Here is a 57,671-nt window from a genome sequence, read left to right on the forward strand (position 1 = left end):
AAACTAATCTAAAATTCATCCTTCTTATGAAAAAAGATTCGGAAAGAGAAACAAATTTGCTTCTCAATCCGAAGGCAGCACACTACTACTGCAAAATCTTACTATATGTTGTTCCATTTTACAAACTACTAATCATGAAACAACATTATGTTATATTATATTTCAACCTATACAATTTCCAAAATAGTAGGTCTCTCATGAAATAACTTAACTATTAATTCCCCAAATAATGTATTTGCCCAGGCAAACCATAATCTTGTAAAATTTTCAGGATTATTTTTATGAAATGTTTCATGCATAAACCCAGTTTCTGCATGAGTATCAATCAGCATTTGCATGCAACTAATAATTTCCTGTTCATCATCAGAAGTCATCGCCCGCATCACAATACTCATGGGCCAAATCATATCAGCACCAACATGTGGCCCTCCGATTCCTTCCGCATATTTCCCTTTGTAAAACCACGGATTATTTGCGCTCAAAACAAACTTTCGGGTGTTTTGATAAAGAGAATCAGTCGTTGCCATTGCTCCCAAATAAGGAAGAGACAGCAAACTTGGAATGTTTGCATCATCCATAAACAGCTTATTTCCAAAACCATCAACCTCAAATGCCAATATATTACCATAATTTAAATGATCCGAAACAGCATACTTTGCAAGCGCTTCATCTACTTCATTTGCAAGCTTCAAGGTCTCTTCAGCCAATTTAGTCTGCAAACCTAAATGAGTTGCAATCTCAGCCAATTGTTTTAACGAAACTACAGCAAAATAATTAGAAGGAATCAAAAACGGCAAAAGGGTTGCATCATCAGATGGTCGAAATGAAGAAACAATTAATCCAACAGGATTCACAGGGTTACCATAGCCTCCATCCGGTAATGTGTCATAAGGCTTTCTTGTTTTTCTTTGAAAAGAATACGGACCTCTATCCTCTTTTCGTTGTTGCTCTTTAAATGTTTTAACAATTAATTCAGCAGCCTCTTCCCATTTCGCATCAAAACAGCTGTCATCACCCGAAGTTTTCCAATAGTGATACGCTAAACGAATGGTATAACAAAGAGAATCTATTTCCCATTTTCGTTCATGCAACTCAGCTTTCATTTCTGTATAATCACTTTCCCAGTGACTCCCTTCATCTCCCCTATTAAAAGCATTTGCATATGGATCAATCAAAACACATTTTGTTTGTCGGTTGATTAAACCTTTAAACAAGTTTTTTAATTTTTCATCTTCGGGAACCAATGATAAATATGGCCATACCTGAGCTGTTGAATCCCGCAGCCACATGGCATTTATATCGCCCGTAATTACAAAAGTATCTGGTTTACCTGATTCTTCAGAATACTGAACTGTAGTGTCCAATGTATTTGGAAAACAATTTTCAAACATCCACGACAATTCCGGATTAGAAATTTTCTCCTTTATTTGATCAATCATCTCATCGACAGAAGAACTAACAAAATTCCTTTTGTTTTTTGCTGGTCGATTTGAAACGTAACTTAAACCTTTAGGGGATGCAACTGCACCAAGCCCTGTCAGTGCAATTCCTCCAGAAAACAAAATTGAATTTCTTAAAAAAGTTCTTCTCTCCATGATTTCAATGAAAATTATTATTTCAAATTTTTCAATGCAAATGCATATGCTCCAATTGCAATCGCTTTACTTGCTCCAAGCTTGCTGAAACAAACTGCTAAACGAGGATTTGGATCATATTTAATCGTTTTATCTGTTCCTGGTATTTGTATATCTATTGAACAATCTGAAGCAAATTCTTTAAATTCTTCATCGTTATCAATATTGTAGATCTTTTGTACCAAACGAGGAAGAGATTCTCCACCTGCAGTGAAGCAATTTCCATTCATCTCTTTCAATGCTGCAGGCATATATAAATCATGAGCGCCGGTTAACCCTCCACCAATAACAGCAATACCATCGGTAATGGTTAAAAGATTAGCCAAACTATCTCCTAAACATGTTCCAAACAGTTCAAATGCCTTTAGAGCTGCTTTTTGATCTGGATGACTATTATCAACTGCCACATCATAAACATCTTTTGGCATCAATTCATCGGAATACTTGCCTTTTGCATTTTCCAGAAATGTTCTTTGGATAGCCCGGGTACTTATTCCCTCTTCAGCAAAACGATCAGGAAAAACTCTTGAACTGGTTAACCAAACCTCAGTTGCAATCGAATTATCGCCAGTAAATAATTCATTATTGTGCACTAATCCGCCTCCAAATCCGGTACCAAGAGTTACGCCAATTAAATTTCGATAACGCTTAGGACTATTTTCTTCTTCCAAACGCTTGTTGATAGCTGGCAATACGCCTCCCAAGGCTTCGCCATAAGCAAATAAATCACCGTCATTATTAATAAAAACCGGTATTGAGAATTTCTCTTCAAGCATTGGTCCTAAGGCAACGCCTCCTCTAAATGCAGAAAGATTTGGCAAATCACCAATGATTCCATTTTTGTAATCGGCAGGTCCAGGAAATGCAAAACTAATTGCAACAGGTTTCTCTGCAAGCAGATTCATAACTTCCTGAAATCCATCAACAATTGTTTTTAAACACAAATCAAGTTGATCTGCATTTGACGGCTTACAAATTGGTTCAACTATTTCTTCTCCGCTTTTCATTGCCGAAAAAACAAAATTTGTTCCTCCTGCATCAAGAGTCATCACAACTCTTTTATCATTCCAAATATTCATATGCTTTCTTACTTTCTTTTGTAAAACGACAATCCAAAAATGTAACCAATACACACCAACGTAACAACAAAACCACCCATAAGTGAGAAAACATCTGCTACAGCTCCAAATATTACAGGTACAATTGCACCTCCAATAATAGCTGTCACCATCAAACCTGAAATTTCGTTACTTCTCTCCGGCATTGCATCAATTGCTATTGAAAATACCAATGGGAAAATATTAGCAAATCCCAATCCAATTAAAAATATTGCAGCAAATCCCATTATCGAACTAGTTGCGATATAAAGTCCGGCAATCCCAATTAGTGACAAAAGAGTTGTAATTTTCAAAAATCTTGAAGGAGACATCCAATTCAAAATTACGCCTCCCAAAAAGCGACCGGTCATTAAAGCAATGAAGAAAAATAAGGTTCCCCACAAACCTAGTTCCTTAATGTCAAAATTAAATTTTTCGGATAAATAGTTTGGCAGCTTAGCACTCATACTTACCTCTGAACCAACATATAAGAAAATGGCTAAAACCATAAAGAAAACATATGGATTTTTCAACAACGCAAGTACCGATCCAAATGAAGCAGGAGATGCAGTATCATCTTTTTTCTCTTCGATATTAACAACATATAAATAAATCACTGCAACTAAAAGAATACCGGAATAAATTGGGAACAAAAGTTTCCAGTCTAATCCCCAATACTTAGCAGCCAACAATGGAATTAAAGCACCCGACAAAGAACCGATTGCCTTAATAAACTGTCCGAATGATAAATTTCTAGAATATTTTCCTTCAGGTGACACATCTCTCATAATTGGATTACCTGCAACCTGCAGCAAAGTAGCACCTGTTCCTAACAGCAATAATGATCCTAATAACAATCCAAATGATGAGAAATTGCCTAATATAGGTAAGACTAAACCTACTAGCGCTGCCAGCATACCAAGAAGCAATACTCGTTTTTTTCCTTTTCTATCCTGATACAATCCCATTGGAACGGAAAGCAAACCAAACATGATAAACCCCATAAAGGTTACCAATCCAGCCAAAACGTTACTCAACTCATATTCGCTTTGTAACTGACTTGTAAGCGGCCCTACAACATCACCAAATCCCATGCACAAGAATGCCAAAAAAATTGGCCCTGATTTTAGATAATTATTCTTCATTGTCGACTCTTATTATTAACGTTCTATTAATTTAGGTTTCAATTCTATTCTTGTATTCTTACTTTCTTTGTTTTTAATTACTTCATCCAGAATATCTACAGATTGCCTGGCAATACTCATTATAGGTTGTGCAATAGAAATTACTCTAGGCATCGAATAATCAAAAATGTCCAGATTATCGAAACTTACAAAAGTGATTTCTTTTACCTTTTCAGGATAATGCATATTCATTAACCAAATAGCCGTAGCAGTAATCTGATTATTGGTAAAAACAACTACATCAACCCCAGCTTCAATCAAGTATTTCAATTCCTTTTGAGCACTTTCTTTAATATGATTGTAATCTACAATTCGAAGTGAATTTTCATCATATTCCAAAGCATTATCTGTTAATGCCTGCTTGTACCCATCTATCCTCAGTTTTAACGAATAAACATCAGGTGTAATTGACAACAGACCAATTTTTTTTGCTCCTTTATCTATTGTTTTCTGAATGGCTTCCTTCATCGGATTTTTGTTTTCAACCAAAATATAATTGGCTAAAAATTCAGGGTCTTCCCGATCGAAAAAAACCATTGGGAAATTTTGCCTGGAAAGAGATTTTAAAACATCTCCTTTTATAAAACAAGACGCAATAATTAATCCATCAACCTGCCTGTTTACAAACATATTAAGCAATAACTCCTCTTTCTCTTTTTTCTCATCGGTACTCCCAATTAGTAAATGATATCCTTTTTCCCAAAGCAAATCTTCAATCATCCGTCCGATTTTAGCATAAAATGGATTCGAAATATCAGGAACCAGATAGCCAATGGTATTAGTAGTACCATTCTTTAAACTCTTCGCAATTTGATTCGGCTGATAGCCTACCTCTTCGATGTAATCCAATATTACTTTTTGAGTTTTTTTACTGATGTTCTTTTCATCTCCTTTTTTATTTAAAACAAATGAGACAGTAGTTTTTGAAACTCCTAAATCCTGGGCAATATCTTTAATTGATTTCTTTTTCAAAGGTTTTCGGTTTTACTAAAACGGTTTACTAAATCGTTTTAGCAAAAATATGGTTTATTTTTAAAATTCAAAACAAATATCCAAAAAGAAAATAGGGCTCTACAGGATATTGAATTTAAAGCATCAAAAAAAAAAACACATAGTCAACTATTAGTAAGTAACTTATTGCAACAATATACTAGTATAGTGAATTAGTATCAGATGAAATTTTTCATTCTTCTGATTTCAAAAAAAATTGTACTTTTATACACTGATAAAAATCATACACACCTCCTTATTTTCTTACAAATATTTTAAGCCCGGTTTTATATGGATTTAATTAACTTATAGTTAAATCGTGGCATTAGACAAATATGAATGAATATGAATGATCAAAAAATTTGCGTTATTGGTTGTGGTAATTTAGGTCGATCAATTGTTAAAGGACTTTTGAATAATGATACTTTTAACTCGGGTCATGTAACCGCAACAAGAAGAAATACTGATTTAATAGCGGATTTAGCAACAGAGGGAGCCGCAATTACATCGGATAACTGTGAAGCTGTTAGAAATTCCAATATTATTTTAGTTGCCGTAAAACCTTATAATGTTGGTAAAATAATTAACGAGATTAAAAGCGAAATCATTGAAGGAAAACATGTACTTGTTTCTCTTGCAACCGGACTGACAACCGAAGAAATTTCAGAAATGCTGGATCATAAAATACCGGTTTTTAGAGCTATGCCGAATATTGCTGCCAATATATCTGAATCAACAACCTGTATTTGCAGCAAAAATGCTTCTCAGGAAGAAACAAAAAACATTAAAGCTGTTTTCGATTGTGTTGGAGAAAGCCTGATTATTAATGAAGAACTAATGGAGGCGGCCACCATTTTAGGTGCTTGTGGAATTGCTTTTGTGTTCCGTTTTATCCGTGCAATGATTCAAGGTGGAATTCAAATTGGTTTTGATGCCAATACTGCCAAACAAATAGTATCTCAAACAGTAAAAGGTGCTGCCGAAATGCTCCAAATTAATAATGATCATCCCGAATCGGAAATTGACAAGGTTACTACACCAAAAGGTTGTACAATTGTTGGATTAAACGAGATGGAACATCAAGGGTTTTCGTCTGCATTAATCAAAGGAATTGTAACATCTTTTCAAAAAATTGAAAAATAACAACATTAGTTCTCATTCTATTGCTTAAAAAATAGAATGAGACTATCTTTTACTTTGTCAGCAGGAGTTTTCTTTTCAAATCAACACCGTCAATATTCAAGTTTAAGATATAGACTCCTGAAGACAATCCATTCAGATTAAAATTAATCATACTTTCATAGCTGGAAACAACTCCTGAGCGAATCTGAGCTCCTTTTGTATCATATACCGTCCAAGTGGTTCGCAAGTAAATTATTTGGCTTAAATCAACCGTAAAAACACCACTGGATGGATTTGGATAAATCCTTAATAAATCATTATAGGTGGTTGTTATTTCTTTTGATGTTGAATTTATACCACACAAATTTTCAGCACTAAGTTTTATGGTATATTTTCCTGTTCCGGCATAAGTATGACTTGGACTTTCCTCCTCTGAAACTGCTCCGTCACCAAAATTCCAATTGTAGGTCATCCCTTCAACCGATGTATTAGTTATTTGAACCTTATTCAAATCAACCGTATAATCAAAATTTGCCACAGGAACATCCATAACCAAAACAGAACGAACAACACTATCAGCAACCCCATTCTTTCGCACGATTAATTTCACTTGTTTACGACCCAGGCTACTGTAACTCACAACATGAGGTCCTTTTTCTATTGAAGTTTGAGGAGTAGCTCCATCACCAAAATTCCAGTAAAACTCATCAGGTTCACCTAATGAAACATCCGTGAAAGTAACTTGAGATTCATAACAAATGCTATCTTTGGAAACAGTAATAACTGCTCTTAATCCTTTGTATGGATCAACACCATCAAGTGTTTCCACACCTAAACTCAACGGATCCAGCCAAAATTTCAATTGCTGATTTGCTTCGGAGTAATTCGCCCAACTTTCTGAAAACTTTGCAAAGTAATCGTATACCGGATTGTCACAATTCGCCTCTCCTCCTGTTAAATCTCCAATCAAACGATGATTCTCATCAAATAAAGGTGATCCGGAAGATCCACCTTCTGTAGTACCAATATCCCACTCCAAAATACACCAATGTGTATTCACATCAAATGTAAATTTAGTATCTGAATACGAATCCGTTATTGGAGAATCAAAATCCACAGATATCTTTTTTACGTCTCCATTGGGGTGATGAATACAGGTTGTGTTTGTGGGTACCCGGCCTGATCTATCCCAACCAGCATAATAAGGAGAATACGACGCAGGCGGTATTACTGAAAGTTCTAAAAGTGTAAAATCCAACCTGCTTGTTGTAGCAAGCAAACTTGATCCGGAGATAGATTGCGATTTTGAACCAACAGAGGATTCACAATCTACAGCTTCATAATTAAAAACAAAAATGGCAACATCTGCATCTTCCTGACTATTTACAGCATGATGGGCTGTCAGTAAAAAAGGCCGTCCATCATAGCCGGTATTATTTATCAGGGCACCCGACGCAATGTAACCACCATACAAAATATGGCAGACTGAGTGCTTTTCAACCTGCCATTCATCTCCTTCCGCACAATTAATATTTACATTACAGGTTCCTGATGATTTTAGCCGGGATTCGGCTCCTTGCAGCTGATTAAAAATATTTTTATAGTCATGCAGCACACTTCCAATTTCTATATCGGCAATAAAACCGGGATGCAAAGGTTCTATATATTCTACAGTTATTTCATCTCCCTGCAAAGGTTCAACCGAAAACCTGCCCGATTCTTTATTGTTTTTTTCATTGTATGCTCCAAGTATCCGGTTCGATTGATTATTGTACACAAACATCTGGCTGCCGGCCGGAATTCTAAATTTAGAAAAAATCAATCCTAAAGAATATGCTCCCGGCGACGAAATGGATATCCGCCAGACTCTTCTGCCATCGTTTAAAACTTGCCATTTACCTGAATTTAAAGCATTGTAGCTTGTTGTATATCGATAAGCATACTGTGCATGCTTCAGGTAACTTTTACCTTCAACCTGTTCATATGCCTTACTCATTGTTGCCATCTCGAAACGAGGCAAATAAATGGTTGACAATTCCGACTTTAACTTTCCTTTTTTAAATAAAGGTTCACCACCATAAGAGATTTGAGCCTTGGAGGAAACCCAAAAAAGAGTTAAGCTAATAAATAGCCCGAATTGAATAAATTTAGAGATCATGCAGGTATATTTCAATCAATAATTATCAAAAATAGCAATTAAGAAAGAAATGTCAACCTATTACCGACAAACAATCGGTATGACCTAATCTGTTTCACCAAATCTATTTCAAACACGACAGTAAATCGTATGAAAACAAATATGATAGTCACTTGATATCATTTTTTGGTAATTCAAAATAAATATTTAACCAACTGTCTTTTTAAAGGGATTCTATATAGAGCATCTTCTTTTGAATGCTAATAATTTTATATAAATTTGAATTAAGTCAAAAACCAATTTAGCGCACCAAACTATACCTCATGAATTTAATCGAACGTAATTGGTCCTCAAAAACCATTCTTATTGCAGAAGATGTAGAATCCAATTTTCTTTTTTTGGAAGAGGTAATCCGAAAAACAGGGGCTGAAGTTCTCTGGGCAAAAAACGGGGAGGATGCTATTGAAATGTTCAACTGCAATAAGGTTGACTTAATATTAATGGACATTCAAATGCCACTCATGAACGGTTTTGAGGCAACAAAAATCATCAAGAAACAAAATCCAAAAATTCCAATAATTTCGCAAACAGCATATGCAATGTCCGAAGACCGGGTTAAGAGTCTGAACGCCGGTTGTGATGATTATATTGCCAAACCAATACCAAGTCAAAAATTATTAGACTTACTTTCTGTTTACATTTAATTACACCTGAGCTAAATAAAGGTTAGAGTAACATCTTTTAAAAATTTATCTTCAAGAAGACTTACTATTCTTTTTACAACTGTTCTTCTGATCTCCAATTCAATAGGTAAACTGGGATCCTGATGAGCAAAATTAATTCTTGTTCCGGAAATAATAGAGATTTTATCACTCTGTAAAAGATAGTGAACTATCTGATCAGCAGGCCCGTCTCCCAAATCATAATCACTGTTGTAATCCCCAAGAATCCGGGCAACTTTTCCAATCGTTAAAATGCCTTCGGTAACCAAATTTATACTTTCCATATAAGATGCCGGCGGAAGTTCCGGATCCGTAATTTTCATTCCGGCGGCAAATTTTAAATTTAATTCGCGACCCAAAATTTCGGCCGTTGTTCCTCCGCAAATAATTTTTTTCCCTTTAAAATGATACACTCTCATGGCCAGCTCAGCATCCTTATCCTTTTCGTAAGGAGGACCCGTGCAAATTAAAAGTTTACGCGGTTCCCGATAATAGATTACACCGGCACTTGTATCGTCCTTTAGCTCATCCTGATCGTTTCTGGCCGCTTTTTTCACTAACTGCATGCCCAAATTACGGGCAGATATGTAAGGGGTCGATTTTACAATATTGGTGACAAATTTTAAAGCACTTTCATGTCCCCATCCAAAAGGCAATTCCCTGCTTCCCATTCCCGACTGCATAATTCCATCGGACCAAAACAGAATACGGTCTTCTTTTCGCGCAGTAAATTCACAGGTTCTAAGTTCTTTTCCTTGATTTTCTTCACTGTCAAGCAGAATTGTCCTCCATCCCGGATCGAAAACCTCAGAACCACGCATCACCACACACAAGGGATTATCAAACTCAATGATACGTGTTGTTCCATCAAATTCAATATCAATTATGGTGAAGGTTGAATAGCTTACTTTTCGAACGCTGCAAACAGGAAGCGTGTTCATGATTATTTCGGCAATGGTTTTTACATCTTTGTGTTCTGCTGTAAAATTCATCGCCATTGATGCAGTCAATGTTGCCAGCACATTGGCCTTCACTCCACTTCCCATGCCATCACTCAACACGGCAATTGTCCTGTTTTCCTCTTTAATTCTCTTCGAGAGAAACACATCACCGCAAATCATTTCACCATGATGAAAGAGTTGCTGACAGTCGATATCTATATGAAATTTCTCGTCCATTATTCGCCTTTCCCTTCTTCCCCTGAAGCATGGGATTTAATGATCGAGCTTAGTAATTTTTCCGTTTTGGAAGCACTCTCACCCAATAAAAAAGCGATTTGCTGCACTGTTTGAAGATTCTCTTTAATAACGGCTCTTGCTCGGCCAATAACCTCTTCTCTCCTTACTTCAGGAGCATATAAATCGCGAATAATACCACCAACAATCTTATTCTTTTTAATGGTAAAAACCGAAACATTGAACAACCTGTTTCCAAAATGTACATCCTTGTTTAAGATATCCTCTCCATTCAAAATTACTGTGGAAAAGAATTTATGAAAACTGATCAATTTTGTTAAATCTGCATCAACTAATCCGGGAATAATTTCATTCAGCATTCGGGTCTCTTCACCCAATAAATCAACGAAAGTTTTATTCGACTCAATTACTTTCAGCCTTTCGTCGACAATTACAACTCCCGAAGGAAGTTTCTGTAACATGGCCGACACCGTTTCTGAAGCTTCCTGCGCTATAATCCTTTCTTCGTTGGCAATTCTTTCCGATTCCTTTAATGCCGCTTTTGTTTTAGTTAACTGCGCATTTGCATTTCCCAGCTCCTTAATATAGCTGTTCATATTTTTAATTGTAAAGGAAGAACACATCTCATAATTGGCCAGCCCCTGACATTTTGCAATCGCAAACTCCCTGCAAGACTCATATCCACAGGAACCACATCCCAATTGATCTTCAATTTTCCCTTTTCCCATCTCCACCAATACTTCCAATATTTCTTCTTCTGTAGGAACAGGAAGCTCCCTTCCTTTCGATTTAAATCCCCGGGTTAAATCAAGATCACTGTATTCATCAATTTCTTTCTGCCATTTAATCTCATCAAGAGTTTTTAACCTTTTGCGCACGTAACGAATTACTTGAGACCGACGAGAGAATTTTCGCCCTCCCGGCGAAGTTCCAGGTCCCATAATACAACCTTCGCAATAAAATAAATCAAGATGCTGGTTCAAATCATGCTGAGTTTTAAACTCATTGATCGACCTCAAAAAATTGTTTCTTCCCTCAGTACTAATAATCCCACCATTCAGCATGGATATATCGATATCTGCAGCCTGAAACAGACCATGACTAATTGGAAATAAACCTCCTAAACGAGCGAATGGAGGATCAAACTCTGAGAATTCAACTGAGTTTTCCGAAACTCCGTACTCTGTAAACAGCTTTCTTAATTCGGCAAAACTTAAAACTGCATGAACACTTCCGTCAGTTCCATTAAATGCTTTCACATCATCTTTACTGGCAACGCAAGGCGATAAAGAAACAATCTTAACATTTTTGCCATACTTTTTTCGTACCACTTTTGCCATGGCAATACCAGGCGGTACAATTGGGGCCAGATTATCAACTAATCCGGGATGAAAATTCTCAATATTATTTACCAGAGCCGGACATTTTGTTGAGATATAATACTTCCCATGGAAATTTGCGAACAGTTCCTTGTAGCGGTAGGCCACCAAATCTGCACCAAAAGCAGCTTCAACAACGTAATCAAAACCCAAAGCCCTAATCATACCAACAAAATTCCGAAAGTCCAGAATATCATCAAACTCACCTGAAATACTTGGATCACATATGGCAACTACAGGCTCGGTATCAGCTAACAATTGCTTAACCAAATCTTCCGAACTTCTATATTCTATCGCATTTTGAGCACAAACAGTAACACAATTTCCACAACCAATACATCTGCTTTTAATGATGTTTGCAAAATCATCCTTTATTTTAATTGCTTTGGCAGGACAAACCCGAATACACGTATAACTAAGATTACACTTGTTCTTATTGGTTACAATTAATGGCATAATGAGTTTTTTAGGATTGAGAGACTTAATTAAACGAGCCCAAAAACACCGTTTAATATTTCAACGACACTATCCGGATCGACTTCCTCGTGCAGTTCATCTCCAATTTTTAAAATAGGTCCTTTGGCACAATTTCCTGTACACAATTCACCATGAAAGAACACCTTGTCTTTCAATTTATTTTCTTCTAAAAAGGTATTAATTGCTTTTAAAGCTTTCCCGTTACCTCTTGAAAAACAAGAACTTCCCAAGCAAATGGTAATTTCGATTTTTTCGGCCATTTAGTAATTGTCTTTATGATCTGTTTCATGAGGATTGTTACTTTCTTCCAATTCACCAACAAGACTACCCACCAAATGGAAATTCAATCAACAATACCCCATGTTTAATATGGGTTATATTTCATTTTAAATATAACTAAGATCTACTTCTTTTAAAAACTTTTCCTCCAGTAGAGCAACAATATTCTTTACAACGGTTCTGCGTATCTCTAATTCCATTGGTAAATTAGGATCCTGATGCGCAACATTTATCTTTGTTCCATTGATAATAAAAATTTTATCACTTTCCAATAAAACCCGAACCAGCAGATCCGCCGGACCTTGTCGCAATGATGAATTTTGTTTGTAATTTTTAAGTAAGCGATATACTTTGCCCAAAGTTAAAATGCCCTCGGTAACCAAATCAATACCATTAATATGTGATATTGGCGGCAATTCCGAATCAGTAATTGTTAATTCAACCTCAATTGGAACCTGAATTTCACGAGAGATAATCCCGGCTGTTGTGCCCCCGCAAACCACCTTCTTACCCACAAATTCGACAACTTGTTTTGCCAACTGCGCATCCTTCGATTTTTCGTAGGGAGGTCCCGTACATATTAATAAATTTCTGGGTTCCCGAAAATAAAGTACCCCGCATGAAGTATCATCTTTAGGTTTATTTCCATAATTAGCACAGGCCCGGTCAACAACCGAAGCACCCAATTGCCGGGCAGATATAAATGGCTGTCTTCGAATCAATCCTTTTACATACGCATCCAGATTATCCAAGCCCCAGCCAAATGGCAATCGCGTACTTCCCATTCCCGAATTGGTAACTCCATCGGAGCAGAATACAATCCTGTCTTCTTTCTGAGCCATAAACCGATATGAATACAGTACTTTTCCTTCATTGCGATCACCCGTAAGACTTAACTCTTCACAATCGGGGATAAAACTTTCCAATCCACGCAAAATCAGACATTCCGGATTATCATATCGAATAATCCGGGTCTCACCATCGCATTCAATTTCAACAATAGTAAAAGTAGAATAACTTGCTTTTCGTTTGCTGCAAACCGGAAGAGTTTTCATAATTACTTCGGCCGCTTTACGAATATCTTTGTTCACTTTCATGTAGTTCAGAATCATCGATGCAGTAAGTGTACCCAGCACGTTCGCTTTAACACCACTTCCCAATCCATCTGATAAAACAAGAATTGTTCGTCCCTCCTCTTTTATTTTCCGCGACATAAACACATCGCCACAAATGGACTGACCATTAAAGTTCTTTTGCTGGCATTCTACTTCTATGTAAAAATTGGATGACATAAATGACTGTTAATCTTGTGAGAGACTGTAAAATTCAACGATGGAGTTCAGCATTTCCTCTGTTTCCGAGGCATTCTCTCCAAGTAAGTAAGCAATTTTCTGCACTGTTTCCAGATTTTTTTGGTTTACAGATTTTGCTCTCGATATCACTTCTTCGCGTTGAATAAAAGGTTGCGACATGTCCCGAAGAATAGCTCCTACTATTTTATTTTTGTGAATACTGAAAAGTGTAATGTGAAACATTTTGTTACCAAAACGAATATCTTTCTCCAAATTATCAACACCCGTTGAAAGTGCCGATGAAAACAACTTGTAAAAAGGAGCAATTTTATGCAAATCAGCATCCACTAAACCGGGAACTGTTTCATACAATTGTTCAATCTCGGCTCCCATCATTCTGGAAAAACTAAGATTCGCCTCTATAATTTTCAATTGCTCGTTGACAATTACAACTCCCGAAGGAATTTTACGCAAAAGTGCTGATGATTTATCATGCGCAATTTTTCGCATGTAGGATACACACATGTTTGGCTCCGACCGATCTTCAAGCAGTGCTCCTGCAAACTCCCTGCAGCTGTTGTAACCACAACCGCCACAATTAATTTCATCTTTATCGGAGTACTTCCCAACCATGGTTAGTGCTTCTTTTATACTACTCTCAGCATGTTCTCTTCGCTCTATTGGGAGAATAGAATCAAAAGTTCTTTCAATTGAAAAATCAGTTTCCAACTGATAAGCCTGCTCTTTACCAAGCTTATTGATTACCTCTAAACGTTTAATCGCAGTTGAATAGGACTTACTGGTTCCCGGTCCATTAACACAACCGCCATCGCAGGCCAAAAGTTCCAAAAACATCACATTCGATTTCTTGTACTTATCCAGATCAACTAAAACGGATTGAATGTTGGTAATTCCGGAGAAAGTCATATAAACAGCATCGGTTGCGGTTGTGTTGTTCTTCACGCCCATTATCATTCCTCCATCTATTGGGTAAAGTACGCCTCTTCCTGCTTTTCCCGGAACAAAAACCTCTTCTTTCTCGTCCTCCGAAAATAAATAAGGATCGATATTTTCTTCTTCGAACCATTTCCTTAAATCCGAAAATGTGAGTGCCGCATCCAACAATTCAGGAAACTGATCACTCTCGGCTTTTTTTGCGATACAAGGGCCAATAAAAACAACATGAGTATCATCTCCATACCGGTTTTTAAGGTATTTGGAATGGGTTAAAAGTGGTGATAAAAACGGGGTTATGTAATTTTTATATTTTGGATAATGTTTACAGATCATCTCAACAACCGATGGACATGCCGAAGAAATATAAATTCCTTTATCCTGTTTTCCGATAAATTCAGACACTTTTTTTGAGACCTCCTGAGCTCCCAATGCAGTTTCAGACACATGTGCAAATCCCAATGATTTTAAAGATGCTGCAATTTGCCCGTCGGACAAATTTGGAAATTCGGTAACAAATGATGGTGCCAATGAAACAATTACTTTTTGATTGCGCTTCAATAAACCCTTTACTTTATTTACATCGCTGCGAACTTTCTTGGCATTTACCGGGCAAATTAAGGTACAGGTTCCGCAGTAAATACAATCATCGTGAAGAATCTGAGCTGAATTATTAACCACCTTAATGGCTTTCAATTTACATTCCCTTATGCATTTGTAACAATCCTGACAATCGTTTTGCTCCGTATAAACAGGCTTAAAGACATCCATATTATCCTCCTTGTGTTATCTGTATCAATCAACCAAGAGCTTCTGCCCCTTTGACCTTTAGTCATACAAATCTCAGAATTTATGTTTTAGATATCAGATATTTAATACTATTCTAGAACACATAAATACTATTCATATGAATTTTAAATAGTCTGCATGTATTTCTATTTCATTGCGAAACAAGGATTTAATCAGATTGTAATCATACAAATCAACAATACCCCTCGGTTAAAATATACTGGAATAGGCAACACTCGAACCAATCTATTAAAACCTTCATGCAGCCTTTATTCATCCCTACTCCTATCTTATTATATTCTGTGACTGTTTCAAAATCCACCTCCAGTATTTATTCCTATTATCGGTTCACTCCATCCTCTATTCTCTAGTTTTATTCGTAAATTGATAAGAATATTTCATTATACAGCGAGAGAAATTCACAAGTTTATAAAGGAAATTCATAAATGTATGAGAGAAAATTTATACTGTATTAGAGAATTCCTTTATCCAAACTTATCTTTTATTTAATTACACAGTAAAAAGATAAAGGCTGCCAATTCAAAAAATCAGCAGCCTTTACTTATTTTATTTACAGTGAATTTATTTCACAGCAATGGTCTCTATTTCAATTAATGCTCCCAAAGGAAGATCCTTAACGGCAAAAGCAGCACGGGCAGGACATTCTTCTTTGTAATATTCGCCATAAACGGCATTCATTTCAGCAAAACCAGAAATGTCACTCAATAAGCATGTCGATTTAACAACATCCTTGTAGGTATAGCCTGCTTCTTCTAAAATATAACCGATATTTTTCATTACTTGTTCGGTTTGCTCCTTAACACCGCCTTCTACAAATTTTCCTGTTGCAACATCAACAGGAAGCTGACCTGAAATGTAAAGTGTTCCGTTAGCTTCGACAGCCTGGCTGTATGGTCCGATTGCTTTTGGTGCCTTTTCTGAATTAATAGTTTTTTTCATTTTGTTTACTCTTAGTGTTTGTAAAAAATTCGCTTATTTTGCGACATCAAAGTTAAAATAAAAAGCTTAAATGAGAATAGTAATCATAGATAATTACGACTCTTTTACCTACAATTTGGTTCATATCGTTGAGCAGTTTTGTGAACAGGTAATTGTTATGCGAAATGATGATATAGACTGGAAACAAATAACAAAATGCGACAAACTTATTTTTTCTCCCGGCCCCGGACTACCAAGAGAAGTAAAAGTAATGAGTGAAATATTGGATCAATATGCCAATTCAAAACCAATACTTGGCGTTTGTCTGGGTATGCAATACATTGGCGAATACTTTGGTGCTGAATTAATCAATCTGAAAGAAATTGTTCACGGTGTTCCAAAAACTACATTAATTGCCGACGACAACGAACTTCTGTTTAAGAATATTCCTTCTCAGTTCGATTCGGGCAGGTATCATTCCTGGGCATTATCGAAAAATAATTTCCCTGAATGCCTTCGTATCACCGCTGCCGATAAACAGAATGTGATTATGGCCATCCGCCACAAAAAATTCGATTTATGCGGTGTTCAGTTTCATCCTGAATCCATCATGACACAGTATGGCAAAGAGATTCTTAAAAATTGGATTCTCAATCAGGCATAAAAAAACCAGCATGAAAACATACTGGTCTAATAATATTATTAAATTTTAGCGTTAAAAATTCACATCCTGCCAAGCCTGTTTCTTTTCGTATTTTAAATCTGCCAAAATTGAAGATTCCACATTAATTCGGAAGTTATAGGATTGATACGCCCCAAATGGTATGGTATTGAAAGACATTTGCCAACAGTGCAGGTCACGGGTAATCGTGAATTGAGAAGAGGTTACTTCTTTTGCTGTAAAATCATATCCAGATGAAAAACTAACCTTCCACTTTGGTGTTAAACTAAAATTTCCATTCACACCCATTCTCTGTCCAACTGTACTTCTTGATGTTGGTTTCGAATAAGTCCAACCGTAATCAATAGAGAACGACCAGGGAATATCAAAATCAACATATCGGGTATCTCTCCAAGGTTCAGCAGACTTATCATCTTTTTTGTCCTTCCCACTATCTCCCTTCAGGTCTTTTGACGACAATCTAAAGCCCAAATCGATAGAAGCATTGGTTAATCGTGGGCCAAACTCATTAATTCTAATATTATTTGCATTAAGTTTATACGGATCGACGGTTGAACGTACACTTAAATCCAATTTTTGATTAAAAAGCTTGGTTCTTCCCGACATTTGAATGTAAGACCAGTTCAATGAATCTGCAAACATGCTATATGAGGTAGAAAATTTCAAGCTCTCAATAATCTTTACCTTTTTAAATTCTTCTGTTCCGGTTGAATCATTTGCCGTACGCATTTTTGCCTCAACATTATTATCCAAACCAAAACTAATACTTCCCGATTCCTGTGCTCCTGTTGGAGTTCCATACACACTCCCCTCAAATATTGAATATTCAACATCTTTATCAGTAGCTTCGTTTCGGTAAGTTTTGTAATATTTACTTCTGGGAATACCAATTTCAGGCGTATAACTCACACTAATACTTGGAGTCATTACGTGTCTGATAGCTGCTAATTTTGAGCTTTCCTTAAACGTATACATTCCATAAATTTTCGGACTTAAGGAAAGCGAGGCACTGGTTGAATAATTGTGTGCATATTTAAAACCCTGAATCGTATCCGTTCGAACACCACCTTCTCCATCCTTTAAGGTGGCATCCCAGCTTTTCTTGACCGATTTAGAATACAAAACACCTTGATAATTTAATGTTGGCGAAAGAGTAAGATCTTTCGTTAATTTAAAGTTCGTACTAATTGGAATACTATGTTGATAACCATTTTGCCAATCTTTAACCAATGAAGAACTCATCAGTTTTTTTTCCTTCGTATTGATTTTATTTTCCAATTTTGAAGAATAGCTCACTCCCACCTTATCATACCATTTCAAATTGGTACTTTTCCCTTTTACCCGAAACGGGTAAATTTGTGTCATATTTAATGACATACTGGGCAAGGTAAGTGAAATAGAAGTATCTCTGCTATTCTGAGAGTGACGAAAACTGGCATTCAAACTAAACGGACTGTCTGCCCATTTTTTACTGTATGAAATACTTGATTGCTTCTGGTTATTTGTAATTTTCTGTATTGATTGTGAGTTGTTTCTATCATTATTACTGGTAGAAAAGTTAACCGAAGCAGAAAATGTTCGATACGGATTGGCCTTCGCATCTTGAGTATGATTCCAACGAATCGCAAAATCGGTCGACTCCGAAAAATCGGCCAACCCCTTATCACCATAAGTATTGGAATGATATTCTGCAGCAACCCGGCCATTGAACCGGTATCTCTTTTTATAACTCGATTCCATATATCCACCCCACGATCCGTTGGCGAAAATATCACCAGTCACTGCCAAATCCAGATATTCATTAATCGCCCAATAATAACCTCCTCCGCGAAGATTGAATCCTCTTCGCTGCTCTTCTCCATAACTAGGAACAATAATTCCTGATGAATAGGAAGAACTAAAAGGAAACATAGCAAAAGGCAAACCGATAGGCAAAGGCACATCTTCCAACACCAGATAAAGAGGCCCTGAAACAATTTTATCATCCTTAATCATCTTAGCTTTTGTCATTTTCACATAAAAATGCGGATGAGGATGATCACAGGTCGTATATTTTCCATTTCTAAGATAAAAAGTTTTGTCATCAATACGCTTGGTAATTTCAGAATGAACGAATCCACCTTCCTGCTCGGTAATAATTTCATTCACCAACCCCTTGCCTGTGTCAAAATTGTATTTAAGCTCCTTACATGTAAATTCTTCAGCACCATCTTTAAACTCAGGAGTATCGATAAATGTTCCGGTTGAATCTTTTATCCCGTAAGCAAAAGCTTCTTTCTTTTCCAAGTCAAGCTCGATGTAGTATGCTCTTAACTCAATCTCACCATATTTTACAAAAGCATTCTTAGTTAAAAACACCTTTTGTCCGGTAAGGGAAAAAACAATTGTATCATCGGAATTGTATTCAATAGTTGCTTCAAAAAAAGCTTTTTTCTCCTTTTTAACAGAATCAGACACTAAAGTATCCGACGAAACTTTTAACAAAGTATCTTTTTCAGATATTTTATATTCCAATAAATGTGAAACAGCCTCAGTATTCCACTCTGTAATTGGTTGATAATTACCATAATCATTAGTCAGATTAACAAACCCGAAGCTGCTCAATGGAAATACTATTCCAATGAAAATAATAAAAACCCTTTGTAGTAATTTCAATTGCAATTTTTATCTGTTATTTTTGTAGAATAATCGAATTAAATGGCGCCAAGTCCGTTTGACCAAATTTAACAGTCACGCTTTCTTAGGACGCCAAAAATACAAATAAAAGTGCTATATTCCCTAATCGAAACGAACTTCAAAAACATTTTTTAAGTTCTTTTATGAAGATTTTTCTAATGAACATTATTCCAGAATATATATATCGTGGTCTAATTACAAGATCATCAGTCGTTTTATTACTGCTATGCGCCATTATTCTACAACCTTTTGTTGGAATGTCGCAAAGCAGTCATTCCAAGATCAATACTGTAGTAATTGATGCTGGCCATGGGGGGAAAGACCCTGGTGCAATAAGCAAAATCATTAACGAAAAGGACGTTGTTCTAAGTATTGCACTTAAATTAGGCACTTATATAGAAAAATACTTCCCTAATGTTAATGTAATTTATACGCGAAAAACTGATGTTTTTATTCCATTAAATAGAAGATCGGAAATTGCAAACCAAAACAAAGCAGATTTATTCATATCTATTCATGCAAATGCAAATGATAATCATTCCATTAGCGGCACAGAAACCTATACATTAGGATTGCATAAAACCAAAGAAAATCTAGCGGTTGCGATGAAAGAAAATTCTGTTATGCTCTACGAAGATGATTACAGTACAAAATATGAAGGATTCGATCCAAAAAATCCTGCCTCCTATATCATCTTTAATCTATTACAAGGTATGAATAGGGAAAACAGTATTAACTTGGCAGAATTCACCGAATTTCAATTTAAAACAAGAGTGGGTCGTCACTCGAGAGGTGTTCGTGAAGCCGGATTCTGGGTTCTGAAGCAAGTTAGTATGCCATCTATACTAGTGGAAGTTGGTTTTGTCTCGAATCCTACCGAAGCCAATTACCTGAAGCATTCTGAAAATCAGGATTATCTTGCCAGTGCAATTTTCAGGGCTTTTCGCGATTACAAAACTAAAGTTGAAGAATCGAGCGTAGTTTTGGAAAGGAAAGAAGAATTGGTTCGTATTGATACAACTATAGCAACGTCAGTAATTAATGAACCGGAAACAAATCCGCAACTCGAATATTGCATTCAGATAAAATCGTCAACAAAACAAATACCATTAAATTCTACAGCCTTCAATCAGCTTGAAAATATTAAAGAACGTATGAGCGATGGAGTTTATAAATATACCGTTGGATCTACTGACAAATACAAAGAGATTGTTATCCTCCAAAAGGAAATTAGAAAAGTAATTAATGACTGTTTTGTGGTTGTATTTTACAATGGAGAACGTATTTCCCTGTCAAAAGCGAAAAAACTTCAAAAAACATAAGTAGTTTTGCCATTAAAATTATCCACAACCACTCAATCTGAAATTAAAATACCGAATTATGAAATTTTCAAAAGACGCAAAAATAGGACTTGTTGTTATTGGAGCCATTGTAATTTTAATTTGGGGTGTAAACTTTCTGAAAGGATTTAATGTATTTTCCAGCGAACAAGTTTTTTATGCAAGATACGAAAGGGTTGATGGGCTAAAAAAATCAAGCTCAGTTACTCTAAAGGGCTATAAAGTAGGCCAAATTAAATCCATCAAATTTAGCAGTGCATCAGCAGATCATCTTCTTGTTGAATTTGCTATCTCTAATCAATTTAAACTTCCTGCTAATTCGGTTGCTCGTATTGAGAGTGCAGACATCATGGGCACAAAGGAGATTAAAATTATACCCGGCAAAGGGAAAACTCTGCTTCAAACAGGCGATACAATTAAAGGAAGTATTGAAGGTGATTTAAAAGAACAGGTGAGTATGCAGATGTTGCCGCTGAAGAAAAAGGCCGAAAAATTAATGTCTGGTGTTGATTCGGTGCTTACAGTAATACAATATATATTTAATGAGAATACACGTGATAATTTAAGAAAAAGCTTTGGCAGTATCGAACAAACCTTTAAAAAACTTGAAAATGCGTCGGGAACACTTGACACTATAATGACAGGACAAAAAAGTCATTTTGAAAATATTTTCGCAAATGTAGATTCAATAACAGGAAATTTAAAAGACAACAATAAAAACGTATCTACAATTCTATCTAATTTTTCAAATATTAGTGATTCCTTATCGGCTACAGATATTGCTCAAACCATAAATAATGCAAAAGCAACCCTTAAACAAACCAATGAAATTCTTGAAAAAATAAATTCAGGAAAAGGTTCTATGGGCTTATTAATTAATAACGATACTTTATACACAAATCTGGAAGCTGCTTCAAACGGTCTAACCAATTTACTGATTGATGTAAAAAACAATCCTAAAAAATATATGCACTTTTCATTATTTGATACTGGAAAAACCGTTTATATGGATTCTGAAAAATCTCAAAAGAAAAAAGACAAAGAGAATCACGTTTACTATAAGGTTCAGATTATGTCTTCTGCCTCTCAAATACCTTTGGATGACACAGAATTTAAAGGACACAGAAAGATTGAAGAAATCTATTTTAACGGAAAGTATAAATATACAATTGGGGAAACACAAAACTATAAGGATATTATCCGACAACTTAAAAAAATTCGTGATGATTTTCCAGATGCCTTTGTAATTAAGATAAGCCCTGAGAATTGATTTATATTTAAAGGCTGAAATTATAGTAAATCAAAACGTCTTAAACAACTGAAGCCCTACCTTGTAAGATCAGTTTAATAACCTATTTAACGCACGGTAGGTTATGTTTACAATGGATTGATTATAGATTGTATAATAAAGACCTTAAAGTATCGTATTCGGAAATGGCTAACAACCAGAAAGTTAAACAAAATCAAAGCTTAACATACTGACTAACTGTAATTTAAATAATTTCTTTTTTTTTACGATTCTGTATCCCTTGTTTTATATAGAGTAATAAATGTTTTTAAAAAGTCAATAGCTAAATAATTTTTTTTTCATTTTTTTTTTGACAATCTTGCATAAGCAAAATTTAGCACACCCTACATTTTTAAAACACTGACACAGAAATGAATAATCATCACCTCCAGGTTTGGAATAATTGCTTGGCTGTAATAAAGGACAACGTGCCCCCGATAAGTTACAAAACATGGTTCGAACCAATCGTACCATTAAACTTGGAGAACCAAATCCTGACATTGCAAGTACCAAGCCATTTTTTCTACGAATATTTGGAGGAGCAATACATTGATATCCTAAGAAAAACACTGCGAAAAGAAATTGGCAACAGTGCTAAATTGGAATACAATGTTGTGATGGAAAATAATCACATTGCAAATTCTAAACCTTTTTCTGTTGTAGTTCCCGGGAATAATGGCTCAAACACAAAAAATCGTCCGGTTAGTATGCCTTCTGATAAGGAAGAACTAACCATTCGAAATCCGTTTGTTATTCCTGGAATTAAGAAATTGCACATTGATTCACAATTAAATCCTGATTATTCATTTGCAAACTTTATTGAAGGTGATTGCAATAGACTGGCAAGATCAGCAGGTGTGGCTGTTTCTGAAAATCCGGGAGGTACAGCTTTTAATCCGTTGGTATTGTATGGTGATTCCGGTTTGGGAAAAACCCACCTTGCTCAGGCAATCGGAATAAAAACAAAAGAATTGTATCAGGATAAAACAGTATTGTATGTAAGTGCAAACAAATTCCAAACACAATTTACTGAAGCAATCAGAAATAATAATAAGAATGACTTTCTTCATTTTTATCAAATGATTGATGTTTTAATTATAGATGATATTCAGGAGTTAGCAGGGAAAGAAAAAACGCAAAATACATTTTTCCATATATTTAATCACCTTCATCAATCGGGCAAGCAGTTAATTCTTACTTCTGATAAAGCTCCTATTGAGCTGAAGGGAATGGAGAATCGTTTGCTTTCCAGATTTAAATGGGGACTTTCGGCAGATCTTCAGAATCCTGATTACGAAACCAGAGTTCGAATTTTACATCAGAAAGCATATAAAGATGGTATTGTACTTGATAACGAAGTGATTGAATACATTGCAAGTCATGTAACCAATAATGTTAGAGAACTGGAAGGAGCATTAATTTCGTTATTAGCTCAGTCTACCTTAAATAAAAAAGAGCTTAATCTTGAACTAGCCATTACTATTATTGACAGGTTGGTGAAAAATACCAAGCGCGAGCTTTCCATTGATTACATTCAAAAAGTAGTGTGTGACCATTTTTCATTGCCAATTGATGTATTGCAGGTAAAAACGAGAAAAAGAGAAATTGTACAGGCCAGACAAATAGCAATGTACTTCTCGAAAACACTAACAAAAGCATCTTTAGCTTCCATAGGATCTCAAATTGGGAAAAAAGATCATGCTACAGTGTTACATGCCTGCAAAACAGTAAACAATTTGATTGATACTGACAGAGGTTTCAAAACTCAAATTGACGAAATTGACAAGAAATTAAAAATGTAATTTTATTACTAATTATTATATTACTACCCTAAAAGCAGATTCATTTTGAATCTGCTTTTCTAATTTTAGGTAAGGTATTTTTCATTACTTTGCGCAAAAATTAAGTCTATGCTCAATCTATTATTTGCAATTCTTACTTCCACAGGAATATTTATCACCTTTAAATATCTGGAAAAATTCAAAATTGATATTCTTCCCGCCATTATCATCAACTACCTAATTGCCTCTTTATGCGGATATTTCCTAACAAATACCACATTCAATTTCAGTAGAATTATTCTACAAGATTGGTTCAGCATATCCATATTAATTGGTATTCTTTTTATCATCGTATTCTTTATCATTGGCCGATCTACGCAAAAAGCAGGTATATCAGTAACTACATTAGCTAGTAAAATGTCCTTTGTTCTCCCCCTTCTTTTTTCCATCATGTACTATCAGGAAGTCATAACCGGTAAAAAGATTTTTGGGATAATAATTGCAGTTAGTGCAGTATTATTCAGTATTTATAAAGAACGGGGAGATAAAATAAACCGCAGGTATATTTGGTTGCCAATACTTCTTTTTTTTGGAGCCGGAACTGTTGATTCACTAGTTAAATATGCACAACAGGAATACTTAAATTCTGGTGGAACAGAAGAGTTTTCGACACTGCTTTTTGCGATTGCAAGTGTTGCAGGGGTGATTACTTTGCTTATCCGAAAAGATAAATTGCGTGACCTGTTTCAGCCTAAAGTATTAGTTGGCGGGAGTATTTTAGGGCTTGTGAATTTTGGCTCTCTTTATTTCCTGATTGCTTCATTAAACAATTCAGGATTCGAGAGCTCAGTGGTTTTCAGTATTGTAAATATAGGAATTGTAGCTTGTTCTGTATTTATTGGCTTGAGTATTTTCAGAGAAAAACTGAACAAAGTAAATATATTGGGAATACTGCTGGCATTTATTGCTATTTTTATCCTAACAAATTAATTCAACAAGTATTTTTGAATAAAAAATGAGCAGCGATACTTACAAAACAATCAATCCGGCATCCGAAGGACTATACAAAGAAAAGGGAAGTAAATTCATTGCATATGCTTACCCTGTAACCAACGAAGAGGAGATTAAAGAGTACATAGCCAATCTAAAAAAAGAATACTACGATGCCCGCCATCATTGCTATGCATATATGCTTGGCGCTGACAAATCTGAATACAGGGCGAATGATGATGGCGAACCTTCATCTACAGCAGGGAAACCCATTTTGGGACAAATACTCTCGAATGATATTACCAATATACTCATCGTAGTTATTCGTTACTTTGGCGGAACTAAACTAGGTGTAAGTGGTTTAATACATGCTTACAAAACAGCTGCTGCCGATGCAATTGCCAATACCGAAATTATTGAAAAGACTGTAAATGATATTTACGATGTTAATTTCGATTATCTGGTTATGAATGATGTAATGAAAATTATTAAAGATGATCAACCGGAACAGTTGGGGCAAGATTTCAACCTAACCTGCCGAATCACTTTAAGTATCCGCCAAAGCGAGGTCAATAAGATCATCGAAAAATTTTCTAAAATTGATAGTGTGAAAACAGAATTCGTCAAAACCATTTAGTTAATTCGATATCAACATTCTATGCAAACGCATTTCCCTGCTTATTTTTCGCTCAAAAAAAATGTTAATAATTAATCGATTTCTGATTTGATTTTCAGAATAATTTATGCCTATATTTGTAATCTAGAATGGAGATACAACTAATTCAATCTGGAACTGCAAATAATACCAAAAGAAGTAAAGACCTTTACTCCTTCTTACACATTTTCCATTATTTATTTCGAAGCAAACACGATTTGAGGATTAATTCCCGATTTGGCTATTTGGATAATCCTTTTCAAGAATATTTATCAAAAAACCCAACATTACTATCAATTTTAGTAATTGTTGGTTTTTTTTTGTGCAAAAAAAACAATCATATTATAAACACACTTAATTTTTAATCAATGGATAACAAAAGTTTAGTATCGATCGACGACTACACAAAAGAAGAAATTCTGGAAGTATTAGCAAGAGCTGCTGAGTTCGAAAAAAATCCTAACTGCAGCTTATTAGAGGGGAAAGTTGTTGCTTCATTGTTTTTTGAGCCATCAACCCGCACTCGCTTAAGCTTCGAAACTGCAATTAATCGCATGGGTGGAAGAATTGTTGGATTCACCGATTCTTCGTCATCAAGCGTTACTAAAGGGGAAACTTTAAAGGATACCACTAAAATGGTGAGTAACTATTGCGACCTGATTGTTATGCGTCACCCAATTGAAGGTTCTGCACGCTATGCTTCAGAAGTATCTGATGTTCCGATAATTAACGCCGGCGATGGTGCCAACCAGCATCCAACTCAAACAATGCTCGATCTTTATTCCATTATGAAAACACAGGGAACACTTGAAAACCTGAATATTTTTATGGTTGGTGACCTTAAATACGGTCGTACTGTTCATTCTCTGTTAATGGCACTTTCTCACTTCAATCCTACCTTCCATTTTATTGCTCCTCCCGAATTGGAAATTCCACGCGGGTACAAAATTTTCATGGAAAAAAATAATATCAAATATTTCGAACATACCGAATTTAATGATATTATTAACGATGCTGATATTTTGTATATGACCCGTGTTCAAAAAGAACGTTTTGCGGATCCTTTGGAATATGAAAAAGTAAAGAATGTGTACATCCTTAAGAATGATATGCTTAGCAACACGAAGGATAACATGAGAATTCTTCACCCGCTTCCAAGAGTAAATGAAATAGCTGTGGATGTTGACACCAATCCAAAAGCCTACTATTTTGAACAAGCTTTAAACGGTGTTTATGCCCGACAAGCTATCATCGCAAAAGCTCTTAATCTATAAATTCATACTCACGAATAAAAGCACATCATCATATGAACACAAAGAAAGAATTGCAAGTAAGCGCTATTGAAAACGGAACTGTTATCGATCACATTCCTGCTGAATATCTTTTTCAGGTAATTACAATTTTAGGATTGGACAAAAGTAAAAATTCAGTGACTTTTGGAAACAATTTGGAAAGTAAACTATTGGGAAAGAAAGCCATCATCAAAATTTCCGACAAATTTTTTGAAGATGAAGAAATCAATAAAATCTCACTAATTGCTCCGCATGCCAAACTAAATATCATTCGTGATTACAAAGTTGCAGAAAAGAAAATTGTAGAATCGCCTGAAAAAGTTATTGGTATTGCTAAATGCATGAATCCAAAATGCATTACAAATGTGGAAGCTGTGACCACTCGCTTTAAAGTGATAAATAATTCTCCTATTACCCTAAAATGCCACTATTGTGAGAAAATAACAGATCACAAAAACATAGAAATTGTATAATTTGCATTTCATTGTCCATCATATAAAAAGAAGTCCGTTTGGGCTTCTTTTTTTGTAGAATAAATATTCAGCCCCCATTGATAAAAGGATAATTGCTACCTTTATATCCTCTAAAAAATAAATATCCCATAACATGACATCTTCAGAAGAACAGCTTCGAAAGCTAATATTACAAGCTATTGAGAAAGGGCAAAACGGAAAAATAAGGGCTTGTAATAAAGACTTGAATGCCATTTATTTGATTCTTAAAAAAGATCCTTTCTTACTTTGGGATGATACTGCCATTTCCCAATTGGGAAAGGCAATTATAATGATGCTTCATTTTGATTTGATTGACGATGAAGAACAAAATATTGGACTGGCTCATCTCTCCTATCTGTTTATTACCAGAGGAATTGAAAAAGAAGAAAATTTAGCTCCTGAAGAAGATCCGGCAGAACTTTTCCGATTAAGAAAAGATCGTGTTATTCTGATGAAAAGTTGTGATGATTCGTTTGTTGATAGTTTGCAGGAATTCTATTTTGCGGATAGCAAAGCCAAGGATTTGGATGAATATAACGATCAGAGAAAGGCAGTATTAAGTCGTCTGCCCTATCTTATATTTGCTGACATACATTTAATTGAACAGGAATACCAAAACCTTAGAGATGATGCATACTTACTTGAAACAGCAAATTTTATTGAGTATGAAAACGAGATGAGTGACGAGAACTTACAGGAAGGACTTTTACTGCACAAAATTTTGTATAAACATACTTATCAGAAGTTGAAAAATGGAGAATTGAATTACTAACAACTCCTTAAAAATTAAAGGATTATTATATGTTATTTGAATACTTTTTACCTTAAAAATTTATTCCTTTACACTTGAATTTTTGTTACTTGTGACTCTAAACAAACAGGATTGTGTGAGGGATAGCAGCGGTATCCTTTTTTGAGGAACGAAAAAAAGATTTAGCGAATAGCCCGACCCGAAGGGATACACCCAAACAAAAGAAAAAGACTTTTCCATCCGTAAAACATATAAAAGTTTATGGGTTTGCACTTTTATTTATATCTTTCTACCTGATTTCGCGGGAAACACAAAAATGGCTGTAATTCTTCCTTTTACGAGTATATTTTACCGAAGCATAACACGCCTGCAATTCAGCGAATTAGAACAATAAATAATAGTTTTTATGGATATAGAAAAATACGACCTTGTTGTCTTGGGAAGTGGACCGGCAGGTTTCTCGGCAGCAATGCGTGCCATCGATTTTAAAAAATCGGTTTGTATCATCGAGGCAAGTCATTTAGGAGGTGCCGGTATTATGAATGGTGCTTTAACTTCAAAGGCAATGTGGGAATTATCGAGAGATTTTTCAATAGCGTCGTCGGTAATGAGAGGTTATCGTGCATCGGGTTTAAATGTTGACTACAAAAAGGTTCAGCAAACCATTATACAGGCTGCGAAGCAAAAACAGCTGCAAATGCTGTCGCAAATTGAGACTTACTCGAAACCTTCGGAGATTTACGGAAATATTACCTTAAAATACGGCTGGGGAAAATTTATAGATTCACATACGGTTGAGGTAATTTCCAATGACAAAATAGAGCAGATTAAAGGCGATAATTTTATTATTGCGACAGGTTCCCGCCCCAGACCAATGCCAGATGTTGAGATTGATAATGAGCGAATTATTGACTCGGAAGGCATAATGGATTTAAAAGAATTTCCGGAACGAATGATTATTATTGGCTCGGGAATTATTGGTTGTGAATATGCCACTATTTTTTCCAATTACAACCAAACGGAAGTTCACTTATTGGACCGACAGCATAAGGTAATTCCTTATGAAGATGATGATTTGAGTAGTTTTGTTGGGAAAAATTTAGAAAGCAATGGTGTAATTATACACCATACAGCCAACTTAAGAACGATTCGAAAACGTCCGGATTTTTTAGAAGTTGTACTGGATTATCAAGATGGACATTCGACAGTAATAGAGGTAGATGTGGCTATTGTAGCTATTGGAAGAATGCCGAACCTGAATAATATTGGACTGGAAAATGTTGGAATCAACACTACAAATCGTGGTTATCTTGATATTAATGAAGTTTGTGCCACAGACAATTTTCAATCGTGCAACATTTTTGCTGCAGGTGATGTATCGGGGCATGCACAATTGTATTCGGTTGCCGAGCTACAGGGCAGATATATTGTTGAAGCTTTGTATGGCAATTCAGAATATCCGTTGGACTACTCAAATATGTCGACCTTAATGTTCTTTAAACCTGAAGTTGCGGCTGTTGGTTTGAATGAGAAAGCCTGCCGAAAATGTGGTATTCCATACAAAGTTGCAACCTATTCAAACTCATTGGTAAACCGTGCGATTGCCATGCGCGCTACCGATGGTTTTGTGAAAATTATTGTAAGCGATGATGGTAAGGATCGAATATTGGGTATGCGTGCTGCAGGGCCGCAGGCTTCTACCCTAATCACATCCATTGCATACCAGATTACACAAAAAGGAACTTTGAAAGACATTCGGCAAAACGTTCATCCACACCCAAGTATTAGTGAGGGAATTCAGGAATGTTTGCGCGTTTTTGAAGGAAAATCAATTTATAAACCCAAAGCCTTTCCCGATTTAATTAAATTGGAGAGTTGGAAACCTGAAAATTAATAGAAAAAGGCGCAATTTGAATTGCGCTTTTTTTTGCACTATTCAACTTTCCTCATTCGTGCTAAAAAATGTTTTGATATAAATCCCTGAAGATTTCGTAACTTTTAGTAACCCAAAATCTTAAAACAAACAGCTATGAACTCAACAGAAATGATGAACATTATAATGAATGGTGATTGGCGAAATACAGAAACAAATGATGTCTGCTCTTTTTCCTGGTCGGATTCGGATCATTCAATAACGATGAAATACATTTCGGGAGACAAGACCGGACGCAAAGATTCCCATCAATTTGTAAAATTATATCATAACGCTGAGTACCTGAAGAATTGCAATCTACTGCGGTATCAGAGTAATTTGTTTACCAGTGAATTTACACTTGAATCGGAAAATGGTCCGCTATTGGTGGTTTCGAATGTTTTTGGAAAAATGACACTAATCCGGCAATAATAAAAAAACAGAAAAACCATCTTACAAGAACATACAAGATGGTTTGGTGCTATTCGATATGCTGTTAGTTTTCTATTTCTTTTATAAGCTCGAGAGCATTATCATGAATAGGCTTATACTTTGATACCCAAAGGAGATACCCAGCTACAAACGATATTACAAAAATAAATATTAACATTCCTGTTACCATAAATACAATTATCATTGGAAATTCATTTACAGTTTTAGCAAGCATTTTAAACCAATGCTCTCCACTAAACAGAAACTGCCTCGCTTCTACCAAATAAGTACTCAAATTTAGATCTGAACTAAAGAACTCCTTAGTTGCTAAAAATGTTTTTTCGCTAAGACCTAAACCTATGGCTAAGAAAAGAATTGGGGGAATACTAGCTAAATCCAAGAGATGGAATGGTCTATATCTTTTTTCTGTTTTCTTTAATAAGATCAAAGTTGGTTCGGCGTACGATATTTTTTTTATCTTCTTTTGCGCATAGGCAAAAACAAACAAAAATGTAGAGAAACCCAAGGCAATAAATACGACCTTAACAACTTGAAAAAGTCCTCCCTTTTCTATTTCAAAATAGAAGATTGGAATGTAAATAATCAAAAGAACGATGTATGTTATTTTTAAAATCTTAAAGATTTTCTGAAGATTATTATCTTCTCTTTTTAATTTATCGATAAACGATCCCATACCGTTTGTATCCTGTGAAATCTTACTGTTATTCATGCTTGCCTCCTGATAATTTAGATTTTAACTGCTCTTTAATTCTATGAATCTTCACTTTTACATTGGGCTCGGTAATGCCAATAACATCAGCAATTTCCCGCATCGAAAGACCTTCGAGCATGAGCGACATCAGTGATTTATCGATTACCGACATTTGATTTAGCTCAATTTGCAGTTGATTCAACTGAGCTTCCTGCTCGAGCTTTTCCTTTGTGCCTTCATCAAACAGAAGAGAAAGATTTTCAGTATCGACATCTACAATCATCTGCATTTGTTTGAATGCTTTTCCGGTAAAACCCAAAGAAGTATTTACTGCAATCCGATAGATCCAAGTGTTGATTGATGCGTCACCCCTAAAAGAATCAAGGCTTTTCCAGATATTAACCAAAATATCCTGATACATATCTTTCCTATCCTCGTGATTGGGACTGTAATAGCTGCAAATCCGCCTAATTCTTTCGCCATTATCCGTGACAATATCATTAAACTTATTTTCCTTATTCACCATATTTATAGTTTGTGTACATATAGTTAGTTGGCAAGCATAACTATTAGTTACATTTTTCGAATATCTTTTTTTTTAAAATTTACTGTAATTATTACCCAACTGAGAAAACCTATTCCATTTCAAAGATTTGCTTGAGGTTTTAACGCTGAACTACCTCAGCAACAATTGCAGCAGGATCTTCCAATATTGCTTGCTCTGCGCGATTCAATTCCAATTCCCGCATCAGTTTCTCTTTAGTTGGGTAATAAGTTGCGAACAGCAGCATAATCATAACAGCAAAACCCAGCAAAAGCAATTCGCCGGTGAGTAAATAGGTAATAATGGCGCAGAAAGCCGTTCCTTCGAGCATCGCATATTTGATAATGTTGATTGCCCGATAAGATTCCATTTTAGTTTTTAATTCAGTCTCCTCTTTTGCCAGCTTTAATTTTTTGTTTGAAACTAAGTTGCCAACACTGTAGGTCACAAGAAAAAACAAGGGTATCATAATCATGAACATAGTGCGCAGCACTTCATCGCCGGCCACAACTGCTCCTTGTGTTTGATTGATAAAAACGGCAAAGGATGCGAAAAACACCTGACCAGTTAATAAGGCAGCATGAATAAGGATACTGTTGCGTTGGTACTGCTGAAAGTTTTGTTTTGTTTTACTCATATTGGTTTGAGATTTTTCTTTTTGATAGATACTATTTCTTAGATAAAACTTACTTTGAATTCATATAAACAGTAACCGATTTTGAGTTCAGTAAAACCAAAAGTACAATCAGTGTGATGAATAATACTGTATATGCCATAGCGTAATTCAGGCCCATTGCAAAAGCCATGAATATTGTGGCAAACAAAATAAATCCTGTTAGAATTCCTGCAATGTGCCGAACAAATTTCCATTTTGCAAGCAAGCCAATGGCCAGAATAATACTTAAACCACCCATTATTTTAAAATGCCCGGTTTCTGACACAAAATATTCTTTGTACAAATCGGTTACAATAGGTATTGCAATAAGAATAATGGCAGCACAAAGTGTTGCTTTAAATCCTTTTTGCTGGTAAAATTTTAAATTCATAAAATTGTAATTTTCGTTTCGTATTTATCTGAAATAGATCATTTATCTGTTTCAATTCCCGAATCTACAAAACAGAAATTAGCTAACAAAACATTTATATCGAAAAATTTAAACCTACTTTATAACATAAAAAGACTACTTTATCTTATTCTATTAAACCGTGGCTACATTACCAATAAAAAAAGGAGGGTGTCATTAAAATCACCTGAAAAGGATCTCAAAAAAACTTTTTGCATTAAAATCATTTTTTCCGTTTCGCAGTAGGGGTATTTCTTTCTTCAATTGTCTTCCTGATGATTTTAAGAATAATAATGCCAAATAAAAATCATGAAAGTAAGAAATTACCTGTTAATGTTACTGTTGATTCTTGCATGGAATCAGGAATCCAAAGCACAATCAAATAGTAAACTGTACTCCCAGACCATTCGGGGAACCATCATCGATCATGAAACCAAACAAGGACTTATTGGAGCTAATATTGTGATTCTAAATTCCAATCCATTTAAGGGAACGGCGAGTGACATGGATGGCAATTTCATTTTAAAGCAGGTCTCTATTGGCCGAATTTCCATACACATTAGCTGTTTAGGCTACGAAGCAAAAACCATCGCAAATATTGAAATAGGTTCAGCTAAAGAAGTTGTTCTGAAAATTGAATTAATCGAATCGCTTACACATATCGAAGAGGTAACAGTTCATCCGAAAACAGCCAAACACGAAACTTTGAATAAAATGGCTACTGTAAGTGGTCAGGCTTTCACCGTTGAAGAAACCAGCAGGTATTCGGGATCTTTGAACGACCCTGCCCGTATGGTATCAGGTTATGCCGGTGTTTCGGGCGACGGTGAGGGCTCAAATGAAATTATTGTACGAGGCAACTCTCCCAAGGGAATTCAATGGCGAATGGAAGGAATAGAAATACCAAATCCAAATCATTTTGCCGACGAAGGATCAACCGGAGGTGCAATTAATGCATTAAACAGCAGCATGCTGAGCAATTCCGATTTCTTCACGGGTGCCTTCACTGCAGAATACGGAAATGCCTATTCCGGAATATTCGATATTAATTTACGTTCGGGAAATAATGCCAAACACGAACAGGCCTTTGGATTTAGCACTTATGGTATCGATTTTACTGTTGAAGGTCCTCTAAAAAAGAATTACTCCGGCTCCTATTTAGCCAACTATCGCTATTCTTCACTTGAACTGTTGGATAATATCGGATTGGTAGATTTCGATGGTGTTCCCAAATATCAGGATGGATCGTTTAAAATTGTACTCCCTACCCAAAAAGCTGGTAAATTTACTCTATTTGGTCTTTTGGGAAAAAGCAACATCCTGGCTAAGGAAGAGAATGATGAGGAAACGATTACTCTTGGGGAATACAATGTCAATTCAGATCTTACTGTAATTGGAATATCAAACCTTTTGCCCATTGGTAAAAAATCGTACCTGAAAAACACTTTAGCCTACTCAGCAACCAATACTCAAAATGAATCAAGAATCTTAGGTGATGACAATACTATGTTTGCTGCCTTAAATGAAAAATATCAACACAATTACTTTAAATATGTCAGCACATTCAACACAAAACTAAATGCTAAAAACAGTGTAAAGGCCGGAATTGAATACACCCGTTTGGGTTTTGACATCAAGAGTGTTAACGACTTTAAAAATACCGGAGCATTTACAACAGATGTAAATTCCGAAGGTAAGTCTCATTTATTCCAATCCTTTGTGAACTGGAAATACAGAATTACATCAGACTTCACTGTAGTAAGCGGAGTGCATGCAAGTTATTTTAAATTGAATAATGATTACACCATTGAACCAAGAGTTGGATTGAAGTATCAGTTTTTATCCAACCAATCATTTTCCTTTGGCTTTGGTATGCATAGCAAAACAGAGAGTCTGTCCACCTATTTCGTTCAATTGCATGATAATGAAGACAATACCTACACGCCAAACAAAAATTTAAAAATGAGCAAAGCCATACACTATGTACTTGGCTATAACAATCAGCTGAACCACAACCTGCATTTAAAAGCAGAGGCCTATTATCAGGATTTATATGACGTAGCCGTTGAAAATGACCCAAATAGTAAAATAGTACTTCAGGACATAAAAGAGGGTTTGGCAGATTTTGATTTTGTAAACAAAGGTACTGGTAAAAACTACGGTTTGGAGTTAAGTCTGGAGCGGTTCTTCCATAACAATTTTTACTATTTGCTTACCGGATCTTTATACGAATCAAAATTTACAGCCTTGGATGGTATTGAACGCAATTCAAGATACAATGGAAATTATGCGGCCAATCTTCTTATTGGAAAAGAGTATAAAGTTGGACAAAATGATCAGAACAGAATTGGTTTAAATGGAAAAATAACATTCAGAGGAGGACAATATTATACACCTGTAGATTTGATGAAAAGCCAGAAGGCTGGAGAAACGGTATATCTCGCCAATAGTGAATTCAGCAAACAAGGAGATGATCTTTTTATTCTGGATGTTTCGTTCTCCTACAAACTAAACCGCAAAAAAACCCAGCATGAATTCAAATTTGATATTAAAAATGCAAGTAATAATAAGGCCAAAATATTGGAAAGATATAATGAAGCAACTCATAAAATAGAAAATGGTGAACAACTGTCTTTATTGCCTAGTTTGCAGTATATACTTTACTTCTAAGGCTAAATAAAACAGACTAAAACAAATAAACACCACGCAAGAATCGCAAAAAACGTTCCTTGCGTGGCATTCTATTTATATATCAGACCTTTAATTAATTTACATCATAAAAAAAACATTTACCTTTGTTGCTCTTAACTAGCTTAACATTGACTACAGAAGAAACAATACGATCGGAATGTATTAACAGAACAGATTTCGAAACTTTGTTTAACGCCCATTACAGTCGTTTGTGTTCTTATGCCTATAATTTTCTGAAAGAAGAAGAAGGATCCGAAGAAGTTGTTCAGGAAGTTTTTTTTAAACTATGGATTCACCGACACGATATTCACATTGAAAGTTCAATGGAATCCTATTTATACCGTGCCGTTCGAAACTCCAGTCTAAATCTGATTAAACACATCAATATCCGGGAAAAATACAAAGAACATAACCGACAAGAAATCGAATATTCCGAACGTCTGGAAAATGATCCGATGAATGCTTCCGAATTGGAACTTAAAATCAGAAGCAGTATTGATCTGTTACCGGAACAACGAAGGAAAATATTTATTCTAAGCAGATATGAGCAACTCAAATACAAAGAAATAGCTGATAAATTGGGGATATCTGTTAAAACAGTAGAAAATCAAATGGGAAAAGCCCTGCAATTTTTGCGAAAGGAATTGACAGACTATCTCCCGTTGCTGCTTCTATTCTTCCATCATTTTTTTAACGGTGAATAGGGTTAAACACAATTACAATTGTCATACTTATAAAGAACAATACACTAAATAAAAGCAATACCCAATTAAGAGAAATTAATTGTGCATGAAAAACGATAACCTACATATTAATGATGCATTCCTTGCCAAATTCCTTTTGGGTGAAACCAACAAGGAAGAGCAAAACATGGTTATTCGTTGGCTGGAAGAAAAGGACGAAAACCGCAGACATTTAGATCAATTGGAACAAATTTGGCTGGAAAGCGGCAAATTAAATCCTCATCCAATTTCGGTTAATAAAAAATCAGCGTGGACAAAGCTATCTTCCCGGTTGGATCAGCATGAAAAAAACCTCTCTCCGTCTATTCAACGGTTTTCCCGATTTAGAATTGCTTTAATCAGCTCTGCAGCGGCATTCATTCTTATTCTTTTTGGTATTTTCAATTGGTATTCCGATGATTATAATCAAACAGAAGAATTCTTACTGACCAACACCAGCCAATCTACCATTCAGGATAGTTTACCTGATGGATCAAAAATTTATTTGAATAAGTTCGCTCACATTAGCTACCACACCTCAAAAACCAAGCAACGCATTGTAAATTTGCAAGGTGAAGCTTTCTTTACTGTGAAAAGAGACACTCTCAGACCATTTATTGTTAATGCAGGTATTGGCGGCGTTAAGGTATTGGGGACAAGCTTTCAGGTGAAGATGAAAGAAAACGGAGATATTCTTGTGGATGTGAATTCCGGTAAAGTAGAACTCTTCCGCCCAAATAAAACTCAAACCGATACCTTGCACATGATTTTAACCAATAACGAAGGAGGCTTAATTTCGAGCCAACAAGATACTATTATAAGATTGACAAGCAATTCTTCGGCTTTTTTCTGGGTTGATAAGAGATTGTCCTTCAGAAACAAACCCTTAAAAGAAGTATTCAAAGTACTTGAATCCTGTTATCAAATCACTATAAAATCAGACAATCCTGAAATAAACAATCTGTACTACTCTTCTTCATTCATTGATGAAAATGCTGAAAATGTGATTAAAGTTATCTCAAATACATTTAACTTAACTTACAGCAGGAAAGAAAACACGTTTACAATATCAGACCCGAAAAAGAATGAATAAAATTACCCTGATTCTATCAATAACAATAGCCTGTATTCTCTGCACCATGAAGATACAGGCTCAAAACTTTCTGGAAAAGAAGATCAACCTGAAAGTTACAAATCAAAGTACTGAAACAACAATGTTTATTCTAGAGAAACTAGGAGGCTTTAACTTCTCTTACGATGCAATGTTACTCGACCCAAGTAAAATGATTTCGATTAAGGGCAAGCATCAATCTCTCGAAGAAATACTGAATGAGCTTTTTAAAGGAAGATTGACCTATAAAGTGATCGGTTCGCATGTTATCTTACAATCGAAAAATAAGTCTGGTTTGAGCAATACCATGTGGATTTTATCTGGAGTGATCACAGATTCAGATGGAAACCCTCTTGAAAATGCGATTGTTTATGAGGTGAATCGTCAAGCTTCATTCATTACCAATCCTAACGGAAAATACCTGTTGCACTTAGAAGGCAATCAAAATTCTGCTATTAACTTTAGCTGCAAAGGATACAAAGACACCATTGTCTATGTTCAGGCTGGTAAAAAACAGCAGCTAAATATTGTTCTTAAACCATGGCAGGCACAAAGCATCTTTAAAACAGAACCTGCTTTTGCCCAAAACTTACATTCCAGAACCAAAGCAATTAATTGGGCCTACACCAATAAAGAGTTACAGGATATTGGTTTTGTCAACCTGATGGTGACGAACAAAGCACTCTACATCTCCAACAACCTCAATGTGAAAGAAGTACGATTTGTTCAGGTATCATTTATTCCCTCTTGGGGAACCAATCAATTAACAAATGGACTGGTTACAAACAAATTATCTATGAATATTATCGCCGGATATTCGGCAAATATTGAGGGGTTCGAAATTGGAAGCGTAGCCAATATCATCCGGCAGGAAATGAATGGGATCCAAATTTCGGGTGTTGCGAACGTAGTGGGTGAAGATGTGCATGGTGTTCAGGCTTCCGGTGTTGTCAATACAAATCTGGGAAACATGGATGGAGTTCAACTAGCCGGAGTAATTAACAGAGTAAAAGGAGATATAAAAGGCCTTCAAATGAGTGGAGCCATAAATTCTGCTGCAGCAAAATCATTGGACAGCATCCCCTACAGAGGTTGGAACGGACAAATCAGTGGAGGAATTAATCTGCATGGTGGTGAGCGAATTAATCTGCAGGTTGGTGGTGTCTACAATCAGGCAAACTCGGTAGATGGTCTTCAAATTTCGGGGGCAATTAATATGGTGAGAGGGACAACCAATGGGGTGCAAATATCTGGGATCTACAATCAAACCGACAAATTGCGGGGCATACAAATTGGCCTCATCAATTTTGCCGACACTATTGAAAATGGTTTTCCGATTGGATTGGTGAATATCATTAAAAACGGCTACCACAAATGGGAACTTTCAACCGATGAGTCGTTCTACTTTAATGTAGCCTACAAAACGGGTGGCAAAAATCTTTACAGTTTTCTAAAAATTGGAGCGGGTAAATATCTTAACGCAGCGTATGGTATTGGCTGTACAAGCAATCCCAACCGTAAATTTTCAGTCAATCTGGATGTGTCTGGTTCCTCCCTTTTTAACACTGATTCAGACTACGATGTTTTTGCCGGTGATCTGTACCGGGCTCAGCTGGGTCTTACAATTAAACTGAATAAAAACATCACCCTCAGTACTGGTCCATCTTACAATTTCTGTAGTCCGGATAAAGAACAAAATCAGATTTCAAAAATTAATTTCTCCAGTAAAAACACCATGTATTTTGGAAATTATTATCTGGATAAAGCTGTTGCAACACTTAAAAATAAATATTGGCTTGGCTGGCAATTCGGCCTTAGTTTCTAAACATTTATAATCTGATTCAACACAAAAAACATGAAAAGATATGGATGCACTTCTGCATTCTTCTTATTTTCTTTCCTAGGATCAATTTTTTGAAATTGTAAATAGGGGTATCTCCCACTACAATTGTCCTCCTTCTATAAGATCATAAAATCAAATTTATAGAAATGACAAAAGTAAGAATTGTACTAGCGTGCATGATACTGAGCTTAGTAAGCCCGGCTATTGCCCAAAACCACACAAAATATCAAGTCGGCTTTGTTTCTCCTATCGGAACCAATGGAACAAATTCAATCAACTACATCAACGATTATTCCTTTAACTTACTGATAGGGATTAATGGTGGTGTAAATAAAATGGAAGTTGGCGGCTTAGCGAATTACAACAAAGGAAAAACAACTGGATTTCAACTTGCCGGAGTTACTAATGTTACCAGAAACAAAGCAGATGGTTGTATAATTGCCGGAGTCGCTAACTTGATAATTGATGATGCAAAAGGATTTCAGCTTTCTGGTGTAAGCAATATTAATTCCAGGAATTCAAATGGAGTAATGATATCCGGTGTTGCCAATATCACAAAAGAAAATGCCAAGGGATTTCAGTTGTCCACGGCAAACATCACCAAAAACAAATTAAATGGTGTGCAAATAGGAACTTTCAACTATGCAAAAATCCTAAAAGGAAGTCAAATAGGTGTTTTTAATCTTGTCGACAGCCTTGAAAGCGGCACACCAATAGGCCTTTTCTCTATTGTAAAAGGAGGTTATTATGCGCTTGAAATTTCTACCAATGATGTTATTCACGCTAATTTAAACTACAAAATGGGTGTTGAGCATTTCTATACCCTATTTACAGTTGGATTTGATCGATACAAGGGCAAAGATCTTTTTAAATACGGCACCGGATTTGGAAGTTTACTCCCCATTGGTCAAAGATACAAGTTATCCATTGAAGCAACATCAAACCAATTGGTATACGATAACGACTGGAGTGAATTAAATCTTTTAAACAGCTTGCAAACCAATTTTCATTTTCACTTTACTCCTCAATGTTCCCTCTTTGCCGGCCCTACCCTTAATGCTTACATAACCAATAAGAAAGTTGGTGAACAATATGGAACAATAGACATTCCCCACACGATCTACGATCATACAAGCAGTAAAAACAAATTGTTTGTATGGATTGGTTTTAATGCTGGTGTTTCATTCCAATTTTAACCGAAACTAACAAAAAAGAACCGCAATTGTGTAATGCGGTTCTTTTGTTTTCATGAATTATTTCTTTCTCCAAACCGTCATCTGCGATATGGTATGCTGAAATTTCCGTGACGTTTCGCGAATTACAAAAGGAACATCCTTGGGCTCATCCAACAAATCGAAATGTTCCCTCAAAATGTCCTTTAAACCATCAAATGATGTAAAAGGTTCGCCATCTTTTCGGTATCCTCCTACCCATTTATCAGCCTCGGTAAATTCTTCCAGCCAAGTATAGGGCGAAGTGATAACCAAAATTCCACCATCATTAATCCGCAAATGAATCTCTTGCAGAAATTGAATTGGATCGTACAGTCTATCGATTAAATTGCCTGCAAACACCAAATCGTATCCGGTATAAATGGGTTTTAAATTGCAGGCATCTGCCTGAAAAAATTCAACTTTATCACGAACAGAATCCAAACCGCAATCATCTAATTTAATTTCCTGATAACTTGTTAGCTTCCCTTCTTCCTGTCGGATATACTTTAGTTTTCCAGTTTCTTTCAACTGAGTTCCAATGCGAATGAAACGAGCTGAAAAATCCAAACCTGTTACCTTATCAAAATATTTTGCCAACTCGAAAGTCGTTCTGCCCGTTGCACATCCTATATCCAATGCATTTCCTTTTTTCAGGTTTTTTAAGTGATCTTCGATAAAAGCAAGACAAGTTTTAGAATAATCTTTCACACCAAAATATTCCTTTCCATACTGGAATTCACAATATTGCGATACTAAACCATCCGTTTCATAGTAATCTGTTTCAATTAGCACCTCCTGATCTGATTCAATGTACCGAAAACCAGCATGTTGAAAAAAATGACGCCGAAAAGCATAACGGGAATCGCGAATGGCCAGATTTCCTGTCGATATCCAGGAACCACCTTTAATCAGATTGTGCTTGGCATCAAAAGTTGGCGTTGAAAAATCATCGTAAAACGGATGAATCTCAAAACCATCCAAACCTGAAATAGGCATCTCTGTCCATTGCCAAACATTCCCAATTACATCATAAAAACCATCGGTTTCAAATTTATCCACAGGACAGGATGAAGCGTAATGCTCCAAATTAATATTCCCGGGAGCCGTTTCCCATTCAGGTTGATCTGCTATTTTTAATGAATCTCGTAAGCGATAATACTCTGCCTCGGTTGGCAGGCGCAAAGTTTTGCCTGTCTTCGCAGATTTCCAGTTACAGAAAGCCTTTGCTTCCAGATAATTTACCTCAACAGGCCAATTCCAAGGCATTTCAATCATCTCGAGCATGGTACGAAACTTCCATACACTTCCTTCTTTCAGCCACCACAAAGGATGCTCACATTTTTTATAAGTCACCCAGCCCCAGCCTTCTTCCGTCCACCATTTTTCTGTTTTGTATCCATCATCGTCAACAAAACCCTTAAACTCCTCATTCGAAACCAAAAACTTAGATGCATGAAATGATTTAATTTTAGACTGGAATTCTCCAAACTCATTGTCCCAGCCATACAAAGCATTGTCCTTGCCTTTTCCTATTCTTACCTTTCCCGATTTCACTTTTAACAATTCATTGACCGGAGCATTTCCCCATTCCTTACAAATCTTAAACAGCAAATTGGGTTTTATCAAATGGATGGGCAACTGACGAATCAGTACCGATGATGTTTCGATATGAATTCGCTGATGCTCTATTCCCATCATTATTACCCAAAACTGACTTTCCCAATTGATAGGAATTTTCAGCGGAAGCTCTAAAATCAGCTTCTCAATCATCTTCTTTGCTTCATTACGATATGCCAGAGTTTCCTGCATCGTTGGCCATTCGTAATGTTTGTCATTCAAATCATCCCACGACATTTCGTCCACTCCCACAGCAAACATCGATTCAAATTTAGGATTTAATCTATCGGTGATGATTCCTGCCAATATCAATTTATTTACGAAAAAGGTGGCTGTATGTCCAAAATAAAAAGCCAGAGGATGGCGCAATGGATCAGCCCGGTGTAAAAATGCCTCTTGTCCGTTTAAGCAATCGTATAGGAGTTCATCCAATTCCCATGTCTTTCTAAAATAGTTGAGAATCTCTTTTCTTTTTTCTTCCGGATTCCCTTGGTTCAATATCGGTGTTTTAGTCACCAATAAATCTTGACGACTCTTTGTTTCTATCATATTTTCCATAAAATTTCAGCTTTGAATATTCCATTTTCATTGCAAAAATGAAGTTAATAATTATTCTTATCCATTCAAAAATCCATTGCAATGCAAGACAAGTAATCAATAATAAAAAGATTGTTTTTGTTTTAAGAAATTTTAGTAATTTAATAAGGCACTAATTCTCAACACATGAACTATCTTATTTTTTTACTAATTGGACTTGTAGCCGGATGGATTGCGAGCATTTTATTAAAAGGTCGTGGTTATGGCATGATAATCAACCTGATTTTAGGTGTTATTGGTTCCTTTATAGGAGGTACAATCTTTGGTATTTTTGGGATACATTTAAATGGATTCTTTGGTTTGCTTATATCTGCAACAGTAGGAGCTATTGTTCTTATTTGGGTAGTAGGCTTGTTTTCGAAGAAATAAGGCTCGTTTTACAGCATTCACCCCTAAATCCCCTTTAGGGATTTGGGTTACATTTATGAATCCGAAACACTATTTCTCGAAAAAATAATCCGATTCCACCTTACAGATTCGAACAGCATATTTTTCGTACCAATTCTCTTTGCCTCTTTCCTGAGCAATTTGATGAGCGGGATGTGCCTGCCATTTTTTAATTGCATCTAAACTCTCCCAATAAGAAACCGTTATTCCAGTCTCCTCCCTTGCTGATTCAACACCTAAAAATCCTGCTTGTCTTTTGGCCAATTCCATCATAGATTCAGCCATTTCTGAATAGCCATTATCAGCCGTTGTTTTTATTGATGAAAATATAACAGCATAATACGGTGTCCCGTTAGTTTTAGCAATCATTTTTCTATAAAATTAGTTTTTACAATTTCCTTATCTTCTCCACTAAGCATTTGCGAAGGAACACTATCTTTAATAACCTGATTAATTACATTTAACAGATTTCGTCTCACTTCTGTTTTTAATGAAACCATAGTCACCTCTCTCACCTTCTTCCTCCCTTTAATCTCCTTTATCATTTCCTCCTGCTCCGAAGGAATCATCAAAGTAGAAAGTTCCGGCAAAAAAGTAATTCCTCCTTTGTATTCAACAATTCTTCGAAGTGCATCTATATTATTGCTCTCATAAACAAAATTTCCGTTCTGATTCGATTGAATACTGCAAATATTAGTCACCTGATCCATAAAGCAATTCCCTTCTCTTAGCAACCAAACATCCAAAAAATCCAATTTACTAATGTCTATTTTATCCTGAGCAAACAACTCATGTTTATCTGACACATACAAATAAAATCGCTCGTAAAATAAGGGAGCCAAATCCAAATTACTTTTCAATTCAATTGGTGTTGAGATGATTCCACCATGAAAAGTTCCGGTTTTAATTCCCCGCAAAATATCTTCGGTAATTGCCTCCTGAATCCTTATTTTAATCCTGGGATACTTTTTATTCAACTCATCGATAAACAAAGGCACAAGAAATGGCGATAAGGTTGGAATAACGCCCAGGCAAACCTCTCCCTGAATTTCTTCAGACAATTGAATGGCAAAATCTTCAAGTTGCTTCGATTCTGTCACCAAAAGTTGTGCTTTTTCCAAAAAAGCAATTCCATTTAAGGTCGGTTCCACATTTTTGGTCGACCGATCGAAAAGAATAATACCCAACTCATCCTCTAAAGCCTGTATCTGCAAACTAACAGCCGGCTGCGATACTCCCATAGATTTGGCAACACCGATGTAACTTCCCAAACGGCCTAAGGCCAAAGCGTATTTTAATTGTTTTAAGGTCATTCAATAACTTTTTCTTATTTGAATGATGAAGTTAATTAAAAATATCAATCTCTAAACTATCAGATCAACAGTTCTATCTTCGGATAAGAGAAAAACGGATCAATAAAATTCTGATTAATACGTTTAAAACTGCATTGTTTTTTAACTTTGCCCACTTACTTAAAACAGCAATATTATCTTTGTACTCTGTACTTGATACTTACTACTTGATACACAAAAAATGAAAATAGGAATTATAGGTGCAATGGAAGTCGAAGTAGTTAAACTTCGCGATCAATTGTCCAACAGAAAAGAACAGAAAAAGGGCTCTTTTGTCTTCTATACGGGTACTTTAAACAATGTTGAAATTGTTTTGCTTCAATCGGGAATTGGAAAAGTAAATGCAGCTATCGGGGCCACTTTACTCATCGACAACTTTAAACCTGATTATATTATTAATACAGGTGCTGCGGGAGGTTTTCCCGGTGATTTAAAAGTTGGAGACATTGTAATATCCGAAGAGGTTATTCATCATGATATGGATTGCACTGTTTTTGGTTATAAAACAGGACAAGTTCCCGGAATGCCGGCAAGTTTTGCTGCCAATGAGAAATTAATTTCTTTGGCCGATAAATCGGTTCACCAATTAACCGATTTACAGACAAAAAAAGCAACTATTCTAACTGGTGATCAATTCATGAATAATGCAGAAGCAACCAACAAGATAAAAACTTTATTCCCTGCAGCCGAAGCTGTTGAAATGGAAGGTGCAGCAATTGCACAAACCTGTTACCAGTTCGATATTCCATTTGTGGTTATCCGATCTATTTCGGATATTGCAGGACAAGAGAATGCAATGGAATATCAGGAATTTGTTGAAATAGCTGCCGTAAATTCAGCCAAAATGGTGACAGAAATGGTACGTGAGTTAGGAAATCAGAAATAAAAAAAGAAAAAATGGAAAAGATACAGAGCTTTACAGTAGACCACAATAAATTGAAAAGAGGGATTTATGTATCCCGTAAGGATAAAGTTGGAGCAGAAACATTAACAAGTTTCGATATCCGAACCAAATTGCCAAATCAGGAACCGGCAATGGATATTCCGGCAATGCACACCATGGAACATTTGGGTGCTACCTTTTTAAGAAACCATAAAGAATGGGCAGACCGTACAATTTATTTTGGCCCAATGGGATGTCGAACCGGCTTTTATGCAATTTTCAACGGCGATTTGGAATCAAAAGATATCGTAAAGGTAACTCAGGAAATGTTTGATTTTATGGCTGATTTTAACGGCGAAATTCCAGGAACAAACAAGATAGAATGTGGAAATTACATGAGCCACGATTTACCTATGGCTAAATGGGAATCAAACAAATTCAAAACTGAGGTTTTAGAGCATCTAACTGACGAGAATTTGAATTATCCTGAATAAGGATTGAAAGTATACACAAAAAAAGTGACTGTTTTTCTTATTGAGAGGCAGTCTCTTTTTTTGTTCAAATTTCCTTATATTTAGTGATAATAAATAGCTCCATGCAATGAAGATTTCTGGTTCAAGGTTTCTTATTATTACAATTTTAATATTACTGATTCCCATTTATGCAAATTGGAAACTTATAGTGTATGGGGAGAAAACAGAAGGTATTGTAATAAAAATAGTAGAAGAAAATACCGGCATGTTACTCTCTTTTTATTCCGTTATTGCCTACGAAGCCAATCAAAAGCAATTTACCTTAAAAGGTCCTGAGAATGTTGAATATCCTATTGGAAAAAAATTTCAGATTCTTCACTTACAAGAAGATCCTCAAAATGCAATTATTTTCTCAATAAAAGGATTCTATTTAAATAAATTCACTTCAACTTCGTTTGTGTTATTCGTTTTATGGATCGCATTTTACTTAAGCTTCTCACCAAAGAGTGCAAACCGGGACTCAGGAAAGCAAAAAATGAATTCGAATAAAAAAAATTGCAGAAAAAAATTAGTTTAAACCTGATTTTCTATCTCCCAATATCCAAAGGATAAAACCTACCCTTATTCATTTTACATTCCAAACATTTTAATTCTAAATTGCAGCAAGTATGCTGCGAAAACTAAACAAATCATAAGGAAAACCAGTCAGATTTTACTAATTTGGCAGGCAAACATTCTATAAGTACTAATACTAAACCTAACAACGTGAAAAAGACTTTTCTTTATGTACTTGTTGCAGGTATCGGTTTAACCGCCTGCAATAGTAACAAAAGTGAGCAAAAGACTGAAAATCCGTTTTTTGCAGACTACAACACTCCTCACCAAACAGCTCCATTTGATTTAATTAAATTTGAGCACTTCGAGCCGGCTTTCATGGAAGGCATGAAGCAGGGCCGTGCAGAAATTGATGCTATTGCCAACAATACTGAAGCACCAACTTTCGAAAATACGATCGAAGCAATGGATAAAGCCGGACAATTGTTGACTAAAGTCAGCAATGTGTTTTTTAATCTTTCTGGTTCAGATACCAATGATTCCATTCAGGCTCTTTCGAAAAGATTGGCTCCTGAATTGACAAAATATGGTGCTGATATCGACCTAAACGAAAATTTGTTTAAAAGAGTTAAAGCTGTTTATGAGCAAAAAAATGCATTAAACTTAGACGTTGAAGCAAATACTCTTCTAGAGAAAACATACAAAGGATTTGTTCGTGGTGGTGCTGATTTAGATGCCGGTAAAAAAGCAAAACTTCGTGCAATCGATGAAAAATTATCATTATTAACTCTACAGTTTGGAGAGAACCAATTGGCAGAAAACAATGCATTTGTATTGCTTATTGATAATGAAGATGATTTAGCTGGTCTTCCGGAATCTGTTAAAGCAGCTGCCGCTGAAACCGCAACTGCAAAAGGAGAAGAAGGAAAATGGGCTTTCACTTTAGACAAGCCAAGTATGCTTCCTTTTCTTCAGTACGCAGATAATCGCGAATTAAGAAAAAAAATCTACATGGGTTATGTGAACCGTTGTAATAACGACAATGAGTTCGACAACAAAAAAGTATTGTCAGAAATTGCTAACCTAAGAGTAGAAAGAGCTCAATTATTTGGATTTAAGAGTCATGCAGATTATATTCTTGCCGAGAATATGGCAAAAACTCCTGAGAAAGTATTCGAATTATTGAATAAACTATGGGATGCTGCACTTCCAAATGCAAAACTGGAAGCTGCTGAAATGCAAAAAGTGATTGACAAAGAAGGTGGTAAATTCAAACTGGCATCTTACGACTGGTGGTACTATGCTGAGAAAGTAAAGAAAGCGAAATACAATTTAGATGAGTCTGAACTTCGTCCATATTTCGAAATTAACAACGTTCGCGATGGTGCTTTCGAATTGGCTCACCGCCTTTATGGAATCAATTTCATCGAAAGAAATGATATCTCAAAATATAATAAGGATGTTCAGACCTGGGAACTGCAGGAAGCAGATGGAACTCATATTGGAATATTCTATTTAGATTATTTCCCCAGAGCTTCGAAGCGTGGTGGTGCATGGATGAACAGCTTCCGCAAACAATCAGGTTGGCAAACAGAAAATGCAATCACTCCAATTATCTGCAACGTATGTAACTTTACCAAGCCTGTAGGCGATCAGCCAGCTTTGCTAAGTGTTGATGAAGTGGAAACTTTATTCCATGAATTTGGCCACGCTTTGCACGGATTCCTTTCAAGATGCAAATACAACACTCTTTCCGGTACTGCAGTATCACGCGATTTTGTTGAGCTGCCATCGCAGGTAATGGAAAACTGGTGTTTAGAGCCTGAAATGTTGGCATTGTATGCCAAACATTACCAAACCGGAGAGGTAATTCCTGTTGAATTGGTTAAAAAAGTTCAGGATGCCGGTAAATTTAATCAAGGATTTGCTACTGTTGAATACCTTGCTGCTTCGTTGTTGGATATGAAATATCATACTTTATCTGAAGTTCAGGATATCGATGTTACAAAATTTGAAGATGATTACCTGAAATCAATTGGCTTGATTCCTGAAATCTATTCAAGATATCGTTCTACTTACTTTGCTCACATTTTTAGCGGTGGATACTCTTCAGGATACTACGCTTACATCTGGGCTGGAGTATTGGATTCGGATGCTTTTCAGGCGTTCAAGGAAACTGGTTTATTCAACAAAGAAACTGCTGCAGCTTTCCGTAATAACGTCCTAGCCAAAGGTGGTACTGAAGATCCAATGAAATTGTATAAACGATTCAGAGGTGCTGAACCAAATATTGATGCTTTATTAATCAAACGCGGTTTAAAATAATTTATAAATTCTTGACTAAAGGCAATTTGTCTTTAGCAGATTTGCAAAAACATAAAGAATCCGGTTCACGATATGAACCGGATTCTTTTTTATTTATAATCTCAGATTGAATAAAATCTAATCTTCGTATTCGGTTTTTTTAATGTACATATTCAAAACTTTCTGCTGCATTTCATCAATTGGATACCCATCAGGTTCCAAAACAAAATTCATCGCAATTCCATCGAGCATCGAGGCAAGAAAACGCGTTTCCATCTTGGGGTTTTCAGTACCTTCTTTACTAAAATATTTTCTAATTATATTTAATTTCGGACTTACGATTTCGTGCAATTCATGTTTGTACCGGTCAACCACCCCCGGCTGAAGTCTCAAAGAATAAAAAAGGCGAAAGAAATCAAGATTTTTTTCAACAGAATCAAAATAATCGTTAATAAAAAACAGTAATTCAACCTCCTGCAATTTACCATCCTGATTTGGATCTACTCCATCAAATATTAGATGTACTGCCTCAGCAACAATTGTGTGAAGCAAATTCTCCTTCGTTTCAAACAGAGAAAATAACTTTTCCTCACTAATACCAACTTCACCGGCAATCATAGCACCTGTTGTCGAGAAATAGCCATCCCGCACAAAAATTTCTAAAGCAATGTTAAGAATCTCTTTTTTTAATAAATCATTTGCTGGATTATTTTTCGTTTCTGCCATTATCTGAAATTTTAATAATTAAGCCACTACCTCTGTAAGTTACAACAGAATTTGGCTTAATTCCAAAATTTTTTATTTTCAGCAACATTGGTTTTATCTCAAAACTACCCTGCAATGAAATTATATTCAAACAAATCCCGGCAAAAAGCCAGGACAATGTTTTAGTTCAATATTACATTTTTCTTCTCAAAAAAGAATAGCCTTAAATTTTTCTGGCCTTAACGGATTTATAAATCGAAGTCGTCATTGAATTTTCGTGCAAAACTTTGAATATCAAAAAAAATACTATCCAACAATTCGCTTTACTCAATTTTTTATACTCCCCACTAAATATTCTTGGCACTTCACTCATATATTTTTTTTTCATAAATGCTTTTTAAGAATATTTACCGATAGATAGTGACGAACGAATTAATTTTTAACATCAAATTACATTTTTATTACACCAATACAATTTAATGTTATCAATTTATGGTATACATAAAATTCAAATGATCTGGACAATTAAATCATCGATTCCAAATCATTTAAAACAGATTAAACAAAGTCCGCAGAAACTCTGTGGCATGTTATGGATAATAAGATCCATCTGTAACATCAAAAAAAATAAAAAAAAGACAATTTTATGAAAAACTCAACAAAAGAAATGGAGAATGTTGCCACACTAGTTGCAAACAGCCAAACCGGTGGAGATGAATTCTACGCAGAATTGCAAAAAAAAGCCCAGGATGCGGTAGCTTCAATTTTTAAATCACCATTGTATCCAATTCAGTATCCTTCTCAAGGAGATTTTTTATGGAACTGGCAAAACATGAATAACGACTTTAACGAATCAACCTACAATTACATTAATTCAGTCGTAGCTCCCGGGGATATTACAAATACTGCTAAACTTGGATCACCAGGAAGTTTTCCAAACGCTTATATTCAAATATTGAATTCAATAATGTACTCGCTGAACACCAAAGATCAAGGACGGTTGGATCAAGCAACAAAAAATGCTTCGACACAGGGAGGAACAGTCGTTTCTGATTACCAAACTTGTTACGGTAACATCTCTGCTGAAGAGATGGAAAAAGTGAAGGTGAAAACCAAACTGGACTACATTATTGGTTATATTTTTGGTAGTGTTTGGAGTGGAAAAGAAGCTGCAGGCGAAAGCCCAATCAGCTATACTCAAATGACTGAGGCCAGAAACTTAAAAAAATTATTGCCTAACCGCCCTGCATCAAGTGATCAGGTAATTTCAGACGTTTCTATCTATCTAAATATTATGAGTCCGGTAAATGCTTTGCAAGATGCACTGCAAAACGGCTCGTGGATACTTACATCATTAAAAGATTGCACTGAGTTTCCAGATAAAAAAAATGGAGGAATTAAAACGGTAAATCCTAATACCGGAGTAATTTCTGACAAATTTAATGTTGGGTATAGTATCAACAAATCAAAACAGGAGATTTCAAACGACCTGCAAAACAAAGGCCGTACCATTGAAATTAAAATGGAAACACATTCAGCTTCAGGAAGCGAAATGAATGTACATATTGAAGGTCAGGCTGGATTTAGTGTTGGTTCCTGGTTGAAATTCGGAATCTCAGGTGGAGGTTCATACGACATGTCGAAAGCTGAAGGAACAAGTACTGATTGTTCCGTTTCAATGAAGTGGGAAGGATATGCAATGATACCAATGGGTCCTACAGCATGGCAGCAAGCTACTGAAAAAGGATGGTATTATGCTGATCCAATTTCTCAAGCTGTAGTTAACGCAGAAAAGGATATTAGCGGATTTAAGTTTGTGATTAAACCGCCCTTCAATATGGACACTTTTAAAAATGGTGGAAACTTTGGTATGCTAAACAACCTTTTAATTGCTAACTACCCAACCGTTGAAATCACATATCGAAATGCAAATTTCAGAAAATTCAAAGAAAGTTGGGAAGAACATGCATCGGGAAATCTGACACTTTTTGGTTTTATTAAACTAGGAAGCTTTAGTCAAGGAGTTTACAAAAGCTCTTTCAAAGAAAGTTCTGACAACAGTTCATTTAAAGTTACATTCTCTGCTTCGGATGCAATTGTTAGTGTTCCTGAACTGCAGCAAAGTGCATATGCTATTGGAGGTGCAATTACAAATCCAGGTGCTTAATCAGCTGTTGTAACAAATACCTGTTTCCACTATGCAGGTAATACTATAGAAGACCTGCTTTTCAGCGGGTCTTCACATATTACATAGATTCTATCCATATTGTAAAAAGAATATTTGAGATGACTAAATCTATAGTAAGAATACTTTTACTTCCCCTTCTGGCATCTGTTGCTCTTTCATTTCAAACGGACACATATGAAATTGCTCAGTGTAACAATACAAAAAATGATACGGATACAACACTACATCAGGTATCAGAATCGCTTTACCCTATTCTTACGGATGCAATAAACAAAGGAATTGCTTCCTTCTATCAGGAACAGATAACTCTTATTCAATACCCGTCACAAGGTAGTTTAAAATGGTACTACCAAAATATGAATGGAATATTCAATGAAGGAACATTCAACTATGTAAGTGCACGGGTACAACCATCAGAAGATTCAAAATATTTAGCATCACTATCCCATGCAGGCGGATTTCCAAACGCTTATTCCAATCTGCTAAAGAAAATATATTATAATACAGGCGAAACGGAACAACTAAGTGATTCCATTCCTCAAGGTCGATGGGCATTATATCAACTTACAGAGAATACCTGTAATCCGTCAAACGCAAATGGTGGAATGAAAACAATAAATCCAAATACCGGTACTATTTCAGAATCATATCAGGTTGCCTATACAATCTCAAACTCAATTGATCAACTGAGAACAGAGCTGAAAAATAATCGAAAATCGATAAAAATTGAGATAAAAATAAACAATCCAAACCCAATCAATGTGCAAATTATTACCTACAATGAAACAACAACCGACAGTATTTTATACTGCTTGCCTGATTCGATAACATCGCTTCTTCTCCCATTCAATGCGGGAACGATGGAAAATGGAATACTGGGAATGGAATATTACGGAGTTACGATGTTCAATATCCTTCCTAAAAAATGGGAATTTGAATCAAATACAGGATGGTACAATGGATTTCCGATTGCAGATGCAGTCAAAAATACGAACCCAAAAAATAAAGGATATCACTTTGCAGTGACACCTAAATATAATTTAGGCTTACTAAAAGACGGAGGAGACTTTGGCTTTATTACCAATTTATTGATTTGTGACTCTTTGGTCAGCACATTCTCTGATCTTGAAGAACCTGTTTTAAAGGAGAATCCAAATACTCTCACCCCGTCGAACCTATTTCGCGGCAATCGGACTTCCAATGAAAATGTTGTGATCAATCTGAGAGAATCCATTTTTCCTAAATTGAGTGTTCCGATCCTTGAGCAAACAGCTACAGTTATCGGCGGCACTTTTTGTTTTCCCGGCGCAGAAAAAGCAACTCCGCAAAGAAAATGATTGTTGTTGATTAAAAACCAGACAGGTTCTGTTTGTTCAAATCCTCAACCAAACAATTCATAGAAATCATGTCAAAATCACCAAACTTTTCAGCTTCATAATTCTTAACAAATTCCCGATTGATTAAGAATAGTTTACTGTTGTAGGTGTCCTGCAGAAATGTATTCTCGCTGTGAAAATCCTCAAAATTGGTAAAATTAAGCGGACAAGTTGATAATTCCCAGTCATCGCCTTCGGGACTCATAAATAACAAAGGCAGTCCGTGTGTGCGGCAAATAAAAGGTCTGGATTGGTAGATTTGACACAAATCATTAATCAGGAAATTGCAGTCGTCAGCTTCTTCATCCAGTTCCTGATACTCTTTTGGCGGATTTGCCTTCAATTCCTGCAAGATGCTGAAATACTCCACCGGTAAAACTGAAAAATGCATACAACACTCCGAACAACCTTTTTTGCAAGCCATTTCATCTTTATGCAAGTTGGCTAACTTCTCACTCAATTCGCTTACTTCATTTCTTAGTTCGCGATATCTTTCCAATTCGTTTTGTGCCTTGTCATTCATGTTCTATCTCTTTAGGCTGGCAAAAGTAAGTAATTACGCCTTTATTCCAATTCGAAAGGCAGTAGTTCTCCTAATTCTATTCTTTCCGGCCTTACAATTGCCCGGATGGGATAAACTTCCACTCCATTTTCGTAAGCTTCTTTTAATGTTGCGGCATAATCAGGATCGATATCATATGCAGGAGCAAATTTATCGATGTCGGTTCGTTGAATCACATAAACCATCACAGCTCTTTTGCCTTCTTTCTTTACCTGCATTAATGTATTCAGGTGCTTTTTACCCCGAATTGTCACCGCATCGGGAAAACGTGCATACTCTCCCACTTTCATACTCACATTTTTCACTTCGATAAAACACTCCTCCTCCTCATTCGATGCAAAAACATCAAAGCGGCTATCGCCAAATTTCACCTCTCTTTTTACGAACGAATATCCTCTCAAAGCACCAATTTCTTGATTTTTGACGGCTTCGTAAACCAATAAATTCGGAACTGCTGTATTAATTCCTACCCAAGATTTGTTAATCCGGATCATCTCCCAGGTATACTTGGTTTTACGTTTGGGGTCATCAGCAAAGGTCAGGAAGACCTCAGCTCCTTCTTCCAGACAAGATTTCATACTGCCCGAGTTCGATGTATGAGCAACAACAATCTCCCCATTGTCCAACTCAACATCAGCTAAAAATCTTTTATATCGCTTTATTAATCGACCATGCACAAGTTTATTGGGAAAAATCATATTTATAATTTATGTTGGAAAACCAAAGATAAGCAGATTTCACCTACTTTTGTGAAATTAAAAAGATATGAATTTGAATGATGCCAACTGAAATTTCTCCAAAAATATTTATTTACAATCCTACCTGCGAAATGGCCATTGCCAACGGAACGGTTAGCTTTATGCCCAATAAAATCTTAACAAAGTTTGAGCAGGATCTGGATGTATTGCCGATGTTTTTTGCAGATAAAATGGATACAGTATTGGTTCATCAATTGCCTGACCCGCAATTTATTGATCTGCTGATAAACGCAGGTGTAACCATCCCTAATTTCAAACCAATAAGCGCAGCATTAGCAGACTCTGATTTTATTAAAATGCCAAAAGGCAGTCTTCATCCGTGGGGCTGGAGTCCAAGAATTCATCACATTTTTAAACCATTTAAAAAGTCTTGCAGTCCTGATTTTTTAAATCAGCCAAATGCCTGTTGGAAAGCAGAACATCGTGATTTGTACAGTCGTAAAAAAGCTCTTGAAATTGGAACTGATGCTATTAACCGCAGAAAAAACTCACTGTTTATTGATCCCGATCAGACAGCACAAGTCTGCACCAGTGTTTTAGAGGTAGAAAACCTAATGAGCAAATGGAAACAAATTGTAATTAAAGCACCATTAAGTTCTGCAGGAAGAGGCATACAGATTCTTCGGTACGCCAGCTTAAATGAATCCATTATTCAATCGATTAATGGGATACTTGCCTCACAATCCTATGTAATGGTTGAACCTTTTTTTAATAAATTATTCGATTTCTCGATTCAATACTATTGCGATGGGAAGGGTGAAGTGAATTATTTGGGTTTGGGATTTTTTGAAACTGATTCGAAAGGACAATACCTGAGCAACTATCTGGGGGGTATTCCAAGCAAAATGGAAAAATTATTGACCGGAAAATACATTCATGAATTGGAGACCTGCATGTCGGAAACGCTTGCTGATTCGGATATTGCACCCAACTATACGGGTTATTTTGGAGTTGATTGTATGTTGGTTTTAGATCGTGAAGAAAAGCTGAGAATTCATCCTTGCCTGGAGATTAATCTTCGGTACAACATGAGTACTTTGGCTCTTTTTCTAAACAAAAATATTCGTTCAGGCTCGAAAGGTAATTTTAAAATCTTTAATCAATTCAAAGCAAGTTTCGACCAATTCCATTTGAAAATGATGAAGAAACATCCACTTGAAATTCAGGATGGAAAATGGGTAAATGGATATCTGCCATTGGTAAGTCCATTTCAAAATAAAACTTTTGGTGCCTATATCTTACTCGAAAAGGAATAAAAAAAGGGATTCTCGCTCCATGTGAAAACCCCAGTAATTCAAATTCTAGTTGGCACTAATTGTCACCTTAAGCAAATCATTTACTGCAGGATACGTAAATCCGTCATTCACCTGCATTACCTTAACCTCTTCAGTATCTCCGGTATTCGGTTCCGCTTGTCTTGGTGCCTGATTATTACCTGCACCCGGGTATTCATTCACCTCGGTTCCGGCATCCCATAATTTTAACATCAATGTTACATCTCCGGTAACCGGAATTCCATTATTGAATAAAGCAATTCCCATATCATCAAAAGCTGCAAATATATCATTTGATTGTCCCAACATCGTTGCCAGATTTAAATAATCGCCTTCGGTTGCTTCAAAAGTAAATTCGAAAGCATCTCCCGGAAATATCGGCGCTCCGCCACTTTGTCCCACAGGTTCCGAAAAAACACCGTGAGCAACAACAGAAGACAAACCGTTCAAATAGGTATCTAAATCTTCGGGGTCGCCGTCTTCAGCCAATTTTTCCAAACCATTACCCGCTTGAACTTCACCATCTGTGAACAATGGGTAACCAGCTGTGCTTACCGAAAATACACCGGGAGCAAAAGGGGAAACATATCCACTGTTATCAGCTAAAAACATACCTGTACCGGCATTCTCTCCATCCTCTGCCAATCCTTCCAAACCATTTGCGGCAACCTGATTAGCTGTGAAAACAGGCATTCCTGAATTATGAACTACCCAAACTCCTGGCGCTATTGGAGACTGGAAGGCATACATGTCGGATACATTATTAATGGTAACTGTAAATTCAGAACCACCATCGTGAGCCAAACTCATCTGAATTACTTCAGAATTTGCCGGATAGGTGTATCCATCCATTACATCGGCAACCAATCTAACAGTTCCGTTTTCATCCATTCCAGTATTTGCACCTGCTTGTCTGGGAGCCTGATCGGCTCCTGCGCCTGGTTCTTGATTTACCTCTGTTCCTGCATCCCAAAGCATAATTTCAGAAGTTACGTCGCCTGTTACAGGATCTCCATTTGCATCGTACAAAGCTAATCCTGTATCAGCAAAACCATAAAACAAATCATTGGATTGAGCCAACATTGCAGCGAAAGAAAGGCGGGAACCCTTTCCTGCATTAAAGCTAAAACTTAATGATCCACCAGGCCCAACAGCATCAGATATACCCGATCTAAAAAAATCTTTACCTGTTTGAATATTTTCCACCCGAACTGTGAAAACTCCTTTTTGAATTGGATTCATTACAACATCATCGTCTGAATTGCAGGCTGAGAATAACAATGCGCCTGCTGCGGCTAAACTTAGTATCTTTTTCATCTTTTTACATTTTTTGATTATTACTCTATACCAAAATTAGCATCGTCAACAATCATAAAATGTAAGCCATATCACATTTGCGAAAAAAGATGAAATCTTTATAATTTTTCTTTCGCTAAAATTTTTATTTCCTTTCTGGAATAATCAATAATTCCTTCTTCCTTCAATTCATTAAATAAGCGTGTAACGGTTTCTCTGCTTGTTCCAATTAAATCTGCAAAATCTTTTTGTGTAAAAAAATGACTCACAACCAGCTCTGCGCCCTCAATAGTTCCATTTTCATCGGCCATCTCCTTAATAAACTCGCATAATCTGGTTCTAACATCCTTAAAAAGGAGAGCTTCCAAACGCCGTTCCATTTTTTTTATCCGTACACCTATCAGTTTGTAAATTGAAAAGCCAAACTTTTCATTTGTACGCATTAGTTGATACATATCCGACAATCTCATTGGGCACAGTTCGGTGGGTTCACTGCAGGCCAGTGCATAATCACTTCGTTTTTCTTCTCCCAGCAGAGCTTTTTCTCCAAATATTTCTCCTTTCCCGAGAATTGCCTTCACAACTTCCTCACCGTCTTCGTTATAAGAAACAATTTTCACCTTTCCTTTACTCACCATAAAAATTGATTGAGAAGCATCTTCGGGAAAATAGATAAAATCTCCTTTCTTAAATCCTTCAAAATGATCTTTTCCAAACTCCTTTAACTTATGCGGACAAAGAACCTGATAAAGGTTAATATTCTCGAAACACCAAATTGAATCACTCATTGTAATACTAATTTTAGAATCTGAATTTAATTCATTCTATTTTAAATAAACACGTCCCTTTTGCAATCTGTATATATTGAAAAAATCCCTTCCTGTGCAAGAAAGGGATTTGTGAAACACCATATATTTTTAATGATGATGATGCTCTTCCTCTCCAAAATACAAATGAGA

General features: G+C 35.9%; 51 protein-coding genes (1 of these 51 cut by a window edge). 26 read left to right on the forward strand and 25 right to left on the reverse strand.

Features of this window, described 5'->3' with window-relative positions; genetic code table 11:
- Positions 1 to 167: 167 nt before the first annotated feature.
- The 4 genes from ACY0M5_RS14985 to ACY0M5_RS15000 are packed head-to-tail and all read right to left on the reverse strand — an operon-like array spanning position 168 to position 4,887.
- Complete coding sequence (locus tag ACY0M5_RS14985) at positions 168 to 1,595, reverse strand: glycoside hydrolase family 125 protein (RefSeq protein WP_461629695.1); 1,428 nt, start codon at positions 1,593 to 1,595, stop codon at positions 168 to 170.
- Positions 1,596 to 1,612: 17 nt separating this feature from the next.
- Positions 1,613 to 2,713, reverse strand: coding sequence for an ROK family protein (locus ACY0M5_RS14990; protein WP_461629696.1), 1,101 nt, complete (start codon positions 2,711 to 2,713; stop codon positions 1,613 to 1,615).
- An 8-nt stretch (positions 2,714 to 2,721) separates the two neighbouring features.
- Positions 2,722 to 3,876 (reverse strand): MFS transporter, encoded by a 1,155-nt coding sequence (locus ACY0M5_RS14995; protein ID WP_461629697.1) that lies wholly within the window; start codon positions 3,874 to 3,876, stop codon positions 2,722 to 2,724.
- 15 nt (positions 3,877 to 3,891) lie between these two features.
- Positions 3,892 to 4,887: a LacI family DNA-binding transcriptional regulator gene (locus ACY0M5_RS15000; RefSeq protein WP_461629698.1), complete on the reverse strand. Its 996-nt coding sequence runs from the start codon at positions 4,885 to 4,887 to the stop codon at positions 3,892 to 3,894.
- A gap of 363 nt (positions 4,888 to 5,250) precedes the next feature.
- On the opposite strand from ACY0M5_RS15000, the gene proC reads away from it, so the two are divergent.
- Positions 5,251 to 6,048, forward strand: a complete 798-nt coding sequence (gene proC, locus ACY0M5_RS15005; RefSeq protein WP_124992801.1) for a pyrroline-5-carboxylate reductase — start codon at positions 5,251 to 5,253, stop codon at positions 6,046 to 6,048.
- Positions 6,049 to 6,097: 49 nt separating this feature from the next.
- Here proC and ACY0M5_RS15010 read toward each other — a convergent pair whose 3' ends face one another.
- Positions 6,098 to 8,185: a T9SS type A sorting domain-containing protein gene (locus ACY0M5_RS15010; protein ID WP_461629699.1), complete on the reverse strand. Its 2,088-nt coding sequence runs from the start codon at positions 8,183 to 8,185 to the stop codon at positions 6,098 to 6,100.
- Between the two features lie 302 nt (positions 8,186 to 8,487).
- On the opposite strand from ACY0M5_RS15010, the gene ACY0M5_RS15015 reads away from it, so the two are divergent.
- Complete coding sequence (locus ACY0M5_RS15015; protein WP_124992799.1) at positions 8,488 to 8,868, forward strand: response regulator; 381 nt, start codon at positions 8,488 to 8,490, stop codon at positions 8,866 to 8,868.
- An 11-nt stretch (positions 8,869 to 8,879) separates the two neighbouring features.
- On the opposite strand, the gene ACY0M5_RS15020 is transcribed toward ACY0M5_RS15015, so the two are convergent.
- The 6 genes from ACY0M5_RS15020 to ACY0M5_RS15045 form a co-directional block, all read right to left on the reverse strand.
- The gene (locus ACY0M5_RS15020) at positions 8,880 to 10,064 is read right to left on the reverse strand and encodes a SpoIIE family protein phosphatase (RefSeq protein WP_124992798.1); all 1,185 of its coding nucleotides are present in this window, start codon (positions 10,062 to 10,064) and stop codon (positions 8,880 to 8,882) included.
- Positions 10,064 to 11,917, reverse strand: a complete 1,854-nt coding sequence (locus ACY0M5_RS15025; protein ID WP_461629700.1) for a [Fe-Fe] hydrogenase large subunit C-terminal domain-containing protein — start codon at positions 11,915 to 11,917, stop codon at positions 10,064 to 10,066. Before ACY0M5_RS15025 ends, ACY0M5_RS15020 begins: the two co-directional genes overlap by 1 nt.
- A 29-nt stretch (positions 11,918 to 11,946) precedes the next feature.
- Positions 11,947 to 12,198, reverse strand: a complete 252-nt coding sequence (locus ACY0M5_RS15030) for an NAD(P)H-dependent oxidoreductase subunit E (protein WP_101307900.1) — start codon at positions 12,196 to 12,198, stop codon at positions 11,947 to 11,949.
- Positions 12,199 to 12,324: 126 nt separating this feature from the next.
- Complete coding sequence (locus ACY0M5_RS15035; protein ID WP_461629701.1) at positions 12,325 to 13,509, reverse strand: SpoIIE family protein phosphatase; 1,185 nt, start codon at positions 13,507 to 13,509, stop codon at positions 12,325 to 12,327.
- 9 nt (positions 13,510 to 13,518) lie between these two features.
- Complete coding sequence (locus tag ACY0M5_RS15040) at positions 13,519 to 15,234, reverse strand: [Fe-Fe] hydrogenase large subunit C-terminal domain-containing protein (protein WP_156195975.1); 1,716 nt, start codon at positions 15,232 to 15,234, stop codon at positions 13,519 to 13,521.
- Positions 15,235 to 15,834: 600 nt separating this feature from the next.
- Positions 15,835 to 16,212, reverse strand: a complete 378-nt coding sequence (locus ACY0M5_RS15045) for a RidA family protein (RefSeq protein ID WP_156195974.1) — start codon at positions 16,210 to 16,212, stop codon at positions 15,835 to 15,837.
- 70 nt (positions 16,213 to 16,282) lie between these two features.
- On the opposite strand from ACY0M5_RS15045, the gene ACY0M5_RS15050 reads away from it, so the two are divergent.
- A complete protein-coding gene (locus tag ACY0M5_RS15050; protein ID WP_461629702.1) occupies positions 16,283 to 16,855 on the forward strand; it encodes an anthranilate synthase component II in 573 nt (190 codons plus the stop codon).
- A 51-nt stretch (positions 16,856 to 16,906) separates the two neighbouring features.
- Here ACY0M5_RS15050 and ACY0M5_RS15055 read toward each other — a convergent pair whose 3' ends face one another.
- Positions 16,907 to 19,528 (reverse strand): putative LPS assembly protein LptD, encoded by a 2,622-nt coding sequence (locus ACY0M5_RS15055; RefSeq protein WP_461629703.1) that lies wholly within the window; start codon positions 19,526 to 19,528, stop codon positions 16,907 to 16,909.
- A 164-nt stretch (positions 19,529 to 19,692) separates the two neighbouring features.
- Between ACY0M5_RS15055 and ACY0M5_RS15060 the strand changes: the two genes are divergently transcribed.
- The 10 genes from ACY0M5_RS15060 to ACY0M5_RS15105 all read left to right on the forward strand — a co-directional run bounded on the left by ACY0M5_RS15060 (position 19,693) and on the right by ACY0M5_RS15105 (position 30,484).
- Entirely contained in the window at positions 19,693 to 20,871 is a 1,179-nt protein-coding gene (locus ACY0M5_RS15060) for an N-acetylmuramoyl-L-alanine amidase family protein (protein ID WP_461629704.1), read from the forward strand.
- A gap of 58 nt (positions 20,872 to 20,929) precedes the next feature.
- Complete coding sequence (locus ACY0M5_RS15065) at positions 20,930 to 22,159, forward strand: MlaD family protein (protein WP_461629705.1); 1,230 nt, start codon at positions 20,930 to 20,932, stop codon at positions 22,157 to 22,159.
- A 389-nt stretch (positions 22,160 to 22,548) separates the two neighbouring features.
- Complete coding sequence (gene dnaA / locus ACY0M5_RS15070) at positions 22,549 to 23,979, forward strand: chromosomal replication initiator protein DnaA (protein ID WP_124992786.1); 1,431 nt, start codon at positions 22,549 to 22,551, stop codon at positions 23,977 to 23,979.
- Positions 23,980 to 24,087: 108 nt separating this feature from the next.
- Positions 24,088 to 24,948: an EamA family transporter gene (locus tag ACY0M5_RS15075; protein WP_461629706.1), complete on the forward strand. Its 861-nt coding sequence runs from the start codon at positions 24,088 to 24,090 to the stop codon at positions 24,946 to 24,948.
- Positions 24,949 to 24,973: 25 nt separating this feature from the next.
- A complete protein-coding gene (locus ACY0M5_RS15080; RefSeq protein ID WP_156195968.1) occupies positions 24,974 to 25,585 on the forward strand; it encodes an IMPACT family protein in 612 nt (203 codons plus the stop codon).
- A gap of 386 nt (positions 25,586 to 25,971) precedes the next feature.
- Positions 25,972 to 26,877 carry an aspartate carbamoyltransferase gene (gene pyrB, locus ACY0M5_RS15085; RefSeq protein ID WP_124992783.1) on the forward strand — a complete coding sequence of 302 codons (906 nt, stop codon included), beginning with the start codon at positions 25,972 to 25,974 and terminating at the stop codon, positions 26,875 to 26,877.
- 32 nt (positions 26,878 to 26,909) lie between these two features.
- The gene (gene pyrI / locus ACY0M5_RS15090) at positions 26,910 to 27,368 is read left to right on the forward strand and encodes an aspartate carbamoyltransferase regulatory subunit (RefSeq protein WP_101307913.1); all 459 of its coding nucleotides are present in this window, start codon (positions 26,910 to 26,912) and stop codon (positions 27,366 to 27,368) included.
- A gap of 133 nt (positions 27,369 to 27,501) precedes the next feature.
- On the forward strand, positions 27,502 to 28,161 hold the full coding sequence (locus ACY0M5_RS15095) for a hypothetical protein (RefSeq protein ID WP_124992782.1): 660 nt from the start codon (positions 27,502 to 27,504) through the stop codon (positions 28,159 to 28,161).
- 385 nt (positions 28,162 to 28,546) lie between these two features.
- On the forward strand, positions 28,547 to 30,034 hold the full coding sequence (locus tag ACY0M5_RS15100) for a dihydrolipoyl dehydrogenase family protein (protein WP_461629707.1): 1,488 nt from the start codon (positions 28,547 to 28,549) through the stop codon (positions 30,032 to 30,034).
- Between the two features lie 135 nt (positions 30,035 to 30,169).
- Positions 30,170 to 30,484, forward strand: a complete 315-nt coding sequence (locus ACY0M5_RS15105) for a hypothetical protein (protein ID WP_156195965.1) — start codon at positions 30,170 to 30,172, stop codon at positions 30,482 to 30,484.
- A gap of 64 nt (positions 30,485 to 30,548) precedes the next feature.
- On the opposite strand, the gene ACY0M5_RS15110 is transcribed toward ACY0M5_RS15105, so the two are convergent.
- The 4 genes from ACY0M5_RS15110 to ACY0M5_RS15125 form a co-directional block, all read right to left on the reverse strand.
- Positions 30,549 to 31,214: a hypothetical protein gene (locus ACY0M5_RS15110; protein ID WP_461629708.1), complete on the reverse strand. Its 666-nt coding sequence runs from the start codon at positions 31,212 to 31,214 to the stop codon at positions 30,549 to 30,551.
- Positions 31,207 to 31,722, reverse strand: a complete 516-nt coding sequence (locus ACY0M5_RS15115) for an RNA polymerase sigma factor (RefSeq protein WP_124992778.1) — start codon at positions 31,720 to 31,722, stop codon at positions 31,207 to 31,209. The genes ACY0M5_RS15110 and ACY0M5_RS15115 overlap by 8 nt, the downstream gene beginning before the upstream one ends.
- A 139-nt stretch (positions 31,723 to 31,861) precedes the next feature.
- Positions 31,862 to 32,377 (reverse strand): hypothetical protein, encoded by a 516-nt coding sequence (locus tag ACY0M5_RS15120; RefSeq protein ID WP_461629709.1) that lies wholly within the window; start codon positions 32,375 to 32,377, stop codon positions 31,862 to 31,864.
- A gap of 49 nt (positions 32,378 to 32,426) precedes the next feature.
- On the reverse strand, positions 32,427 to 32,786 hold the full coding sequence (locus tag ACY0M5_RS15125; RefSeq protein WP_101307921.1) for a hypothetical protein: 360 nt from the start codon (positions 32,784 to 32,786) through the stop codon (positions 32,427 to 32,429).
- A gap of 327 nt (positions 32,787 to 33,113) precedes the next feature.
- On the opposite strand from ACY0M5_RS15125, the gene ACY0M5_RS15130 reads away from it, so the two are divergent.
- The 5 genes from ACY0M5_RS15130 to ACY0M5_RS15150 all read left to right on the forward strand — a co-directional run bounded on the left by ACY0M5_RS15130 (position 33,114) and on the right by ACY0M5_RS15150 (position 40,367).
- Positions 33,114 to 35,474 (forward strand): TonB-dependent receptor, encoded by a 2,361-nt coding sequence (locus ACY0M5_RS15130; RefSeq protein ID WP_461629710.1) that lies wholly within the window; start codon positions 33,114 to 33,116, stop codon positions 35,472 to 35,474.
- A gap of 149 nt (positions 35,475 to 35,623) precedes the next feature.
- Positions 35,624 to 36,199 carry an RNA polymerase sigma-70 factor gene (locus ACY0M5_RS15135; protein ID WP_461629711.1) on the forward strand — a complete coding sequence of 192 codons (576 nt, stop codon included), beginning with the start codon at positions 35,624 to 35,626 and terminating at the stop codon, positions 36,197 to 36,199.
- Between the two features lie 85 nt (positions 36,200 to 36,284).
- On the forward strand, positions 36,285 to 37,310 hold the full coding sequence (locus tag ACY0M5_RS15140) for a FecR family protein (protein ID WP_461629712.1): 1,026 nt from the start codon (positions 36,285 to 36,287) through the stop codon (positions 37,308 to 37,310).
- Entirely contained in the window at positions 37,303 to 39,153 is a 1,851-nt protein-coding gene (locus tag ACY0M5_RS15145) for a carboxypeptidase-like regulatory domain-containing protein (protein WP_461629713.1), read from the forward strand. The genes ACY0M5_RS15140 and ACY0M5_RS15145 overlap by 8 nt, the downstream gene beginning before the upstream one ends.
- Positions 39,154 to 39,317: 164 nt before the next feature.
- Positions 39,318 to 40,367 carry an LA_2272 family surface repeat-containing protein gene (locus tag ACY0M5_RS15150; protein WP_461629714.1) on the forward strand — a complete coding sequence of 350 codons (1,050 nt, stop codon included), beginning with the start codon at positions 39,318 to 39,320 and terminating at the stop codon, positions 40,365 to 40,367.
- 57 nt (positions 40,368 to 40,424) lie between these two features.
- Here ACY0M5_RS15150 and ovoA read toward each other — a convergent pair whose 3' ends face one another.
- The gene (ovoA, locus tag ACY0M5_RS15155; protein ID WP_124992771.1) at positions 40,425 to 42,560 is read right to left on the reverse strand and encodes a 5-histidylcysteine sulfoxide synthase; all 2,136 of its coding nucleotides are present in this window, start codon (positions 42,558 to 42,560) and stop codon (positions 40,425 to 40,427) included.
- Between the two features lie 165 nt (positions 42,561 to 42,725).
- Between ovoA and ACY0M5_RS15160 the strand changes: the two genes are divergently transcribed.
- Positions 42,726 to 42,968, forward strand: a complete 243-nt coding sequence (locus ACY0M5_RS15160; RefSeq protein WP_101307928.1) for a GlsB/YeaQ/YmgE family stress response membrane protein — start codon at positions 42,726 to 42,728, stop codon at positions 42,966 to 42,968.
- Positions 42,969 to 43,037: 69 nt separating this feature from the next.
- Here the strand turns inward: ACY0M5_RS15160 and ACY0M5_RS15165 are convergent, their stop codons facing one another.
- Together ACY0M5_RS15165 and ACY0M5_RS15170 are read right to left on the reverse strand one after the other, a co-directional pair.
- Complete coding sequence (locus ACY0M5_RS15165; RefSeq protein ID WP_124992770.1) at positions 43,038 to 43,355, reverse strand: antibiotic biosynthesis monooxygenase family protein; 318 nt, start codon at positions 43,353 to 43,355, stop codon at positions 43,038 to 43,040.
- Positions 43,352 to 44,299 carry a LysR substrate-binding domain-containing protein gene (locus ACY0M5_RS15170; protein WP_461629715.1) on the reverse strand — a complete coding sequence of 316 codons (948 nt, stop codon included), beginning with the start codon at positions 44,297 to 44,299 and terminating at the stop codon, positions 43,352 to 43,354. Before ACY0M5_RS15170 ends, ACY0M5_RS15165 begins: the two co-directional genes overlap by 4 nt.
- 220 nt (positions 44,300 to 44,519) lie before the next feature.
- Here ACY0M5_RS15170 and mtnN point away from each other — a divergent pair, with 220 nt between their 5' ends.
- The 4 genes from mtnN to ACY0M5_RS15190 all read left to right on the forward strand — a co-directional run bounded on the left by mtnN (position 44,520) and on the right by ACY0M5_RS15190 (position 48,574).
- Positions 44,520 to 45,224 (forward strand): 5'-methylthioadenosine/S-adenosylhomocysteine nucleosidase, encoded by a 705-nt coding sequence (gene mtnN, locus ACY0M5_RS15175; RefSeq protein ID WP_461629716.1) that lies wholly within the window; start codon positions 44,520 to 44,522, stop codon positions 45,222 to 45,224.
- Between the two features lie 11 nt (positions 45,225 to 45,235).
- Positions 45,236 to 45,715, forward strand: a complete 480-nt coding sequence (locus ACY0M5_RS15180; protein ID WP_101307932.1) for an S-ribosylhomocysteine lyase — start codon at positions 45,236 to 45,238, stop codon at positions 45,713 to 45,715.
- Positions 45,716 to 45,821: 106 nt separating this feature from the next.
- Positions 45,822 to 46,271 (forward strand): hypothetical protein, encoded by a 450-nt coding sequence (locus ACY0M5_RS15185; RefSeq protein ID WP_156195953.1) that lies wholly within the window; start codon positions 45,822 to 45,824, stop codon positions 46,269 to 46,271.
- 188 nt (positions 46,272 to 46,459) lie between these two features.
- Positions 46,460 to 48,574, forward strand: coding sequence for a M3 family metallopeptidase (locus ACY0M5_RS15190; protein WP_461629717.1), 2,115 nt, complete (start codon positions 46,460 to 46,462; stop codon positions 48,572 to 48,574).
- Between the two features lie 117 nt (positions 48,575 to 48,691).
- Here the strand turns inward: ACY0M5_RS15190 and ACY0M5_RS15195 are convergent, their stop codons facing one another.
- Positions 48,692 to 49,279 (reverse strand): TetR/AcrR family transcriptional regulator, encoded by a 588-nt coding sequence (locus ACY0M5_RS15195; RefSeq protein WP_461629718.1) that lies wholly within the window; start codon positions 49,277 to 49,279, stop codon positions 48,692 to 48,694.
- A gap of 625 nt (positions 49,280 to 49,904) precedes the next feature.
- On the opposite strand from ACY0M5_RS15195, the gene ACY0M5_RS15200 reads away from it, so the two are divergent.
- Positions 49,905 to 51,425 (forward strand): hypothetical protein, encoded by a 1,521-nt coding sequence (locus ACY0M5_RS15200; protein ID WP_124992765.1) that lies wholly within the window; start codon positions 49,905 to 49,907, stop codon positions 51,423 to 51,425.
- A gap of 119 nt (positions 51,426 to 51,544) precedes the next feature.
- Entirely contained in the window at positions 51,545 to 52,783 is a 1,239-nt protein-coding gene (locus ACY0M5_RS15205) for a hypothetical protein (protein ID WP_461629719.1), read from the forward strand.
- Positions 52,784 to 52,793: 10 nt separating this feature from the next.
- On the opposite strand, the gene ACY0M5_RS15210 is transcribed toward ACY0M5_RS15205, so the two are convergent.
- Both ACY0M5_RS15210 and sfsA read right to left on the reverse strand, forming a co-directional pair.
- Entirely contained in the window at positions 52,794 to 53,345 is a 552-nt protein-coding gene (locus ACY0M5_RS15210) for a YkgJ family cysteine cluster protein (protein WP_461629720.1), read from the reverse strand.
- 41 nt (positions 53,346 to 53,386) lie between these two features.
- The gene (sfsA, locus tag ACY0M5_RS15215) at positions 53,387 to 54,082 is read right to left on the reverse strand and encodes a DNA/RNA nuclease SfsA (protein WP_461629721.1); all 696 of its coding nucleotides are present in this window, start codon (positions 54,080 to 54,082) and stop codon (positions 53,387 to 53,389) included.
- Between the two features lie 77 nt (positions 54,083 to 54,159).
- Here sfsA and ACY0M5_RS15220 point away from each other — a divergent pair, with 77 nt between their 5' ends.
- Entirely contained in the window at positions 54,160 to 55,398 is a 1,239-nt protein-coding gene (locus ACY0M5_RS15220; protein WP_461629722.1) for a hypothetical protein, read from the forward strand.
- Between the two features lie 45 nt (positions 55,399 to 55,443).
- On the opposite strand, the gene ACY0M5_RS15225 is transcribed toward ACY0M5_RS15220, so the two are convergent.
- The 3 genes from ACY0M5_RS15225 to ACY0M5_RS15235 all read right to left on the reverse strand — a co-directional run.
- A complete protein-coding gene (locus ACY0M5_RS15225) occupies positions 55,444 to 56,733 on the reverse strand; it encodes a spondin domain-containing protein (RefSeq protein ID WP_461629723.1) in 1,290 nt (429 codons plus the stop codon).
- A gap of 98 nt (positions 56,734 to 56,831) precedes the next feature.
- A complete protein-coding gene (locus ACY0M5_RS15230) occupies positions 56,832 to 57,500 on the reverse strand; it encodes a Crp/Fnr family transcriptional regulator (protein WP_461629724.1) in 669 nt (222 codons plus the stop codon).
- Between the two features lie 129 nt (positions 57,501 to 57,629).
- On the reverse strand, positions 57,630 to 57,671 hold the final stretch of the coding sequence (locus tag ACY0M5_RS15235) for a superoxide dismutase [Ni] (protein WP_461629725.1). It continues 447 nt past the right edge of the window; 42 of the gene's 489 nt are visible here — the last part of the coding sequence; its start codon lies beyond the right edge, outside the window; the stop codon is at positions 57,630 to 57,632.

This window comes from Labilibaculum euxinicum (genome assembly GCF_963678175.1).
GTDB classification, from domain to species: domain Bacteria; phylum Bacteroidota; class Bacteroidia; order Bacteroidales; family Marinifilaceae; genus Labilibaculum; species Labilibaculum euxinus.

Excerpts from the sequence above, each read along its gene's own strand:
- ACY0M5_RS15120 (WP_461629709.1), bottom strand. The coding sequence starts at position 32,377 with ATGAGTAAAACAAAACAAAACTTTCAGCAGTACCAACGCAACAGTATC.
- ACY0M5_RS15020 (WP_124992798.1), bottom strand. The coding sequence starts at position 10,064 with ATGGACGAGAAATTTCATATAGATATCGACTGTCAGCAACTCTTTCAT.
- ACY0M5_RS14995 (WP_461629697.1), bottom strand. The coding sequence starts at position 3,876 with ATGAAGAATAATTATCTAAAATCAGGGCCAATTTTTTTGGCATTCTTG.
- ACY0M5_RS15095 (WP_124992782.1), top strand. The coding sequence starts at position 27,502 with ATGACATCTTCAGAAGAACAGCTTCGAAAGCTAATATTACAAGCTATT.
- ACY0M5_RS15230 (WP_461629724.1), bottom strand. The coding sequence starts at position 57,500 with ATGAGTGATTCAATTTGGTGTTTCGAGAATATTAACCTTTATCAGGTT.
- ACY0M5_RS15165 (WP_124992770.1), bottom strand. The coding sequence starts at position 43,355 with ATGATTGCTAAAACTAACGGGACACCGTATTATGCTGTTATATTTTCA.
- ACY0M5_RS15225 (WP_461629723.1), bottom strand. The coding sequence starts at position 56,733 with ATGAAAAAGATACTAAGTTTAGCCGCAGCAGGCGCATTGTTATTCTCA.
- pyrB (WP_124992783.1), top strand. The coding sequence starts at position 25,972 with ATGGATAACAAAAGTTTAGTATCGATCGACGACTACACAAAAGAAGAA.
- ACY0M5_RS15140 (WP_461629712.1), top strand. The coding sequence starts at position 36,285 with ATGAAAAACGATAACCTACATATTAATGATGCATTCCTTGCCAAATTC.
- ACY0M5_RS15045 (WP_156195974.1), bottom strand. The coding sequence starts at position 16,212 with ATGAAAAAAACTATTAATTCAGAAAAGGCACCAAAAGCAATCGGACCA.
- ACY0M5_RS15220 (WP_461629722.1), top strand. The coding sequence starts at position 54,160 with ATGATGCCAACTGAAATTTCTCCAAAAATATTTATTTACAATCCTACC.
- mtnN (WP_461629716.1), top strand. The coding sequence starts at position 44,520 with ATGAAAATAGGAATTATAGGTGCAATGGAAGTCGAAGTAGTTAAACTT.
- ACY0M5_RS15210 (WP_461629720.1), bottom strand. The coding sequence starts at position 53,345 with ATGAATGACAAGGCACAAAACGAATTGGAAAGATATCGCGAACTAAGA.
- ACY0M5_RS15105 (WP_156195965.1), top strand. The coding sequence starts at position 30,170 with ATGAACTCAACAGAAATGATGAACATTATAATGAATGGTGATTGGCGA.
- ACY0M5_RS15060 (WP_461629704.1), top strand. The coding sequence starts at position 19,693 with ATGAAGATTTTTCTAATGAACATTATTCCAGAATATATATATCGTGGT.
- ACY0M5_RS15025 (WP_461629700.1), bottom strand. The coding sequence starts at position 11,917 with ATGCCATTAATTGTAACCAATAAGAACAAGTGTAATCTTAGTTATACG.
- dnaA (WP_124992786.1), top strand. The coding sequence starts at position 22,549 with ATGAATAATCATCACCTCCAGGTTTGGAATAATTGCTTGGCTGTAATA.
- ACY0M5_RS15080 (WP_156195968.1), top strand. The coding sequence starts at position 24,974 with ATGAGCAGCGATACTTACAAAACAATCAATCCGGCATCCGAAGGACTA.
- pyrI (WP_101307913.1), top strand. The coding sequence starts at position 26,910 with ATGAACACAAAGAAAGAATTGCAAGTAAGCGCTATTGAAAACGGAACT.
- ACY0M5_RS15160 (WP_101307928.1), top strand. The coding sequence starts at position 42,726 with ATGAACTATCTTATTTTTTTACTAATTGGACTTGTAGCCGGATGGATT.
- ACY0M5_RS15015 (WP_124992799.1), top strand. The coding sequence starts at position 8,488 with ATGAATTTAATCGAACGTAATTGGTCCTCAAAAACCATTCTTATTGCA.
- ACY0M5_RS15030 (WP_101307900.1), bottom strand. The coding sequence starts at position 12,198 with ATGGCCGAAAAAATCGAAATTACCATTTGCTTGGGAAGTTCTTGTTTT.
- ACY0M5_RS15035 (WP_461629701.1), bottom strand. The coding sequence starts at position 13,509 with ATGTCATCCAATTTTTACATAGAAGTAGAATGCCAGCAAAAGAACTTT.
- ACY0M5_RS15170 (WP_461629715.1), bottom strand. The coding sequence starts at position 44,299 with ATGACCTTAAAACAATTAAAATACGCTTTGGCCTTAGGCCGTTTGGGA.
- ACY0M5_RS15195 (WP_461629718.1), bottom strand. The coding sequence starts at position 49,279 with ATGGCAGAAACGAAAAATAATCCAGCAAATGATTTATTAAAAAAAGAG.
- ACY0M5_RS15180 (WP_101307932.1), top strand. The coding sequence starts at position 45,236 with ATGGAAAAGATACAGAGCTTTACAGTAGACCACAATAAATTGAAAAGA.
- ACY0M5_RS15145 (WP_461629713.1), top strand. The coding sequence starts at position 37,303 with ATGAATAAAATTACCCTGATTCTATCAATAACAATAGCCTGTATTCTC.
- ACY0M5_RS15065 (WP_461629705.1), top strand. The coding sequence starts at position 20,930 with ATGAAATTTTCAAAAGACGCAAAAATAGGACTTGTTGTTATTGGAGCC.
- ACY0M5_RS15050 (WP_461629702.1), top strand. The coding sequence starts at position 16,283 with ATGAGAATAGTAATCATAGATAATTACGACTCTTTTACCTACAATTTG.
- ACY0M5_RS15010 (WP_461629699.1), bottom strand. The coding sequence starts at position 8,185 with ATGATCTCTAAATTTATTCAATTCGGGCTATTTATTAGCTTAACTCTT.
- ACY0M5_RS15205 (WP_461629719.1), top strand. The coding sequence starts at position 51,545 with ATGACTAAATCTATAGTAAGAATACTTTTACTTCCCCTTCTGGCATCT.
- proC (WP_124992801.1), top strand. The coding sequence starts at position 5,251 with ATGAATGATCAAAAAATTTGCGTTATTGGTTGTGGTAATTTAGGTCGA.
- ACY0M5_RS15115 (WP_124992778.1), bottom strand. The coding sequence starts at position 31,722 with ATGGTGAATAAGGAAAATAAGTTTAATGATATTGTCACGGATAATGGC.
- ACY0M5_RS15110 (WP_461629708.1), bottom strand. The coding sequence starts at position 31,214 with ATGAATAACAGTAAGATTTCACAGGATACAAACGGTATGGGATCGTTT.
- ACY0M5_RS15075 (WP_461629706.1), top strand. The coding sequence starts at position 24,088 with ATGCTCAATCTATTATTTGCAATTCTTACTTCCACAGGAATATTTATC.
- sfsA (WP_461629721.1), bottom strand. The coding sequence starts at position 54,082 with ATGATTTTTCCCAATAAACTTGTGCATGGTCGATTAATAAAGCGATAT.
- ACY0M5_RS14985 (WP_461629695.1), bottom strand. The coding sequence starts at position 1,595 with ATGGAGAGAAGAACTTTTTTAAGAAATTCAATTTTGTTTTCTGGAGGA.
- ACY0M5_RS15185 (WP_156195953.1), top strand. The coding sequence starts at position 45,822 with ATGAAGATTTCTGGTTCAAGGTTTCTTATTATTACAATTTTAATATTA.
- ovoA (WP_124992771.1), bottom strand. The coding sequence starts at position 42,560 with ATGGAAAATATGATAGAAACAAAGAGTCGTCAAGATTTATTGGTGACT.
- ACY0M5_RS15200 (WP_124992765.1), top strand. The coding sequence starts at position 49,905 with ATGAAAAACTCAACAAAAGAAATGGAGAATGTTGCCACACTAGTTGCA.
- ACY0M5_RS15130 (WP_461629710.1), top strand. The coding sequence starts at position 33,114 with ATGAAAGTAAGAAATTACCTGTTAATGTTACTGTTGATTCTTGCATGG.
- ACY0M5_RS15150 (WP_461629714.1), top strand. The coding sequence starts at position 39,318 with ATGACAAAAGTAAGAATTGTACTAGCGTGCATGATACTGAGCTTAGTA.
- ACY0M5_RS15125 (WP_101307921.1), bottom strand. The coding sequence starts at position 32,786 with ATGAATTTAAAATTTTACCAGCAAAAAGGATTTAAAGCAACACTTTGT.
- ACY0M5_RS14990 (WP_461629696.1), bottom strand. The coding sequence starts at position 2,713 with ATGAATATTTGGAATGATAAAAGAGTTGTGATGACTCTTGATGCAGGA.
- ACY0M5_RS15040 (WP_156195975.1), bottom strand. The coding sequence starts at position 15,234 with ATGGATGTCTTTAAGCCTGTTTATACGGAGCAAAACGATTGTCAGGAT.
- ACY0M5_RS15100 (WP_461629707.1), top strand. The coding sequence starts at position 28,547 with ATGGATATAGAAAAATACGACCTTGTTGTCTTGGGAAGTGGACCGGCA.